35 protein-coding genes are annotated in these 40,741 nt (G+C 54.1%); 25 read left to right on the forward strand and 10 right to left on the reverse strand.

The genetic code is table 11. From position 1 onward, the window contains the following. Window positions 1–1,369 precede the first annotated feature (1,369 nt). Window positions 1,370–1,942, reverse strand: a complete 573-nt coding sequence (locus tag H8E27_04450) for a hypothetical protein (GenBank protein ID MBC8324856.1) — start codon at window positions 1,940–1,942, stop codon at window positions 1,370–1,372. A 54-nt stretch (window positions 1,943–1,996) separates the two neighbouring features. On the opposite strand from H8E27_04450, the gene H8E27_04455 reads away from it, so the two are divergent. After that, the gene (locus tag H8E27_04455; protein ID MBC8324857.1) at window positions 1,997–3,133 is read left to right on the forward strand and encodes an HRDC domain-containing protein; all 1,137 of its coding nucleotides are present in this window, start codon (window positions 1,997–1,999) and stop codon (window positions 3,131–3,133) included. On the opposite strand, the gene H8E27_04460 is transcribed toward H8E27_04455, so the two are convergent. Genes H8E27_04460 through nadC form a run of 6 tightly spaced genes read right to left on the reverse strand, consistent with a single transcriptional unit; the run spans window position 3,130 to window position 8,878 of the window. Beyond that, window positions 3,130–4,308: a class I SAM-dependent rRNA methyltransferase gene (locus H8E27_04460; protein ID MBC8324858.1), complete on the reverse strand. Its 1,179-nt coding sequence runs from the start codon at window positions 4,306–4,308 to the stop codon at window positions 3,130–3,132. The genes H8E27_04455 and H8E27_04460 overlap by 4 nt on opposite strands. 15 nt (window positions 4,309–4,323) lie before the next feature. Continuing rightward, on the reverse strand, window positions 4,324–5,484 hold the full coding sequence (locus H8E27_04465) for a mannose-1-phosphate guanylyltransferase (protein MBC8324859.1): 1,161 nt from the start codon (window positions 5,482–5,484) through the stop codon (window positions 4,324–4,326). Window position 5,485: 1 nt separating this feature from the next. Next, window positions 5,486–6,286 (reverse strand): tryptophan synthase subunit alpha, encoded by an 801-nt coding sequence (locus H8E27_04470; GenBank protein MBC8324860.1) that lies wholly within the window; start codon window positions 6,284–6,286, stop codon window positions 5,486–5,488. Window positions 6,287–6,301: 15 nt separating this feature from the next. Then, on the reverse strand, window positions 6,302–7,045 hold the full coding sequence (locus H8E27_04475; protein MBC8324861.1) for a type III pantothenate kinase: 744 nt from the start codon (window positions 7,043–7,045) through the stop codon (window positions 6,302–6,304). 4 nt (window positions 7,046–7,049) lie between these two features. Beyond that, entirely contained in the window at window positions 7,050–8,027 is a 978-nt protein-coding gene (locus H8E27_04480) for a biotin--[acetyl-CoA-carboxylase] ligase (GenBank protein ID MBC8324862.1), read from the reverse strand. After that, entirely contained in the window at window positions 8,024–8,878 is an 855-nt protein-coding gene (nadC, locus tag H8E27_04485; GenBank protein ID MBC8324863.1) for a carboxylating nicotinate-nucleotide diphosphorylase, read from the reverse strand. The genes H8E27_04480 and nadC overlap by 4 nt, the downstream gene beginning before the upstream one ends. Before the next feature lie 110 nt (window positions 8,879–8,988). Here nadC and msrP point away from each other — a divergent pair, with 110 nt between their 5' ends. The 12 genes from msrP to H8E27_04545 all read left to right on the forward strand — a co-directional run bounded on the left by msrP (window position 8,989) and on the right by H8E27_04545 (window position 23,482). Beyond that, on the forward strand, window positions 8,989–9,948 hold the full coding sequence (gene msrP, locus H8E27_04490; GenBank protein MBC8324864.1) for a protein-methionine-sulfoxide reductase catalytic subunit MsrP: 960 nt from the start codon (window positions 8,989–8,991) through the stop codon (window positions 9,946–9,948). Window positions 9,949–9,951: 3 nt separating this feature from the next. Then, window positions 9,952–11,379, forward strand: coding sequence for an NAD(P)H-hydrate dehydratase (locus H8E27_04495; protein ID MBC8324865.1), 1,428 nt, complete (start codon window positions 9,952–9,954; stop codon window positions 11,377–11,379). After that, complete coding sequence (locus H8E27_04500; protein ID MBC8324866.1) at window positions 11,369–12,682, forward strand: hypothetical protein; 1,314 nt, start codon at window positions 11,369–11,371, stop codon at window positions 12,680–12,682. The genes H8E27_04495 and H8E27_04500 overlap by 11 nt, the downstream gene beginning before the upstream one ends. A 4-nt stretch (window positions 12,683–12,686) precedes the next feature. Then, window positions 12,687–13,280, forward strand: coding sequence for a nucleoside monophosphate kinase (locus H8E27_04505; GenBank protein ID MBC8324867.1), 594 nt, complete (start codon window positions 12,687–12,689; stop codon window positions 13,278–13,280). Continuing rightward, entirely contained in the window at window positions 13,277–14,227 is a 951-nt protein-coding gene (locus H8E27_04510; GenBank protein ID MBC8324868.1) for a methionyl-tRNA formyltransferase, read from the forward strand. The genes H8E27_04505 and H8E27_04510 overlap by 4 nt, the downstream gene beginning before the upstream one ends. 79 nt (window positions 14,228–14,306) lie before the next feature. Then, on the forward strand, window positions 14,307–14,942 hold the full coding sequence (locus tag H8E27_04515) for a TetR/AcrR family transcriptional regulator (GenBank protein MBC8324869.1): 636 nt from the start codon (window positions 14,307–14,309) through the stop codon (window positions 14,940–14,942). 65 nt (window positions 14,943–15,007) lie between these two features. After that, window positions 15,008–16,366, forward strand: a complete 1,359-nt coding sequence (locus H8E27_04520) for an efflux transporter outer membrane subunit (protein MBC8324870.1) — start codon at window positions 15,008–15,010, stop codon at window positions 16,364–16,366. Beyond that, window positions 16,363–17,622 (forward strand): efflux RND transporter periplasmic adaptor subunit, encoded by a 1,260-nt coding sequence (locus H8E27_04525; GenBank protein ID MBC8324871.1) that lies wholly within the window; start codon window positions 16,363–16,365, stop codon window positions 17,620–17,622. Before H8E27_04520 ends, H8E27_04525 begins: the two co-directional genes overlap by 4 nt. Continuing rightward, window positions 17,615–20,794 carry an efflux RND transporter permease subunit gene (locus H8E27_04530; GenBank protein MBC8324872.1) on the forward strand — a complete coding sequence of 1,060 codons (3,180 nt, stop codon included), beginning with the start codon at window positions 17,615–17,617 and terminating at the stop codon, window positions 20,792–20,794. The genes H8E27_04525 and H8E27_04530 overlap by 8 nt, the downstream gene beginning before the upstream one ends. A 54-nt stretch (window positions 20,795–20,848) precedes the next feature. Continuing rightward, window positions 20,849–22,489, forward strand: a complete 1,641-nt coding sequence (locus H8E27_04535) for an MFS transporter (protein MBC8324873.1) — start codon at window positions 20,849–20,851, stop codon at window positions 22,487–22,489. Beyond that, window positions 22,486–23,139 carry an HAD family hydrolase gene (locus H8E27_04540; protein ID MBC8324874.1) on the forward strand — a complete coding sequence of 218 codons (654 nt, stop codon included), beginning with the start codon at window positions 22,486–22,488 and terminating at the stop codon, window positions 23,137–23,139. The genes H8E27_04535 and H8E27_04540 overlap by 4 nt, the downstream gene beginning before the upstream one ends. Next, window positions 23,132–23,482: a dihydroneopterin aldolase gene (locus H8E27_04545; protein MBC8324875.1), complete on the forward strand. Its 351-nt coding sequence runs from the start codon at window positions 23,132–23,134 to the stop codon at window positions 23,480–23,482. The genes H8E27_04540 and H8E27_04545 overlap by 8 nt, the downstream gene beginning before the upstream one ends. Here the strand turns inward: H8E27_04545 and H8E27_04550 are convergent. Next, complete coding sequence (locus H8E27_04550) at window positions 23,479–24,867, reverse strand: S8 family serine peptidase (protein MBC8324876.1); 1,389 nt, start codon at window positions 24,865–24,867, stop codon at window positions 23,479–23,481. The two genes, H8E27_04545 and H8E27_04550, sit on opposite strands and share 4 nt — an antisense overlap. A 90-nt stretch (window positions 24,868–24,957) precedes the next feature. Between H8E27_04550 and H8E27_04555 the strand changes: the two genes are divergently transcribed. From H8E27_04555 to tsaD, 11 genes are all read left to right on the forward strand, one after another. Beyond that, window positions 24,958–25,716: a fumarylacetoacetate hydrolase family protein gene (locus H8E27_04555; protein ID MBC8324877.1), complete on the forward strand. Its 759-nt coding sequence runs from the start codon at window positions 24,958–24,960 to the stop codon at window positions 25,714–25,716. Between the two features lie 42 nt (window positions 25,717–25,758). Then, window positions 25,759–27,465: a proline--tRNA ligase gene (locus tag H8E27_04560; protein MBC8324878.1), complete on the forward strand. Its 1,707-nt coding sequence runs from the start codon at window positions 25,759–25,761 to the stop codon at window positions 27,463–27,465. Continuing rightward, the gene (gene tgt / locus H8E27_04565) at window positions 27,465–28,592 is read left to right on the forward strand and encodes a tRNA guanosine(34) transglycosylase Tgt (GenBank protein ID MBC8324879.1); all 1,128 of its coding nucleotides are present in this window, start codon (window positions 27,465–27,467) and stop codon (window positions 28,590–28,592) included. Before H8E27_04560 ends, tgt begins: the two co-directional genes overlap by 1 nt. A gap of 74 nt (window positions 28,593–28,666) precedes the next feature. Next, complete coding sequence (yajC, locus tag H8E27_04570; protein MBC8324880.1) at window positions 28,667–29,011, forward strand: preprotein translocase subunit YajC; 345 nt, start codon at window positions 28,667–28,669, stop codon at window positions 29,009–29,011. A 4-nt stretch (window positions 29,012–29,015) separates the two neighbouring features. Then, the gene (gene secD, locus H8E27_04575; protein ID MBC8324881.1) at window positions 29,016–31,754 is read left to right on the forward strand and encodes a protein translocase subunit SecD; all 2,739 of its coding nucleotides are present in this window, start codon (window positions 29,016–29,018) and stop codon (window positions 31,752–31,754) included. Window position 31,755: 1 nt separating this feature from the next. Further along, window positions 31,756–32,733 (forward strand): TerC family protein, encoded by a 978-nt coding sequence (locus H8E27_04580; protein ID MBC8324882.1) that lies wholly within the window; start codon window positions 31,756–31,758, stop codon window positions 32,731–32,733. Window positions 32,734–32,745: 12 nt separating this feature from the next. Next, window positions 32,746–33,015, forward strand: a complete 270-nt coding sequence (locus H8E27_04585; GenBank protein MBC8324883.1) for a hypothetical protein — start codon at window positions 32,746–32,748, stop codon at window positions 33,013–33,015. Continuing rightward, a complete protein-coding gene (recJ, locus tag H8E27_04590; GenBank protein ID MBC8324884.1) occupies window positions 33,012–34,739 on the forward strand; it encodes a single-stranded-DNA-specific exonuclease RecJ in 1,728 nt (575 codons plus the stop codon). The genes H8E27_04585 and recJ overlap by 4 nt, the downstream gene beginning before the upstream one ends. Window positions 34,740–34,747: 8 nt before the next feature. Further along, window positions 34,748–35,419 carry a 2-C-methyl-D-erythritol 4-phosphate cytidylyltransferase gene (gene ispD, locus H8E27_04595; GenBank protein MBC8324885.1) on the forward strand — a complete coding sequence of 224 codons (672 nt, stop codon included), beginning with the start codon at window positions 34,748–34,750 and terminating at the stop codon, window positions 35,417–35,419. 181 nt (window positions 35,420–35,600) lie between these two features. Next, window positions 35,601–36,728, forward strand: a complete 1,128-nt coding sequence (locus H8E27_04600; protein MBC8324886.1) for a S41 family peptidase — start codon at window positions 35,601–35,603, stop codon at window positions 36,726–36,728. 5 nt (window positions 36,729–36,733) lie between these two features. Beyond that, a complete protein-coding gene (tsaD, locus tag H8E27_04605; protein ID MBC8324887.1) occupies window positions 36,734–37,768 on the forward strand; it encodes a tRNA (adenosine(37)-N6)-threonylcarbamoyltransferase complex transferase subunit TsaD in 1,035 nt (344 codons plus the stop codon). A gap of 11 nt (window positions 37,769–37,779) precedes the next feature. On the opposite strand, the gene H8E27_04610 is transcribed toward tsaD, so the two are convergent. Then, window positions 37,780–38,961 (reverse strand): pyridoxal phosphate-dependent aminotransferase, encoded by a 1,182-nt coding sequence (locus H8E27_04610; protein MBC8324888.1) that lies wholly within the window; start codon window positions 38,959–38,961, stop codon window positions 37,780–37,782. Between H8E27_04610 and H8E27_04615 the strand changes: the two genes are divergently transcribed. Then, the gene (locus H8E27_04615) at window positions 38,922–39,590 is read left to right on the forward strand and encodes a sel1 repeat family protein (GenBank protein MBC8324889.1); all 669 of its coding nucleotides are present in this window, start codon (window positions 38,922–38,924) and stop codon (window positions 39,588–39,590) included. The genes H8E27_04610 and H8E27_04615 overlap by 40 nt on opposite strands. A gap of 15 nt (window positions 39,591–39,605) precedes the next feature. Here H8E27_04615 and H8E27_04620 read toward each other — a convergent pair whose 3' ends face one another. Beyond that, window positions 39,606–40,457 carry a M23 family metallopeptidase gene (locus H8E27_04620; GenBank protein MBC8324890.1) on the reverse strand — a complete coding sequence of 284 codons (852 nt, stop codon included), beginning with the start codon at window positions 40,455–40,457 and terminating at the stop codon, window positions 39,606–39,608. Window positions 40,458–40,741 lie beyond the last annotated feature (284 nt).

Below are 40,741 nucleotides of genomic sequence, written 5' to 3' on the forward strand. Positions count from 1 at the left end.
GAAGAAATGGGCGGAGGCTTTGGTGAAGAGCTCGGTGGCGGCGAAGAAATGGGCGAGGGCAACGAGAGTGGCCCGGGGGGTGGGTTCAACTTCTAGAGTTGAATACAAATGATTGTTTTGAGAACCCCGTTGTGATTCATGATGCGGGGTTTCTAGTTCGAATTAATAAGGGCAGCTAATCCACCATTAAAAGTGACACGTAGTACCGACTGCATTTTTTCGTCCTTAGAAAGAATCTTCATTTCGGTATAAACCCAAACATTTCCATCGATGCGGTTGGGTTTTCCGAAATACGTTTGGATTTCCTGTGCCTTTTTCCCTTCAAACTGGAATTTCACATCATCAATGCGAAGCTCGCGGGTGCGTCCCGGAGGAATAATCATTGATTCAACTATTTGGCCGTTTTCGTTATAGCGAAATTTTTTGGAGATCATCCCGTTTTCATATTCCACCTGCATTTTGGGTTTGCCATTCGGAAACAAACTAGTGTGCACCTTGATCCGTTGGCCCAAATGCCATTCGCCTTGCCAGAGAAGTTTCCCATCAGGATACCAGCCTTGGCCGCCCCCATGCATCTGACCATTCTTGTATTGAGAAACACTCATCCGATGACCGGTTGCATACCATTCGGATACTAATCCATCCGCCTGCCCATTGTTGAAACGTAATTCCATTTTTTTCATTCCATTTGGATGCCAGGTAATCGAGCTGCCGTGTTGCACGCCATCCTGATAGGTGGTGATCGAGTTGGTTTGGCCGGTTGGATACCACTTTACCTCAGGGCCTGAGGGTTTGCCGTTGTTATGGTTTTGGTAGGTGGCGCGTACGCCATTTTTCCACCAGCTCTGAACTGGGCCGGCAGGCAGTCCGTTTGTGTATGATCCTTGAAAAGCCTGCTTGGCGTTGTCATGCCAACCCAGCGCCTCGCCTCCGGCGTTTCCGTTTATGAATTGAGTGTGGGATTTTTTTGCGCCGTTCACGTGCCATTCCATTCGTGCGCCGTGCTGTTGCCCTTCAACATGTTCTGTCCGGAGGCTTCGGGTGCCATTGGGGTGCCACCGCATTTCAACGCCATGCTTCAATCCCTCTACGTACTGACATTCGTATTTTTTCTTACCTCCTTTGTCCGCGCTCCACGAATCCACCAGAGTTCCAGTAAACGGCATCGTCTTTCCTTTGGTGAATAGCACTCCTTTATTGGAAACCACTTGGTCGACCGATGTGGGCCCGGAGCCTTCGGAAGGGATCACTCCCGATGATCCAGCAACCGGATTTTGGTTAGGGGAATCATCGCCACATCCGGAAAGAAAAACAGCTAATCCGGCGGTCAAGAGCCATGGGGCAGAGTGATGCATGGATCGGGGAAAAATTATTTGCTCGTCGAAGGGTTTTTGCCGGGCTGACGAATCGGTTGTCGGGTGCGGGGCTGGGGAACCTTCATCGGTTCCCCTTGATTGGACCAGGCGAGCACGCCGGTTTTCTGGCCCTGATACCAGGTGTATTCGAATTTTTTTGCGCCGGTATCCCAGAACCACGTTTCTTTGCCGTGCTTCTTTCCGTGGTCGTATTCAATCACAAACAATGGTTTCTCGCTCTTATACCAACCTTTAGCCGCGCCGTTCTTCTTGTTGTTCGAGTAATTTACGGCGTATTTCTTTTTACCACTTTCGTACCAGGAAACCATGGGTCCTTCTAACTTGCCGTTTTTAAATGTGCGGGCTGTCATTTTTTTGCCGCTTTGATAATACCAAATCGCCGTGCCGTGTGCTTGTTTTGCGATATAGTGATGAGTGCCTACAACCCGGATGTCTCTGCCATTGAACTCAGTGGGATCGGTCGATTTGCTCTCCGCAGGCTTTTCGTCTTTGGCCGCCGGCGTGTCCGAGCAGGCCGGTAAGTACATCAAAACGGTCAGAACCGATGGTAAATAGAGTTTCCTCATCGGCAAAAGGTATAGGCAACCCATTGCATCCGCAAGCTTCGTTGGTTCACAATTGTGAGTAAGCTATCCCCGCGTCTGAAGCCCGAAGCTCGACGCGGGGAGGGCAATGGGCTTAACTCGCGCCGCGTGATTCATCGGAACGATCAATTGCAGGAACTGTTGCCCGCCCTGCGTGAGGCTGAGTGGTTGGCTATGGATACCGAAGCCGATAGTTTGCATGCGTACCCCGAGAAATTATGTCTCATTCAAGTGAGCGTCCCCGGCCGGGATGACCTGATTGACCCACTTGCCCAAATTGATCTTAACCCGCTTTGGGATGCCTTCAATCAACATGAGCTTTTAATGCATGGTGCCGATTATGATATTCGTCTTTTCAAGCGCGGTTATGATTATACACCGAGAAAAATTTTCGATACCATGCTGGCGGCTCGGTTAACCGGACGCACCCAGTTTGGCTTGGTGCACTTGGTTAAAGAAATCGTCGGGATCGAGTTGGAAAAATCATCGCAGAAAGCCAACTGGGCGCGTAGGCCTTTAACTCCAAAAATGGAGGAGTACGCCCGCAATGATACGCGCCATCTCAAAATTGTTGTGGATGCTTTGCGGGAAGATCTGTGCAAATCCGGCCGTGAACAATGGCATCAACAGGAATGTGAACGCCAAATCCGCGATAATGCGGTGAACCCATCACCTGATCCCGATCAGGTTTGGCGAATCAAGGGTACCGCTCGAATGCAATCGCGGGCTTTGGCGGTGTTGAGGGAACTCTGGCAATGGCGTGAAGGCGAAGCGCGCAAGCGGAATCGGCCGCCATTCTTTGTGCTCTCACCCGACACGATGAGAGATGTGTCCGAACTGGCAGCGCAGGGCAAAGCGTTTACAAATAATCTTCCGCGCCGCATGCCCGATCATCGCAAACTTGAAATCAAGCGCCTGATTACCCGCGCGCAAGAGTTGCCCGATGAAGCATTGCCGATGGTTCATAAATCTCCGCCGCGTAAACACATTTCACCTGCACAGAAAAAGCGTTTTGAAGAATTGCAGGGGCGGCGAGATCGCGAGGCGGGCGAGCTCAGTATTGATCCCACATTGATCGCCAGTCGCGCCACGCTTGTGCGTCTTTCGTGCGAGGCGGATGGCATTTTCGATGAAGTTCTTCCGTGGCAGCGGGCTCTCCTCGGGGTTAGCTAGGGCAGCACTTCCAGTAAAAATCCTTTTAGATATTCCGTTTCGCGTATCGCCGGAATAATCGGGTGATCGGGTGATTGACGATATGTTTCCTTTAGCCGTAGTACCCGCCGAGCGTCGGCGGCCGCGCTCAGGATGGTGTCTAAAAATAAATCGTCATCTACGTGGTGCGAGCAGCAAAACGTCGCCAACATCCCGCCCGGCGATAATAACCGCAGCGCACGCAAGTGAATTTCTTTATAACCGCGCAACGCATCCGGCACAGAAGCACGATTGCGGGTAAACGAAGGGGGATCCAGAATCACCACATCAAATTCGCGGGGTTCTTTGCCTGAATTCCGTTTCAACCAATCAAAGACATTTGCCGTTTCAAAACTCGCCTCCAGATGATTCGCGGTCGCATTTGTGCGCGCCTGAGCTACGGCTTCCTCAGATTGGTCGAGCCCGAGCACTTCGCTTGCGCCGGCCTTCGCCGCGTGTAGAGCGAATCCTCCTTGAAACGTAAAGCAATCGAGAACGCGCTTGCCCTCGCAGTGCGCTGCGACACTTGTGTGGTTGAGTTGCTGGTCGAGATACCCACCTGTCTTGTGCCCTTCCAGCAAATCCATCGCAATCGTGAGTCCGCCCAGTTGCGTTTCCACCGGTTTCGCTAATTCACCGTGAAGGACGCCTTTGCTTTGGGTTAAGCCTTCGAATTCGCGCGCTCGCACGTCGTTGCGTTCCACAATGCAATCCGGCTTCACAAAATCTTTTAACGCCGCAAGAATTAACGGGCGATGCTGTTCCATCCCCGCCGCTGTGATTTGCAAAACCAAGTTGCTCTCATAACGGTCCACAATCAAGCCACTCAATCCGTCGGCTTCGGAACTGATCAGTCGAAGCGACGTGGCATTGGGCATTACCCGTTTCCGATAGGTAATGGCTGCCTGAATTTTTTGTCGCCAAAATACCGCATCCGGTTCATTGCGATGATGAGTCATTAATCGTACAGCAATCTTTGAGGTGTTATGCCAGAAGCCGCGCCCGAGGAAGCGTTGCCGCTGATCCACCACCTCCACCCACGCACCGTCGGGGGGCGGCGTTTCGAGGGGTTGAAGTGAGCGCCGGTAAATCCAGGGGTGGCCTGATCGCACGCGATTGGCATCTCCGGCGCGAAGTTGCAGGATGGGATATTTCAATTTGTAGACAGGTTTTTAAACCAAATGTTTGTGGGCTTTGCTTTCGGCCAGTTGGTTAACGAGCTCGCGGACTTTTTGCGCGTCACGTTTGTGAGCCACGAGTGTGGCATCGGTGGTTTGAATGATCACGCAATCGCGCAGGCCGACGATTGCGATGGGGGTGCGTTGTTTTACCGGGCGCGTGTCAAAAACCACATTCCGCGCGGCATCCACGTGGATGAAATCTGCATTTGCACAATTTCCTTCTGCGTCGGATTTGAGGTGCCGGGCTAAGGCGGGTAATGCGCCGAGGTCGTCCCAGTCAAAATCTCCATTCGCCACGATCACGTTTTGGGCATGCTCCATAACGCCGAAATCAATGGAAACTTTTTTTAAGTCCGGATAATCCTTTTTCAGTGCACGCTTCAATTTGACGGGTGAGCTTGCGATGTGAAACCATTTTTCGCAAACGGCGTGTAATGGTTTTTGGTGTTTGAGCAGGCTCTCAATAATTGTCGGAAAAGAAAAAACGAACATGCCCGCGTTCCAGCGATATTCGCCGCTATTAACCAGTTGCACTGCTTTATCGAAATGCGGTTTCTCCACAAATCGTTCAGCGCGATGGAAGGCGGTTTTATATGGCTTGCGGCCGGAGATGGGGGGAAGTCGATCGCCTGTGTGGATGTAGCCGTAACCCGTCTCGGGGCTGGTGGGTTTGATGCCGATGGTGATGATGGCCTGGCCGCGACTGGCGAGATCAAAGCTGTCTTCAAGAATGCGTTGAAATTTTTTGCTGCCCTTTGCGGAGATCACATGATCAGAGGGCAACACCGCCATGACGCCGGTTGTACTGCGCGCGCCCACCAGTGCGGCGGCCAGGGTGATAGCGGGGCAAGTATCGCGACCACAGGGTTCAGCGATGACGTTGTCCTTCGGGATACGTGGTAGTTGTTTGCGGATTGCGGCGGCTTGTGATTCGTTGGTGATAATGAAAATATTTTTGACCGGCACCAAGGATTTTACTCGTTCAAAGGTATCTTGCAGGAAGGATTTTTTTCCGAGTAAGGCCAGTAACTGTTTGGGTGTGGCTTCCCGGCTGAGCGGCCAAAATCGCTCGCCTTTGCCGCCGGCAAGAATAACCACAAACCGATCTTTCAGGGCGAGCGTGGTTTTTTTTGTTTTATGTTTGGCGGACATGTCAGTATTTTTTGATCGCATCCACGAGCGTTTTCACAAAAGCACCGACTCGTTTGGGCATATCAGTCTTCGTGCCGTGCTCGGCGATTTGATTTACAATCGCGCTTCCGACCACGATGGCATCACTGCACGCCGCCACTTCCCGGGCCTGGTCGGGGTTGGAGATTCCAAATCCAACGGCGATGGGCAGTTCGGTGTGTTGGCGGATGACGTCGGTCATTTGTTCCAGATTAGCGGCCACACTTGATTGCATTCCGGTAACGCCTTCGCGCGAAATGTAATAAATAAATCCGCTGCCGCGCGCGGTGATGGTGGCCACGCGATCTTCGGGGGTGGTGGGGGCGACGAGCCAAATACTGCAAATATCAGCTTCGCGCATGAGGGCTTCGTATTGGTCAGCCTCTTCGGGAGGGAGATCCAGCGCGAGGATTCCGTCCACGCCTGCTTCGGCAGCGGCGGTGATAAATTCAGCCAACCCGCGCCGGTGGATGAGGTTGTAGTATATATAGAGGACGATTGGAATTTGTGAGTGCTTACGGATGGCGGCGATGGTTTCGAGCAACTTAGCGGGCGTGGTGCCGCTGGCGAGGCCGCGCTGGGCGGCGAGTTGGTTGACAAGGCCATCGGCGAGCGGATCGCTAAAGGGGACGCCCAGTTCAAGAATGTCAACGCCCGCGGCATCGAGAGCCACGGCGAGTTTTTCCGTGGCGTCAAGATTGGGGTCACCTGCGCCAATATAGGCAACGAAGCCTTTTTGGCCTGTCGTTCGCAGTTCGGCAAAACGCTGATTGATTCGATTCATCCGTGCGGTAGTCTATCAACTCGCGTGGACGGAAGCGAGCCGAAGCCCTTCCAGTGTGAGGAGGGGGCGCACTGCGTTAATCTCCGGACACTGTCGCGCGATAATTTTTGAAGCGCCGCCGGTGGCGATTACGGGGAGTTTGCGAACTTTTAATTCGCGCCGCAACTCGTCAATCAGTCCGCTGATGAGCCCGCGATACCCGTGGACTGCGCCAATGCGCATGGCTTGTTCGGTGGATTTACCGATGGCGGTGTTTGAATCGCGGATTTTAATTCGCGGCAGCAGTGCGGTTTTTTCGTGCAAATAATCGGTCATGGCCGAAAGCCCCGGAGCGATGATGCCGCCGATGTATCGGCCTTGCGCATCGACGATATCAAACGTTACCGCGGTGCCAAAATCAATAATGACCACGGGCGCTCCAAAGTATCCGATCCCCGCACGCGCGTTGGCCAGGCGATCGGGGCCGATGGTCGACGGTTTTGGATAAAAGGTTTCAAGCCCACAATTGCGATGGGTGATGACCTCTGTTTTCAATCCCAATTCACGCAATACTTTTCGTGCCGTGCGCGTGGCGGCGGGCACAACACTACACAAGGTGGCGGTCGATACAGCGTTTTTTATAATGAATTGTTGCAGCCATTTTTTCGCACGAATCCCCTGCCAATCTTTCGTTGGGAAAATATCGTGCGGCGCAATGCGTTTGCCGCGCGCAATTCCGGCGTGGGTGTGGGTGTTGCCAATGTCAAGCAGCAGAATCATTGTGTTATTCAGTAAGTGTAACTTCGCCGCCGATGATGCGCTCAATGCGACCGTGTTCGGTGCGAATTAATAATGCGCCGTTTTCATCCAGTGCCTCGGCGCGTCCGCGCACGTGGCGGGTGCCCATATTGATGGTGGCCAACTTTCCGAGAGTGCTGCAGTGGCTGGCCCATTCCTCCGCGACAGCGGTGAAGTCGCCGGCGAGGATGCGCGCGTATTCGCGGTCCAGCTCACGTAGCACCATTTCGGCAAGATCCGCGCGTGAAATTGGTTTTCCGGTGGCTAGTTTGAGTGAAGTGGCAATGTCTCTCAAATCAGTTGGGAATTCGCTGGCGGTTTGGTTGACGTCAATGCCGATGCCGAGGATGACCGAGCGCACGTGCTCAAGTTCGGCGCTCATTTCGGTGAGGATGCCGGCGACTTTTTTGCCGTTGATCAAGAGGTCGTTGGGCCATTTGATTTCCGGTGTGATTCCAGTAATGGATTGGATGGCCCGCACGAGTGCGTTGGCTGATGCTGCGGTGAGTTGGGTGCATTCACTCGGGGCAAGGCTCGGGCGAAGAAGGATTGAAAACCATAAGCCGCGCCCGGTGGGCGAGGACCATCGTCGGCCCATTCGGCCGCGCCCGGCGGACTGGCTTTCAGCAAAAATCACAAGTCCTTCCGGATGATTTTCCAGCGCGGCTTGACTAACCTCGTCATTAGTGGAGGTGGTTTGAGCCAGTACGTGAATGGCGTTGCCGACGACTTGTCCTTTCTCTTGGCGTGATTGGAGATCCACCGCCAGGAGTGCGCTCGGGGCGGAGACAAGTTGATATCCACGATGCGGGCTGGCGATGATTTCGAAGCCGCCTTCGCGCAGAGTTTCAATGTGCGACCACACTGCGGCGCGGGTGACGCCGAGTTGCCGGCATAGATCCGTGCCGGCTACTCCCTCGGGATGGGCGCGTAGGGCGGCGAGTAGTTGCGCGGCCGATGTCATTGAGTTGGGGTAAAATCCATGGCGATATCGACCGCTACAGCGGAATGCGTGAGCGCGCCTACGGAGATGTAATTGACGCCGGTTTCAGCAACGGCGCGGATGGTGTCGACCGTGATGCCGCCGCTGGCTTCAATTTGGCTGCGGCCATCGATGAGGGCCACGGCTTCGCGCAGCATTTCTGGCGGCATGTTGTCGAGCAGGATTATATCCGCGCCGGCCTTGGCGGCAGCGTCGGCCTGATCGAGAGTGTCGGCTTCGACCTCCACTTTTAATTCCGGCGCGGCCTCATGCGCGCGCGCCACGGCTCCAGCCACCGGCTCGGGGCCGGGGAGGGCGGCGAGGTGGTTGTCTTTGATCATGATGAGGTCATCAAGCCCGCGCCGGTGATTTCGTGCGCCGCCGCATTGTACCGCGTATTTTTCAAATGCGCGCCAGCCCGGCGTGGTTTTGCGTGTGTCGAGAATCAGCACGCCCGTACCGCGCACTGCCTCCACATAACGCGCCGCTTGCGTGGCGATGCCAGAGAGGCGCTGGAGGTAATTTAGTGCAGTTCGCTCGGCGGTGAGGAGTGCCCGACACGGGGCGGTAATTTCGAGGATTGTTTCACCAAGGATAAGGTCATTGCCATCCTCGACGGGAGCGTTAAAAATTGCATCGCCCGAAAGTTGGGTGAACGCTGCTTTCGCAAGCGCAAGGCCACATAGGGTTAGGGGCTCGCGTGCCACGATAATTGCGCGCCCCATGGCGTTGGCCGGCAGCAATGTGTTGGTCGTCACATCGCCCGCACCAACATCCTCGATAAGAGCGCGTTCCACGTGTTGTTGGATCAGTTGTTCGTCGAGTGCGGCCACGGGCTATTCTTGAAGTGTACCACGCGTTGTGGCAAACCGTTTTCCTGTTTCATATGAAATTAAGACGAAAAAAGGTGTCATTTTTGCGTCATCTGTGGCAGATTAATTTCATGGCGAACGTCATAATTCGACCCGAATGGCATCTACCGGAATCTGCGGTGACTCCAGAATCAACCTATCGTAACCGTCGGCAATTTATTAAGTCACTTGGCTTGGGCGCGGGCTTGGGGGGGGGCTTACTGGCTCACGACGCCGTGGCGGCAGCAGGGGCAGCGACGGCGGCTCAAAACGCCAAACTCTATCCCGGTAAACGCAACGCCAAATACAATCCCAATTTCCGGCCTACCCAGCAAAAGTGGGCCACGGGCTATAATAATTTTTATGAGTTTTCTACCAACAAATTTCAAGTGCAAGGATTGGTGGGGAATTTCCGCATCGAACCGTGGCCGGTGACGGTTGGCGGGTTGTGCAAAAAACCATTCAAGATGGACGCGCAGGATTTGGTGGCTAAGTTTGGCGTTGAAGAGCGGGTGTATCGGTTTCGTTGCGTGGAAGGGTGGGGGATGATTTTGCCGTGGTCAGGATTTTCACTGCGGCGATTGATTGAACTGGCCGAGCCAACCAATGAAGCCAAGTTTGTGAAATTCACCACCGCGATGGTTCCCAAGCAAATGCCTGGCATCGCGAGGTTGCCGCAATATCCGTGGCCATACACCGAAGGGTTACGGATCGCCGAGGCGATGCACGACCTTACGTTTGTGGCCACGGGAATGTACGGTAAACCTTTACCCAAACAAAATGGCGCGCCGATCCGTCTGGTTGTGCCGTGGAAATACGGTTACAAAAGCATCAAGAGCATTGTTAAAATTGAGTTTGTGGCAAAGCAGCCCAAAACATTATGGAACACTCTCTCGGCGGTGGAGTATCCGTTTGAATCAAATGTGGACCCCGCAAAGCCGCACCCGCGCTGGAGTCAGGCCAGTGAGGAAATGAAGGGGATGAACGGCTTGCGCGTGCGCACCCTGAAGTACAATGGATACGGTGCAGTAGCCGGATTGTATCAGCGTTAATTTATGCCTTTGCCGGTCATTTCCGTGGCGCAAATGCGCGAGTGGGAAGAACGCACCTGGGCGGCGGGAGTTTCGGCGGAAGCAGTGATGAAGCAAGCCGGTGGCGCTGTGGCGGGCTGGGCTGCAAACTTTGCGGATTTTTTTGATCCTTCAATTCTTTTTCTGATTGGCAAAGGCAATAACGGTGGGGATGCAAGGATTGCCGCTGAAATTCTCATGGCGCGAGAGTTTAACGGGCGCATTCAAGTGCTCGAAGTGAGTGATGGCACTGAGGTGTTACCGGATTTATCCGATGTGGCACTGGTGGTGGATGGCTTGTTCGGGATCGGGCTCAATCGGGAGTTGTCCGTCGATTGGTGTGAGTTTATCAACAAACTCAATGCGGTTACTCACGGACTTCGAATACCCGTGTTGTCGGTAGACGTTCCGTCCGGGCTGGATGCGGATAGCGGCCAACCCCGTGGTGCGTCGGTGCGGGCAGATTACACGTTGACCTTTGGCGCCCCCAAGTGCGGTTTGATTTCGGACTGTGCTGCGGAATTTGTGGGGCACTTGGAAGTGGCTGCGGAAATCGGGTTTGTCGATGCGCCGCCCTTGGGTGAACTGCGTTGGGTTGGTGCGGATGATTCCAAACGGTTTGCTCCCAAGCGGCTGGCCAACTCGCACAAAGGCACGTTCGGGCATGTGGGGATCATCGCCGGCTCCATGGGGTACCATGGCGCGGCCGTGTTGGCAGCACGGGCGGCGGAAAGTTCAGGCGTGGGTTTAGTGAGTGTGTTTACGCCGGCGTATGCACCGGTGGCCGCCCAATTGCAATCGGCGATGGTGCATCCGTGGGATGCGAATGTGGTTCATACTTTAAGTGCTTGCACAGCAGTGGTTATCGGGCCCGGCTTGGCAGGGCCGGATGTGCCGGAAAGTTTACGCCAAGTAACGGTAAATCTTTGGAGGGAATCGGAGAACCCAATTGTTGTGGATGCCAGCGCGCTGGAATGGATTGCCAATGAGCCAATCCCGGAAAATGCGGTGCGCGTGGTGACCCCGCATCCAGGTGAAGTAGCGAGGTTTCTGGATACCACCGCTGGTATCGTTCAAACGGATCGAATGCAAGCCATGCGGAAAGTTTCAGCAATATGCGGCGGGGCGATCACTGTGCACAAGGGGCGGCACACGCTCGTCGGAGGCATTGAAGGCCCGGTGAGCATCAACAGTTCTGGAAATCCACACCTCGCTCAAGGCGGGAGCGGGGATGTGCTCGCAGGGCACTTGGGTGGCTGGTTGGCTCGCAAGGATTTGGAGTCCACACCGATGGAAATCGTCGTGCAAGCGGTGTGGCGGCACGGGGCGGCGGCGGACAATCTTTCGAGCCTCCGTCACGCTTGGGGTCTTGAGGCGTTGCTTTCGAATTTGGAAACCGATTTTGATTGCTGAAACCGGATTTCTAGTGCACGTTGAACGAAGAGTGAGGGGGTGGATTTCAATATTGGTGTGGCTACTGGTCGCAATGCCTGAAGCGCATTCTGCGTTTCTTGTGGAATTTCAGAACAAACGCGAATCGATTCAGGCGCACAGCATTCTCTCTGCAAACACGACAGGCGTCATTCTTCGGCCGGTCGGCGGCGGGTTCGGCAATGGCGTGCGTCATCGTTGGGATGAATTCTCTGCACGCACGTTGGGGGTGCTGATGAGCGAGTTATTGGAGGACCCCCTTTTCAATCAAAAATCCCGTGAAGTGAAATTCAAAATCATGGAATCGATCGAGGTGGCGCGAAGAGGGAAAGCTCCAGAAAAACCCGATCAACCGATCCGGCCACTCCGGCCACTCTTGCCACAACCCGTATCTCTGACCAATGCTCCATCCCCGCCCGCGGTAAATCCCGGAACGGGAATCCCAACACCGCAACCTGCCGTTGTCCCTACCAACAGTTTGCCGGCCTTGCCGAAACCCACCGTAGTTGCCCCGGTCAAGCCGATCACTCAGCCTGCGACAAATGTGGCAACTGCGCCGGCATCCGTCCTTCAACTGGCCGAACCTCCCGGGGTGGCGCCCTTTCCGGAACGTCGCCCACCCGCGAGCGGGTTGAGTTCAGAAACTATGGTTAACCCATCAGGAATTTTCCTCACACTACTGGTCATGGCACTGAGCGGATACGCCGGGTACGAAATCGCTCGATTCAAAAAACGTCCGGTGAAGCTGGTGTGTGCGTTAAGCGCGATGTTGCCTGTATTGGGCCCCGCAGTTTTTTTGGCATTACCACCTCAAAACAGTAGCGAGGCAACGCAGTTTGCGTCGCCCGGCGTCCCCGGTGCGCCAGACATGCCGGGAACCACGCCGCCCGCACCATTGCCCGCCGTGAAGGAGTTGAAATATGAGGATGACCCTGACTCGCCTTATGCAAATCTTACTGCTGGCGGCGTTGAGGAAACTCAATTTGTGGAAGAATCCGTTGCCGTACCGCCTGCGGTTGCGAAATCGCTCGAGCATTATCATGCTTCTGAATACGAATTCACCCCGGCATTTTTCAGCCAATACTTTGCTCAATTTGTGGGCGCGGCAGCCACGACCGGCGAGGCGCTCATTTTGCGTTCCAATTCAGATGAGTATCCCGTCCACTATATTTCATCCGTGGACGTCACCGGGCTGCAGATTATTTACGCGGCCAATGGCCAGTGGGTGCAGCAGTTTTTGACCTATGCCGATCTCACTGAAGTGGAGGTGTTGGGTCATGCCTGATTCAATGAAATACAACGCCGTCTTGCTGTTTGGCGCTCCCGGTTCCGGAAAGGGAACTCAAGGACGCATCCTTCGGCATCTTCCTGATTGTTACTACTTCGCCTGTGGGGATGCCTTTCGTAATTTGCGTCCAGATGACCCGCTTGGAAAAACTTTTTTGGAATACTCGAGTCGCGGCGAGTTGGTGCCTGACGAATTTACCATCACGCTTTGGCAGAAAAATATGGAGAGTGCCATCGTTAAGGGAGCCTTTCACCCCAAGCAGGATTTCCTGGTGCTCGACGGGATTCCGCGCAACCCGCATCAAGTTGAAATGATGAGCGAGCATGTCAATGTGATGGCCGTGCTGCATTTGGCCTGTCCGGATCAGGAGCAAATGATCCAACGAATTCAACGCCGTGCCTTACTCGAAAGCAGGCTCGACGATGCCAATCTCGACATCATTCGGCAACGATTCGAAACCTATAAAAAGGAAACCCAGCCTGTGCTTGATTGCTTTGATGCCAGCATTGTACACGAAATCGACTCCACCCAACCCCCTGTCAAAGTGCTCGGCGGTGTTGCCGAAGCGCTGGGGCAACTGGAGTTCTGTAATTGATGGCCCCCCGCGTGCTCTACATGGGCACTGCCGAGTTGGCTTGCCCACCGCTCGTGGCGCTTCATCAAAGTTCCGTTGCGGATGTCGTAGGCGTAGTCACCCAACCGGACCGCCCCAGCGGACGAAAGCTAGCGCTTCAACCCAGTGCTGTTAAACAATGTGCACTGAAATTAGGGGTACCCGTCATCCAGCCAAAATCGCTGCGTAACCCTGAGTCACTCAAACAACTCGCCACGTTTGAAGCAGATCTTTTTATCGTAACTGCCTACGGCCAAATCCTCTCGCAAGCCGCACTTGACCTGCCTCCGCGCGGCGCGCTGAATGTTCACGCTTCACTTCTTCCGCGTCATCGAGGTGCCGCACCAATTCAGTGGGCCATCCTCAAAGGCGACGCGACCACCGGCATCACCCTGATGCGTATGGATGCCGGGCTAGACACAGGAGACATAATCGCAAGCACGGCAACCCACATTGGAAGTGAAGACACTGCTCAAACGCTACACGATCGTTTATCCGAAATGGGAGCCAAACTATTAATCGAATCATTGCCCGGTTTTTTGGGCGGCACCTTAATTTCTGTTCCTCAAGATGACAGTGCATCCACCTATGCGCGGAAAATTTTGAAACAGGATGGCTTGATTGATTGGGCTCAACCCGCGATTACCATCCAAAACAAATTGCGCGCATTCACCCCGTGGCCAGGTTTATTCACGCAATTGCCAACTCAAAAAATGCGATCAGTCAAAATCCAGAAAGTAAGCGCTTCCACGGTAAGCGGCAATCCGGGCGAGGTGATTTCCGCCAATGAACAGGGCATTTGGGTCGGTTGCGGAGAGGGGTCACTGTCGCTGTTGCTGCTTCAAAGAGAAGGGGGGAGGCCGCTCAACGCGGTTGATTTCCTCAATGGATGCCCCCTTGAACCAGGAAGCCGTCTTGGGCAACCCTGAAAACAGTTCTTGAACTTGACAATTGAGGCGCAACGCCTAATTTGAGCACCTGATTCAAACGATTGTTTGAATCAGGTGCATGAAACTGAAGGATACAAAACGTGATATCTTAGATGCCGCTGAACTCTTATTCGCGGCGCGCGGCCCTCAAGCCACCTCGTTAAGGCAAATTATTGGCCGTGCCAAAGTGAATTTGGCGGCGGTCCATTACCATTTCGGGAGTAAGGAATCTTTGTTGCAAGCGGTCATGTCACGACGGCTCGTGCCGTTAAATGCTGAACGTCTCGCGTTATTGGAGGAACAAGAACGTGCTTACGGACGCCGCCCGGTTCCATTGCGTAAAGTGCTTGGGGCGTTGGTGGGGCCGGCGCTTCGGCTGAGCCGCAATCCCCAAAAAGGCGGCGCGGTGTTCATGCAATTATTGGGCCGCTGTTTTATGGAACCGGATGCAAAAATCCAGGCGATGTTGGATCGTCAGCTGGAGGAGGTGGCCGGTCGGTTTATTCCGGCGTTGCGACGGGCGTTGCCGAAATTACCGGAGGAAGATTTTTTTTGGCGGATTCATTTTCTGGTGGGCGCAATGGCGCACACGATGGCAGACGCTGAGCGATTGCGTTCATTTTCCGGTGGGCGCTGTGATCCGGATGACACGGAAGCTATGGTTGATCATCTGGTGATTTTTTTATCCGCCGGGTTCAAGGCGAAATCACGGTGAACACGCGTGCCATTATTTTTGTTGAGCTGATTCTCGTCAGTCTGCTGGGAGGTTGCGCCGTCAAAATGCCTGTGCGTTCAGGGTTCTCACTGGAACTCCCGGAACAATGGACGTCGGGTGCGGGTTCCACCAATGCGCTGACCGCCGACTGGTGGAAATCATTGGGCAATTTCGAATTAAACGGATTGGTTCAAGAAGCTCTGATCAATAATCCGAATTTACAGATTACAGCTGTTCGCCTTGAGCAGGCGCGTTTGCGGCAACGGATTGCGAGCGCGGATCGACGGCCTTCATTGAATGCCTCATTGGATTCAAATAAAAAACGCAGCAATTTCATCGGGTTACCGATTGGCGGGGCGTCTGTGTTAACCTCGCGATCAGAAAATTACGGATTTATGCTGTCCAGTAATTGGGAAATGGATGTGTGGGGTCGCATCGGTGCCGGGCAGTTGGCAGCGTCGATGGACACAGCCGCGGCGCGAGCGGAACTGCGGGCGGGGAAGCAATCACTGGCTGCCCAAACGGTGAAAGCGTGGATTGCATTGACGGAAGCGCGTGAGCAACTTGATTTGGCAGCGGCAAATGTGGAGATTCTCGAAACGAGCACGCGACAGGCTGATATACGCCTTGGGCTTGGAGTGGGGTCGGCGTTGGATTTGCGTTTGGCGGAGACAAACCTCTCGGCCACCCGTGCATTGGTTGAGCAATGGCGATCTTCACGGGCTCGGGCGCAGCGACAATTGGAAGTTTTGTTGGGGAGATATCCTGAAGGTGTGTTGGTCGGGGTGCCTGTTTTACCGGAATTACCACCGGCGATGCCCGCGGGCCTGCCATCCCAATTGCTCACACGTAGACCTGATATTTTGGGTGCGCATAGTCGGTTAATTGCTGCCGATGCTCGTACGGTGGTGGCGAATGCGGAGTTGTACCCAGTTTTTTCACTGACCGCTTCGGGCGGAACGTCCAGCGATGAGCTTGAGAATTTACTGAACAATCATATGCTCGTGTGGTCTCTTGGCGCAAATTTGACGCAACCGATTTTCAACTCTGGGCGGTTGCGCGCCAATGTGAAGTTGCGGCAGAGTTTGGCAAACGAGGCGGTGAGCCAATATCGTAGTACGATTCTTAATGCATTTGCTGAGGTTGAAACGGCATTAAATAATGAACGGTTATTGAGTGAGCGTGAGGCGATGTTGGCTGATGCGGCGGGCAAAGCCGCTCAGGCGTTTGAGCTGGCTGGAGACCGTTTCTCACGGGGATTGGAGCCGTTCGCGCGGGTGCTCGATGCGCAACGGCGGGTCAACGAATTGCGCGGTCAAAAGGTTGGGGTGCGTCGCTTGCTTTTGGAAAATCGAGTGAATCTTCACTTGGCATTGGGGGGTGGGTTTGATCTCCCGCAAGCAGAGGCGGAGGGGAGGCAATGATGCGACGAGTGTTACAAGTTGCCTTGCCGGTTTTCGTGCTCGGAATCGGCCTATATGGTTCTTGGTGGTTGACGACTCATCGCAAGACGGTTACTGCGAAGTCATCGGAACGGTTTAAGCCGAGAGTGGAATCGCTGTCCGTGAAGCGGGTGACATTCCGGCCGGAAATCCATTCGCAAGGCACGGCGATGCCGCGCCGCGAAATCGGACTGTCACCGGTAGTAAGCGGTCGGGTGGTTTGGGTTTCGCCGCAACTGGTGGTGGGAGGTTTATTTGATCAGGGCACCGAATTGGTGCGGATTGATCGTGGTGATTACGAATTAGCGTTACGCCAAGCGACTGCGGATATTCAAACGGCGCAGGCAGGGATGACGAACGCTCTGGCAAAAGTGGCCAGTGGTGTGGCACAGGTCGCCCAAGCGCAGGCTTTGATTACCCGTGAAGAAGCTGAGGCTGCCGCCGCGCGTGCGGAATGGAAATTGCTGGGCCGCAAAGGTGAGCCGGCGGCACTATTGGTGCGTGAGCCGCAGTTGCGCGAAGCTCGAGCGACAAAAGCCTCGGCGGAAGCATTGACGGGAGCTTCACGCGCGCAATTCGAATCAGGGAAGGCGGTATTGGCAGCAGCGGAGGCAGTGCGGGATCAAGCGCTGGTCAACCTCAAACGATGTCAATTGTTTGCGCCATTTAAAGGGCGTGTTCAATCTCAATCCATCGGCTTGGGCCAACTCGTTTCGCGGGGCAGTGTGCTGGCGAAAATCCAGCCGGTGGCTGTAGCTGAAGTACGTTTGCCATTGCCGATTGGGGAATTCAAATATTTGGATTTGAACGAGGCGATGCGGGGCGGGATCGTGGATGGGCCGGAGGTGGAACTTAGCTCGGGCGGGGAAATCTGGGGCGGGAAAATTGTGCGTGCGGAAGGTGAAGTGGACACCCGCACTCGAATGATAACGGTTGTGGCAAGCGTGCCCGGTCCGTATGCGTCGGGGAAGCCGCCATTGAGTTTCGGAAGGTTTGTGAGGGCGCGGATTGATGGGCGCGCAATGGAGGGCGTGGTGGTGCTGCCACGGGCAGCGTTACGTGAAGGCTCAGGTGTTTATGTGTTGCGCAACGGCAAATTATTTTCTCAGCCGGTCACTCTTGCGTGGAGTGATCGTGCTCGGGTGGTGATTGATTCCGGCCTCAAGGAGGGGGAGCGGGTTTGTCTTTCGCCGTTGGATTCGTTTGTGGAGGGCATGGAGGTGCGGTCGGATGAATAATATTATTGAATGGTTTGCGCGCAATCGAGTGGCGGCAAATTTGCTCGCGGCGTTTTTTATAATAGCCGGGTTGCTGGCGATCCCAAAGATTAAACAGGAAGTGTTTCCGGAGTTTGATTCAAATTGGGTTTTAATCGAGGTGCCCTATCCCGGCGCGGCCCCGGAGGAAACCGAGGAGGGTATCTGTGCGCGCGTGGAACAGGCGGTGCAGGGATTGGAGGGCGTAAAGCAAATGGTATCTACCGCGGCCGAGGGGGCAGGGGTGGTAGCGATCGAATTACTGCCGCGCGCGGATGGCCAAAAGTTTCTGGATGAAGCGAAGGCCAAAGTGAATGCGATCGACACGTTTCCCAAAGAAGCAGAAAAGCCTGTCATCAGTGAAATTATCATCCGCAAACAGGTGATTAATATTGCTGTGAGTGGGGACGTTGGGGAAAAGGCGCTCAAACGTGCGAGCGAACGTGTGCGTGATGAATTGCTTGCTCAATCGGGGATTACTCAGGTGGAGCTGGTTAACGTGCGTCCATACGAAATTTCCATTGAGTTACGCGAAGATGAATTGCGACGGTTTAATCTGACCTTCGATGAAGTGGCGGCCGCGGTGCGTTCCAGTTCGCTCAATCTCCCGGCGGGTACGTTGAAGACCTCCGGTGGTGATATTCTGTTGCGAGCAAACGCTCAGGCTTACGAACAGATCGATTTTGAATCAGTGCCGCTCCGGACACATCCCGATGGGAGCCGCCTTACACTCGGCCAAGTGGCACGGGTGAAAGACGGTTTTGCAGAGGTCGATTCGCACGCACGTTTTGACGGGAAACCTTCGGCCTTGGTGCGTGTGTTTCGGGTGGGCGACCAAAGTGCGCTGGATATTTCACGATTCGTTAAGCAATACGTCGCCACCGCACAGCCTCATATGCCCGCAGGCATTTTTTTGGAAACGTGGCAGGACGATTCATCTTATCTGCGAAGTCGACTGGACCTTCTTTTGCGCAACGGACGGGCGGGACTGGTGTTAGTGTTTTTTATTTTGGCACTATTTCTCCGGTTTCGATTGGCAATGTGGGTGACCTTCGGGATCCCTGTTTCATTCCTCGGCACATTGTGGTTAATGCCGGCGATGGATGCATCGATCAGTTTAATCACGCTGTTTGCCTTTATTGTGGTGCTCGGTATTGTGGTGGATGACGCCATTGTGTTGGGCGAAAACATTTACACTCATCAGGAAAAATACGGACCGGGAATCAAAAGCACCATCAGCGGAGCGCTCGAGGTGGGGCGACCTGTAATCTTTGGAGTGCTCACCACAGTGGCAGCGTTTTACCCACTGCTTGCAATCGAGGGAAATACCGGAAAAATCTTGAGATATATTCCAATGATTGTGATGCCGACACTGTTGTTTTCATTGGTGGAATGTTTATTTATTTTGCCGGCTCACTTGCGGAATTTGCCCGATATAAAAAAAGAAAAAAAACCGGGTCCATGGGCAAGATTTCAATCCGCATTCGCCGGAGGTGTTGAGCGGTTCATATTGAAGGTGTACCAGCCCTTCCTGGAGACGTGTTTGCGCTGGCGATATCTCACTCTTTCAGTTGGGGTAAGCGCGCTATGCCTCACCCTTGCGGGTTATGCCGGCGGCCATTTCAAGTTCATTTTTTTTCCACCGGTAGAGGGTGATAACGTTGCCGCGTGGGTTAGTTTTGCCCGCGGAACGCCGGTGGAAGCCACCGAAAAGGCGGTGCAACAATTGGAAAATGCCGCGAAACAGTTGCAGCTAGAAATAACGGCCAGCGGCAATGATGACACCAATGCCATACTTCATTCGCTATCGAGTATCGGGCAGCAACCTTTCCGAATGGAAGCGGAAATGGCGGGGGGTAATTATGAGGCAAGTCATTTTGGCAGTCACAAAGGGGAGGTTCATTTGGAAGTGTCGCCTTCAGAAGAGCGCGGCATAACAAGTCAGGCGATGGCCGATCGCTGGCGGGAATTGGCTGGTGATTTTTCCGGGGCCACGGAAGTGGGTTTCAGTGCCAGTATTTTTTCTGCGGGAAAACCAATCAACATCAGATTGAGTGGCCCGGACCTCCCGGCGCTGAAGGCCGCTACGGAACAGTTGAAAGCCCGGCTCAGAAATTACCCCGGCGTGCAGGATGTCACGGATACGTTTCGAAGGGGTAAACGCGAATTAAAAATCAAGCTGAAACCCGAGGCTGAGCTGCTTGGGTTGCGTCAAGCCGATCTTGCGCATCAAGTTCGGCAGGCGTTTTACGGTGAGGAAGCCCAACGCGTGCAGCGCAATCGGGATGACGTGAAAGTGATGGTTCGGTATCCGCCCGATCGACGCCGATCGGTGCACGACCTCAGCGATTTACGTGTCCATACGCGGAGTGGATTTGAGGTCCCATTTTCAGAAGTGGGCGAGACTCAAGAAGACCGTGGGTATGCAAGTATTCGGCGAGTGGATGGCCGGCGCTCGGTAAATATTACTGCCGATGTGGATATCACCCAAATAGAGCCTAACAAACTGATCACCAGTTTGGAGGCAAATGATTTGCCAAAATTGGCCGCGGAATTCCCAGGCCTTCAACATAGTTTCCAAGGCGCGCGTCAGGAGCAAGAGCTCACACTTAACAGTATGTTCCGGTCATTTCTGGTTGCGATGGTGATGATTTACGCGCTACTGGCAATTCCGTTTGGGTCTTACATTCAGCCCTTTATCGTGATGATGGCAATCCCGTTTGGCCTAATTGGCGCGGTGTTGGGGCATTTGATTATGGGGATGGAGCTGACGGTGCTTTCGATGTTCGGCGTGGTGGCACTTACCGGTGTGGTGGTGAACGACAGTCTCGTGATGGTGGATTTTGTGAATCGCAATCGTCCGAAATACAAAGAAATCATCGACGCGGTTCGCGTGAGTGGTGTGGCGCGTTTTCGAGCAATTATGCTTACTTCACTTACCACCTTCGCAGGGCTGACGCCGCTGGTGTTTTTTGAGGAAAGTGTGCAGGCTCAGTTTCTCGTTCCGATGGCCGTGTCGATTGGCTTTGGTGTGATGTTTGCCACCCTGGTCACGTTGGTGCTCGTGCCTTCGTTTTACATGATCCTGGAAGACCTCCGCGCCAGTTGGCAGTGGCTTTACGGGACGCCCGCTGTCGAGCCCGAAAAAGGGTGAGCGGTTTTGCTTCCCCACGCGACATTTGCGCGTTAACGTCTCCGCCCGTCGCGCATGGCACGTAAAGCATCATTGTTGGTCATTTTCATGACCGTTTTCATCGACCTGATTGGTTTCGGGATCGTGCTGCCGGTGCTACCCCTTTACGCCAAGACTTACGGCGCGGCTGGCATCATCGCTGGCTTCATTGTGGCCTCGTATTCGCTGATGCAATTCCTTTTTGCTCCGTGGTGGGGGAGGCTGTCCGACCGCATCGGCCGGCGCCCTGTGTTGCTGATTAGCACAGCAGGCGCGTGTATTTCATATGTGTTGTTTGCGCTGGCGTGTTATTATGAATCGTTATGGGGCTTGCTCGCCTCGCGAATGGCGGCGGGGGTGTGCGGCGCAAACCTCTCAGTGGCCAGCGCCTACATCGCGGATATATCACCGCCCGAAGATCGCTCCAAACGCATGGGGCTCATTGGCATGGCGTTTGGCTTGGGCTTCATCGTGGGGCCGGCGTTGGGCGCGTTAAGCGCAGAATGGTTTGGCGTTACCGGCCCCGGCTGGACGGCGGCGACCATCTGCGGGTTGAATCTCATTCTCGCATATTTTGTATTGGGCGAAAGTCGGCAGCCCAATAGTGACCCCGCGCCGCCTCCGCCACGCTTGCAACAAGTCACCAACGTGCTTAAGCGCAAACAATTTGGCTGCCTCATCGGCGTGTTTTTTATGGCCACATTTTGTTTTACCTGTTTTGAATCCACTTTTGTGGTCACGTTTACCGGCACAAAAGAATCTTCAGGGACGTTTAAGTATGAGCACCAAGTGCACGCGAAATATGATAAAAACCAAATCACGGAAATTCGTAAATGGCATGTGGAGCAGGGAGGGGAAGTGCGCAAGGGCGCGCCCTTGTACACTTTAGTTACCGTCGAGGGAACCAATGTGGTCGCCGCACCTAAAAGTGGGCGGGTCAGTTATGAAGAAATGCATTTTGTGCCGTCCAATGGAAAGATCGCCTCCATTGATTACACGCGGACCATTGCTTATTATATGCTCGTTTTCTGCGGTTTGCTCGGGGCTGTTATTCAGGGGAAATTGATTGGGCCACTAGTTAGCTGGTTGGGCGAAAAGTGGTTGATTGTTGTTGGGCTTGCGCTATTGGGTGTGAGCTTGGCATGGTTGCCTCTGGCGCAGGCGCCGCATCTTTATATGTTACTCGGCGCGCTGGCGTTGTTCTCCGTTAGCTCAAGCGTATACCGAGCGCCAACGTATGGTTTGATTTCCCTGAACGCCGGCCCTAATGAACAAGGCGAAATCATGGGTGTTACTCAAAGCATCGGGAGCCTCGCACGCATTATTGGCCCCTTGTTTGCGTTAGGTTTGTTAGATGTGTCGACCCGTTTGCCCTATTTTATTTGTGCAGCCGTCGCGGTGATCGCTGCGGTAGTCGCAGCTTTTTTGCTGAAACCCGCGGACAAAGCCGCAATGGTTGCCGCGGCTGAGCTTCGTGAAAAAGAGGTAGAGGAAAAGACGCCGAATAAGCGAATCAATCTGCGTGACAAGTCGGCTAAAGATTCAGAAACAGAGAGGGGCCCCGTGAAAACTGAAACGCCCAAGCGTATTGATTTGCGGGGCAAACCAGCCAAAGAGGGCAACGCAACATCTGACGATCAGCAGAAAGATCAATCAGACGACAAGGCAGGGGAATGATCCGGAATGTGTTATTCGATTGGTCCGGCACTTTGGTGAACGACTTGCCGGCTGTATGGCGCGCTACGAATTACACCTTCACGCAATCCGGGCATCCGGAAATGAGCCTGGAAGAATTTCGCGCGGAATTCAGTTTGCCTTTCGATCAGTTTTACGAACGCGTCACCCCCGGCGTGCCTTTGGAGCAGTTGGAGCAATGGTATAAACACAGCTTCATCGACGAACAGAAAACCGTCGAACCCCTTCCACACGCACAGGGGTTTTTCGATTTTTGTAAAGCCAATGGACTGCGGACTTTTTTGTTGAGCACGATTCACCCTGACCATTTTCGCGAGCAATCCGCACGCATCCCGTTTGACTTTGATCACACTTACGTACGCGTAATGGATAAGCGCGCACGCATCACCGAAATTTTAACCGAACAAAATTTGCGGGTTGACGAAACTCTGTTCATCGGCGATATGCAGCATGATGTGGATGCGGCGCACGCTGGCGGCATTCATTCCTGTGCGGTCCTCACCGGTTACAACACTCGCGAGCAGTTAGAGCAATCGGAGCCGGAACTAATCGTAAATCATCTCGGGGAACTTAAGGAATTGTTCGAGCAATCCGGATTAGAATGGCCCTCGCGCGTGGCAACCTATGAGTGATGTCATCACCATAGCCGATCTTGAAGTGCGCGCGCGCGTGGGCGTGCCGGATGAGGAACGTGCCGTGCCACAACGTTTATTGCTCACAGTGGAAATGGACCGATGCTTTGCCAAGGCCGCTGTAGGTGACGATATTGAGGCCACCATCGACTACCACGCCGTAGCAATGGCCCTCACTGATTTGGCCGAGAACGGTGAGTGGCGGTTAATTGAAAAATTGGCGGACGAAGCAGCAGCACTGGTGCTCGCGAAATTCCAGCCCGACTATGTGCGCGTGGAGGTGAAGAAATTTATTTTGCCTGAGACGCGCCACGTATCAGTCCGCATTGAACGGCGGCGTTAATTTTTCTCTTCCGCTTTCGGCTTGGGCGGGATGAAGGGGCGGTTTTCAATAATTAATTCCCGAATTTCACGGGGCTTTTTTTTGTGATGCGATGCCAGCCCGGCGGCCAATCCACTTACGTATGCAGCGGATCCTGAAGTTCCGGTGATCGCGTAGGTGCGTTTGCCAAAACGAACCGGATGCGTGCCGCGCGCAGCGACATCAATGAAGTTTCCGCGATTGGCATAGGCCGTTAAATCGCCGTTGGGGCGCGTGGCGGTGACGGCCATCACTTGCGGGTGAGCGGCCGGAAAGTGCGGCGTAGTGACGGGTTCATTGCCGGCGGCCCCGACAAAGAGCACCCCATTTTTATGATGGGTGGCGATGATGCGCTGGAGGAGCGGGCTGGCTTGATATCCCCCAAGACTGAGATTGATAATTGTAGCCCCGTTGTTCACCGCCTCGGTAATGCCGTTGGCGATATTGAACGAGTTGGCAGTGTCGCCGGGGCCAAACACATCCACCGGAAGAACCCGGACAGGACTATTTTGCACTCCCAAATCTTTATTGGCTAAGCCGCGTAAAATAATCCCGGCCATTGAGGTGCCGTGAGTGGGGGTATGTTCTGGAGGAGTAAAGGGGCCAGCCATCGACAGCGGTGATAACAGGAACCCGGGTTGATCAAGTTGAGCCGGTTGCACGGCGGTATCAATCAACCCGATAATTAGCTGCCCCATAGTGTCGACTTCTTCTGGCCGCACCGAAACGGGTAAAACCCCCGCACCGCCTGCAACTAGAACAGGCGTGGCTGGGCGTGGATACAAATGGACGTCATCAATGATTTCCGTAACCCCAAGCTCGGCCATTGCTTGGCGGGCGGCGGCCATTGCGCGAGGGTCGGTGAATTTCAATTGCGCCACATTGGCGATTTTGATGAAGGCGATCAGGTCGGCATTGAATCGCCTGGACAATGCAGCGGCGTCCTGCCCGGGCCGGAAGATGATGGCGAGTTGGTTGGGTGCGATTTTGGGTTTGGATACAGGTTCGGCCATTGGCTCGGTTTCAATGTTTGCTTTGTCCAGGTGAACCTCAAGTTTTCCGGGCTCACCGGGTCGGGCAATGAGCGTAAACCGTAGGTCACCCAAAAGCAGGCGGAGTGCTTCGCCCAAAGGTTTGGGTTTGAATTTTATGGAAACCGGGCGATTAAGCCCGGGTTGCATTCGCACTTGCCAGCCGGTTTCACGCTGGATGCCGCCGAGTACTTCCACTAGCGTGGTGTTTTTCACATTCAAGCCGAGGTGCTTGCGGAATGAATTCCAAGTGATCTCTTTCTCCGTTGCCAAACCCTCTCCAAGCAGGCAAAGGAAGACTGCAAAACAAAGTATGACACGGTTTTTATTGATCATTTTCAGGCCCGCAGAATATGCGAATTTCGATTGTATTTTCAATGTTTTTGGCTTGCGGGTTTTGGGAATTACCTGTTAATAACCCCCCATATGGCTGCTATCGGACGATTCCAAAAAGGTGATGACACATTTTACGCTAAGGTGGTTGACGGTAAATTGTACAAGTTGAAGGGCGACGTATTCGGTTCACCTTCCTACGTTAAGAGCGCCATCACGCCTAATCGCAGCATCAAGACCTTGGCCCCGGTGCAGCCGAGTAAAGTCATTGCTGTGGGGCTAAACTATGCCGACCACGCTCGGGAATCCAACCTGAAGCCGCCCACACAGCCACTCTTTTGGTTGAAAGCGCCCACTTCACTGATTCCGGACGGGGCAAAAATTGATTTACCATTTCCTAGTCACCGCAATGATTTCGAAGCGGAATTGGCGATTGTCATCGGCCGGCGTGTGCGCAACGTCGCCCCTCAGGCAGCGGGTCGGTACATCTTTGGTTACACAGCCGCACAGGATATTAGCGATCGCGATATTCAACAAAGCGAAAGCCAATGGGCCCGCGCCAAGAGTTTTGACACATTCACACCGCTCGGGCCTTATATCGAAACCAAAGTTGATCCAAAGAATTTGACGATACAACTTTTCAAAAATGGTGAGCTCTGCCAAAATTCACACACCGGCCAAATGATTTTCGACTGCAATCATTTGGTTAGTTTCATATCAACTAATATGACACTGTTGCCCGGTGACATCATTCTCACCGGCACACCGAGCGGAGTGGGCCCCATCGAAAGCGGCGACAAACTTGAAGTGCGCATTGGGGATATGGCATCCCTTTGTAACACGGTGAAGTAGCGCAAGGTTGAAGTCGCGCCCACTCTCCGCTATCACTGGCGGATGCGCTGGACCGAAACGTTCATACCCACATTGAAGGAAGCCCCCGCCGAGGCGGAGATTCCTTCGCATCAACTTTTGCTGCGCGCCGGTTTGGTGCGCAAACTGGCCGGCGGCTTGTACACTTTTTTGCCGTCGGGCATTCGGGTGCTTCGCAAGATCGAAGCCATTGTCCGGGAGGAGATGGACCACGCCGGCGCGCTGGAGGTGCTGATGCCCGCTGTGCAACCGCCGGAAATTTGGAAAGCCAGCGGCCGATATGAACAAGCGGCGGATGTGCTCTTCAAAGTGCGTGATAGCAAAAATCGCGAGTGGTTGCTCGGTCCCACGCACGAGGAGGTGATCACCACGCTGGCCTCAACGGAATTGCAGTCGTATCGGCAGGCGCCCATCAATTTTTACCAGATTCAAACCAAGTTCAGGGATGAAATCCGCCCGCGCTTTGGGCTGATGCGTGCGCGTGAATTCATTATGAAAGACGCGTACAGCTTCGATATTTCCGATGACGCGGCGATGGTGAGTTATCAAAAAATGTACGACGCGTACGTGCAGGTTTTCAAACGGTGCGGTGTGACCGCATTCCCTGTGGAGGCGGATACCGGCGTAATGGGCGGCAAACATTCGCACGAATTTATGGTGCCCGCGCCCACCGGTGAAAGTGAAGTGGCGTACACCGAAGATGGCTCGTACGCAGCCAATCTTGAGAAGGCAAACAGTCAAGGGGCGACGGTCGCAACCTCGATTGAGTGCACGGGGGAATTGGAAAAGTTCGCCACGCCAAAGGTGAAGACCATCGAAGATCTCGCGAGCGAGCCGTATAATGTTGCCGCCGAAGCGCAGATCAAAACGCTCGTATTCATCGCCGAAGATAAACCGGTGATTGCCTTGGTGCGGGGCGATGACCAAATCAATGAGGCGAAACTTTGCGGCGCACTGGGGACGGCCATTTTTCGCGCAGCGGAAGCGGAGGAAATCAACGCAGCGCTTGGCGCGTATCCGGGCAGTCTTGGTGCGGTGGGCGTGAACGGCATCCCTGTGTTTGCCGATGAACAACTGCGCAACGCGGCCGGAATGACGACGGGCGCGAATGAGAATGGCTTTCACATTCGCAATGTCAATGTCGCGCGCGACTTGCCGGATGTTCAATGGGCCGATCTCCGCACAGTGCGCGAGGGTGAATTGAACGAAAGCGGCCAGCCGATAAAGATCCAACGCGCCATCGAGGTGGGCCATGTTTTCAAGCTCGGCACCAAATACGCCGAGTCGCTCGATGCAAATTTCCTCGGCGAGGACGGTAAGCGACATCCTTTCGTGATGGGCTGTTATGGGCTCGGCGTCACGCGGACGCTCCAAGCGATCATCGAATGTGGTAACGACGATCAAGGCGTCATTTGGCCAAAAGCGGTTGCGCCGTGGCAGGTTTGCCTCACTGTGCTCGATATTGCGCCCGAAGGCGAAGTGATGAAAGCCGCCCAGGCAATTTACGACGAATTGACCGCCGCGGGCTTGGAAGTGCTGATGGACGATCGCGATTTGCGCCCCGGTGTAAAATTTAAAGACTCCGAACTCATCGGCATCCCTGTCCGCGTGAGCGTGGGTGAGCGTTCGCTTAAAGAGGGCAATGTGGAATTCACGTTGCGCAAAGAAGGTGGCCGCGAAAACGTTCCGGTTGGGGAAGCCGTTTCCCGCGTGCGGGCGGCGTTGGCCTAATGTTTGCCCTCCACAAAACCGATGGCGATGCCCGGCGCGGCACGCTCACTACCGCGCACGGCGAAATCCAAACGCCGATGTTTATGCCCGTGGGAACGCGTGCCACTGTCAAAACTCTGGACGCCCGCGACCTTCACGAACTTGGCGCACAGATTATTCTTGGCAACACTTACCACCTCAACCTCCGGCCCGGGCCGGAAACCATTCGTGCCGCGGGCGGGTTGCACGCGTTTATGGGTTGGGATAAACCGATCCTTACCGACAGCGGCGGGTTTCAGGTTTTTAGTTTAGCGAAAATGGCAAAAATCAAAGAAGACGGCGTGGCGTTCCAATCGCACATCGACGGCTCGCCATTATTCCTCGGCCCCAAAGAGGCGATGTCTATTCAGCGCGACTTGGGCAGCGACATCGCGATGGTATTTGACGATTGCCCGCCATACCCCGCCGAGCACGAACGCGTGGCGGCCGCCGTGGAGCGGACTGCGCGTTGGGCCGCCGAGTGCCGTGAGCAACCGCGAGCGGACGGGCAATTGGTTTTTGGGATTGTGCAAGGCGGATGTCACGCTGATTTGCGCGAACGCAGCGCGACGGATATCACCGCGTTGGATTTTGACGGCCACGCCATCGGCGGCCTCAGCGTGGGCGAGCCGGAGCCGGAGATGCTCGCGATGGCGGCGCACACCGCGCCGATGCTGCCCGCCAACAAGCCGCGCTACGCGATGGGCCTCGGCACACCCGCGCAGTTAGTGGAGTTGGTGGCGCGCGGGGTGGATATTTTTGATTGTGTGTTGCCCACCCGCCTCGCTCGGAACGGGACAGCGTTTACTTATGATGGTGCATTTGCCCTTAAAGGCGCGGCGTATAAGGAAGATTTTACTCCGATAGAGGCCGGTTGCGATTGTTTCACATGCAGGCACCACACCCGTGCTTACGTGCGGCATTTGCTAAATGTGGATGAACTTTTGGGGTTGCGGCTCCTGACTTTGCATAATCTGCGGTTGTATTTGCGGTTGATGGCAGACATTCGCAAACACATCGAAGCGGGCACTTTTGGCAAGTTTCGGGGTGATTTGGCGGCACGTTACACACCCAGCACCCGTGTAGCTGCACAGCGAAAAAATGCTTAAATTCGCTTGAATTATGCAGGAAAAGCTTGCCATTGGGTGCTTTATCAATAGTCTTTGCCGTCTCATTTTTGAATATGGAAAATCTAATCAGTGATGCTTGGTTCGCGATGGCGGGCGGGGGGCAAGGCGGCGGCCCTGCTTCTGGTAAAGACGCGCTCATTCAAATGCTCTGCATGTTTGGCCCTTTATTTGCCATTATGTACGTGCTCATTTTGCGCCCGCAGAGCCAGCAACGGAAGAAGCTTGAGGCGATGGTCAGTGCGCTTAAGCCGGGCGACAAAGTGATTGCGGCAGGAATTGTCGGGACAGTCGTCACGGTGAAAGAGAAAAGCGTGACGCTGCGTTCGGGGGATTCCAAGCTGGAAGTGGCCAAATCCGCCGTGGAAGCGATGGTGGGGGAAGAAGCGGATAAGGACTAATTTCATGGAGCGAAATCAAACACAAAACCGACCAATGCTCTGGCGTTGGTTCTTCGTACTCTCCATCAGCATCGGGTTTGGCACCCAATGGTTGCCACCCGAGGGCCGGGACATGCTGGATGTATTCAATTCATTGGCGGATAGCACTGAGAAAAAATCTTCCGAGTTCAAGTCGGTTCTCGCTAATGCCGCATTGCTGCGAAAAGAGGCGAATGGCGGGGAGTTGACGCTCGAAAAATGGGAAGAGGCAATCGGGGCCGCTAGCCTTACCAATTATTTCAGCCTAAAAGGTGAATTTAAAGTCGATAAAGTTGCGCGCGAAAAAATGGGGCTCAACGCGGAACTGGGACCGGATATTTCCCAAGGCGCAACTCAAGCCGAACAAATTGAAGCAATCGAGACGGCGCGAAAAGCATCCAACCGCTACATCCTCGGCAAGCTGCAATCCATTGCGGCAGGCAAAGTAAAGTTGGGGCTGGATCTTCGAGGCGGTACTCAGTTCACCGTTCGGATTGTCAGCACGGGCGCGAAGGTTGATTCGCGCAAACGCGAGGATCGCTTGGAGCAGGCCATGGAAACCATTCGCAAACGGATTGATAAATTCGGAGTTTCCGAACCGATCATTCAAAGTTCTTCAAGCGATGCGGCGGACCATATCATCATTCAAATCCCCGGACTCTCCAAGGCTGATCGCGATCGAGCGCGTGAGACGATTCAAAAAATTGCCAAACTGGAATTCCGCCTTGAGCACGCCCGCAGTCAGGCGGCCATGAATAGCGGCGAAGACTTCGTTCCGGGCTCTGATTTCTTAACTTACAAATACAAGGACGAAGACGAGAACAAGCGCACGCGCAGCTTGTTTGTGGTGACAATGGATGCTTATCCCGAGAAATGTGTTTCCGGAGTTCACATCGTGGGTGCCAGTCCAATTCGGGATCCCATCAGCGGGATGGCAAAAATCAGCTTCAAACTCGATGGCGAAGGAGCGGACAAATTTGCCAAAATCACGGAAGAACATCAGGTGAGCGGTAATGATCCGCGCGCATTGTGCATTGTGTTGGACGGCGAACTGATTTCCGCGCCATCGATCAACAGTCGCATTCATTCCCGCGGGGAAATCAGCGGCGACTTTACCTTTGATGAAGCGCGCGAACTTGCCAACGCGCTGGAAAACCCTCTCGAAACACCGGTAGAAATCATCGAGGAAAGGGATGTGGATCCTTCACTCGGGCGTGAATCAGTGGCCAAAGGATTTGCCGCAGCTAAGTGGGGCCTCATCGCCGTGGCGGTGTTTATGCTGGTCTATTATTTGTTGAGTGGCGTGGTAGCTAATATTGCGTTGGCACTAAATATTCTCATATTGATGGGCGTGCTTTGTTGGTTTGACGCCACGCTCACTTTGCCGGGCATCGCCGGTGTGGTGCTAACCATTGGTATGGCGGTGGACGCAAACGTGCTAATTTTCGAGCGTATTCGTGAAGAATTACGGGCGGGCAAATCCTTGAAAGTGGCCATTGCCTCCGGCTACGAAAAAGCGTTTGGCACGATTTTTGATGCCAACATAACCACATTGATTGCCTCGGTAATATTGATTTATATGGGCAAAGGCCCTGTGCAGGGGTTTGGCGTCACGCTCACCATCGGTATTCTCACCAGTATGTTCACCGCGCTGGTGGCCACGCGGTTGGTTTTGGATTTGTTGCTGAACATCGGATGGATCGGCTCTGACGGCTCGAAACGCGCTATGCATCTACGGCCAACGGCGGGACTGCCGGCGATCAGTTTTGTGAAATATAAAGTAGGGACCAGCCGGCGGGCGAATGCAATGATGAGCCCGGCAGTCTGGATCACTTGGGTACTCATTTTGTTTTCCACGGTTTTTGTAATTAACCGCGGCTGGGATAAAACAATGGGTGTGGATTTTGCGGGAGGGCAAAGTCTGATGATGAGCTTTGATAACGACCAAGCCACAATCAATTCCGAAAAATTGCAGAGCGAGCTTTCCGTGAAATTATCCATGGGGGATTCCGGGTTGCAGGTGCAACCTCAAACCGATCAAGCTTCGGGCAATCAAGTGCTCCGCGTAAGTTACAAAGACGGCGACCCAAAACGGGTCATCGACGAATTGAACCAGATTCATCCCAAAGCAAATTTCTCGTTGCTCTCCAAAGATCTTGTGGGGCCGAGCGTGAGCGGCGAGATCCAAAAATCCGCGCTCGTGGCCACCGTGTTGGCGCTGTTTGGCATTCTGATTTATGTGGCATTCCGGTATGAGTATTCTTTTGCGGTGGGCGCGGTCATTGCCGTTTTTCACGATGTGCTTTTGACCGGTGGCTTGTTTTTCCTCAGCGGACGCGAGCTGAACGCTCCGATCGTGGCGGCGATTCTCACCATCATCGGTTTCTCAATTAACGATACGATTGTGATTTTCGATCGCATCCGGGAAAACCTCCGGCTCGGCACGCGCGGAACGTTCGCTGATGTGATGAATGCTGCGCTGAACCAAACTCTCAGTCGCACCATCATCACCTCGGGCACCACGCTGCTTTCGACGGCTACATTGTATTTCTACGGCGGCACGGTGATCAATGATTTCGCCTTTATGTTCCTCTTGGGCATCATCGCGGGAACTTATTCCTCAATCTACATTGCTTGCGCCGTTGTGCTGTGGTGGCACGAAGGCAAGCGGCCCGAACTGGCGGCGCCCATTCAGGATGCCGACCCGGTAACCATCAACGTTTGATATGATTGCTGCCGGCATCGCCCCCTGGCATTACGGAGTGTTTGTAGTGGGCGTGTTGTTCATTCTCGCCCTCGACCTCGGCCTTTTCAATCGCAAGGCGCACAAGGTTGGCTTCAAAGAGGCCCTCGGGTGGAGCACGTTGTGGTTTGCGGTGGCAATGGCGTTTGCATTTTTTGCAGTTCCTGAATTATATGAAGGGAAAGCGGAGGGCGCCGAAAAGCGGATGGAGTTTATTACCGGCTACATCCTTGAGCTTTCGCTTTCGATGGACAACGTATTCGTTATCGCACTCATCTTTACGTACTTCAAAGTAAAGCCCGAGTTTCAGCATCGTGTGCTTTTTTGGGGCATCATCGGCGCGCTTGTGATGCGCGGTTTAATGATTGGTGTTGGTTCAGCGGCGGTCACTAAGTTTCATTGGATTCTTTATGCGTTCGGCGCATTTCTGTTGTTTACTGGCATCAAGATGCTCTTTCACGACGACGATGACGGTGTCGATCCGGAAAACAATCCACTGGTCAAGCTCGCCCGCAAGCTCTTTCCCGTACACAATCAGTTTGAAGGCGAGCATTTCACCATCCGCGTCGACGGCAAACGAATGCTCACGCCGATGGCCATCGTGTTAGTGACCATTGAATACACTGATGTGATTTTCGCGGTGGACTCGATCCCCGCGATCTTTGCCGTGACCACTGATCCGTTTATTGTGTTCACCTCGAACATGTTCGCAATTTTAGGCTTACGTTCACTCTACTTTGTGCTTGCGGGAATGATAGAAATTTTTCACTACCTCAAATACGGTCTCGCGCTTGTCCTCGCTTTTATTGGTGCAAAAATGCTCGCCGAACCTTGGCTGAAAGATTTCCATATTCCCAATTGGGGGCCTCTGGCGGTGGTGGTTTCTATTTTGCTGTTGTCTATCTTCGCCTCCTTGTTGCACAAAAAAAATGCCTCGGATGATTCCAGTGATGCGGAGTAACGTATCCGCGCGATGGGGAAACTGGCGCGAATTAAATGGCTGATTATCGGTGGGGCATTTGTTCTGCTTGGAATTGTGGGGCTGTTTCTTCCGATCCTTCAGGGGGTTCTGTTCATTGTGATTGGCATTATGTGTCTGGCCAAAGGCTCGGCCCGGGTGCGCGCGCAAAAGATGGGGTTTAAAAAACGGTTTCCGCGAATTGGAGCCAAGTTTTCTTTCCTCGAAGAAAAAGCCCGCGCGTGGCAGGAGAAGCGTCGCGCTAAAAATGAAGATAAAAAATGAAACACCATTGGCATGTTGCTGGAAATAATTCGGATGCCGCCGCAGCCTTGGCGCGTGAGTTAGGGGTTTCTAATCTCCTCGCCCAATGTTTAATTAATCGCGGGCTTGAGGATAATGGTGAGGCAAAGAATTTTCTAGAACCACGTTTGGCAAATTTATCGCCCCCCGAGGACATCCCTAATTTGCCAGCTGCCGTGGAGCGGTTGTTCGACGCACGGGATCGTCACGAGCGCATTGTGGTGTTCGGCGATTACGATGTTGACGGAGTAACATCCGCGACATTGTTGCTTGATTCCCTACGATTGCTTGGCTGGAGCGTGGAGGCATATTTACCGCATCGCATAGATGAGGGGTACGGCTTAACCGAAGAAGGCGTGGCCAATTGCCTCAAAAAATATCAACCCAATTTGTTGCTCGCCGTAGATTGCGGGTCCACCTCGGTGGATGTAATTGCCGGTTTAAAAACCAATGGCATCGACGTAATCGTGCTCGATCACCATCAGGTTTCGGATCTGCCACCACCGGCAGTTGCCATGGTGAATCCGCAAGTTGCCGCTGATGGTGAGCCGGATTTTCGCGAGCTGTGTTCCGCCGGCTTGGCGTTCAAGCTCATCCACGGCCTCGTAAAAGCCGGTCGCAAAAAAGGATTCGATGAGTTTGCTGAGTTTGATATCCGCGTTGCGTTGGATCTTGTGGCGCTCGGCACGCTGGCCGACATAGTCCCGTTAAGGCGTGAAAACCGGATTCTCGCCCATGCCGGCTTGCGTCAGCTAAACCGCACCGAGCGCCCTGGTATTCTTGCGCTCGCCAAGGCGGCGGGCATCACCGGTGTGATGGGGGGCTTTGAAGTGGGATTCCAAATCGGTCCGCGCCTTAACGCTGCAGGCCGTTTGGAAAGTGCCACGGCGGCTTTGGATTTACTGCGTGAAAGGGATTCCAGCGCGGCCGCTGAAATGGCCGGCAAGCTCGATCGCCAAAATCGTGAACGTCAACTCGCCGAAAAAGAGATGACTCGTCAAGTGATCGATACGGTTCGCAATCAGTTCAATCCTGAGACAGATTACGCCATTGTCCACGGTGATCCTGGTTGGCACATCGGCGTTGTGGGCATTGTGGCTTCACGAGTGATGCGCGAATTCTATCGACCCGCTGTCATCGTCGGCGGCAGTCCGGATGGACTGCGTGGTTCGGGTCGGAGCGTCGATGGATTCGACCTCGCCGCCGCATTGCGCATCTGCGAGGCGGAAGGGATTCTTGATCGCGCGGGCGGCCACGCGATGGCGGCGGGTGTGAGTTTGCAACCGGAACAGCTCGAATTCTTTCGTGTGCGCCTCAATGAACTGGCGGCAGAACAGTTCACAGGAAGAGAACTCATACCCACGTTACGCCTTGATGCGATCGTACCACTCACCGAGCTGACCTTTGCTGCAGTTCAATCGCTCGATAAATTGCAGCCGACCGGCCAGGGCAATCACTCAGTGCAAATCTCGGTGCCGCAGCTTGAGCTCGATGCCTCCGTGCGTCGAATGGGAAAAGAACAACAACACGCCAAGCTGAGTGTCACCGACGGCAACACATCGGCTGATGCGATTTGTTGGAATGCAACTGAAAAGGATTTGCCTGAAGGTCGATTTGATTTGGCGGTGGAACCTTCCATTAACACGTGGCGCGGGAAGCGCTCGTTACAGTTGAAGATTCTCGACTGGCGCCCCGCTGCTGGTTAGGATGCCGGATGGTTTCAGCCGTCATCGTTGCCGCCGGAAGCGGCACCCGCATGGGCGTGGACAAACTTTTCCTTGAGGTGGCCGGGCTACCCATCGTCGGTCACACTTGGCGGCGCTTTGATGCGCATCCGGCAATCGACGAAATTGTGCTTGTGATCCGCGAAAATTCGCGCGCCGAATTTGAGGCATTGGGCAAACGGCTTCCGCTCAATAAACCATTCTCCTTCGTAATTGGCGGCGATGAGCGGCAAGATTCAGTAAGCAACGGACTAGGCGCGGTGCATGCGAATTGCGAGCTGGTTGCCATTCAGGACGGCGCCCGGCCCTGCACGCCCAATGAGGCAATCACGACCACCATTTCTGCAGCCCAAAAGGGTGGGGCGGCAGTGTCCGCCAACAAAGTGGTCGACACCATTAAAGAAGCGGACGGCACTGGCCGGATTGCCCGGAACGTGGACCGTACCTATTTGTGGGCAGTGCAAACTCCACAACTATTCAAGGTGGATGTGCTGCGCAAAGCAATGGCCGCTGTGCGCGCGCAAGACGCGCAAATTACAGATGACACCTCAGCGTGTGAATTGATCGGCCAACCAGTGACCTTGGTGGATTGTGGCGCGCCCAATCCCAAAGTGACCACCGTGGGCGACTTATTATTAGTCGAAATGTTGCTTCGTCAATAAACCCTCCTTGCCATTTTTGCCCCGCGCTCTAGGCTGTCGGCTTATGAGACAGCGAATTTTCACCACTATGCTTGCCATTGCGTTGGGCGTAAATCTTTACTTAGGTGCGCGCCATCTTGCCACCAGCGCCGAAGTGAATGGCAAAAAGGATGTGTACGCTAATATGGAAAAATTCACGCGCGTGTTGGAAACCGTGCGGCGTGAGTACGTCGATGAAGATAAAGTCGAGTATGAAGATTTGGTGCAAGGCGCGTTGCGCGGAATGATCCAAACGCTTGATCCCCACAGCGAATACATGGACGCCAAAAAATATGGGGCGTTACAATCAGATACCATACAACAATTTGGCGGCATTGGTGTGGTCGTGAGCATGCGTGACAACTGGCTAACTGTGGTGGCGCCTATGGATGACACGCCGGGGAGTCGGGCCGGATTGATGCCGGGCGATCGCGTCATGAAGATCGGCGAGAAAACTACAAAAGGAATGACACTCAATGATGCCGTGGGAGTCATGCGAGGAAAGCCCGGCACAGAAGTGGTTGTGGAATTCTACCGACCTTCTGCGGACAAGAATTTAACGATCACCTTCAAACGCGAAATCATCAAAACCAAAAGTGTGCGCGATATAAATGGTGGCGGCAAATACGATCTGCTGAAGCACCAGATTGGCTATGTGCGTCTTTCTGGATTTTCTGAAAAAACCGCTTCCGAGTTGGAGGCGGCTTTGGTGAAAATGGAAGAACAAGGAATCAAAGCGCTGGTGCTCGATTTGCGCGATAATCCTGGCGGACTATTGACTCAGTCTGCGTATGTCGCCGAAAAATTTGTGCCCGAGGGGCAGGTGGTCGTTACTACTGAAGGACGGAAACAACGACAGCTTGATAAATTGGTAGCGAGCGGCCGGTTTAAACAGCGAACGCTGCCAATCGTGGTGCTTGTTAACGGCGGCAGCGCCAGTGCCTCCGAGATCGTTGCCGGCTGCCTGCAGGATCTGGGCCGCGCAGAATTGGTGGGGATGAAGACCTTTGGGAAAGGCTCCGTCCAGAGCATTCTGCCCCTGCATGACGGTTCCGCATTACGGCTCACAACGGCCAAATATTACACCCCCAAGCATCGCACGATTCACGGTAAAGGCATAACGCCTGATCACATAGTGGAAATGACTCCCGAGCAAATGGGGCACCTCGCGCTGCAGCGCTCACCCGGCGGCCTGGAAACGCTTCCAGAAGAAGAGCGCAGGCAAGCTGAGGCCACGGTGGATCTTCAGCTGAACAAAGCTTTGGAATTGCTCAAGGCCAAGCTCAACTGACGCTCATGCGGCTGTTGGCCATTGAAACTTCGTGTGACGAAACCAGCGCGGCGGTCATCGTTGATGGGCGTGCGGCGAGCACGGTGGTCTCCTCGCAAATCAAAATCCACGCTGAATACGGCGGTGTGGTGCCCGAGTTGGCCACGCGCGAACATCTCCGGAACTTGCAACCGGTCGTCCGCGAAACATTGCGTCGCGCCAACCTTGAACCCGGCAAATTAGACGCCATTGCAGCCACCCGCGGCCCGGGATTGCCGCCGGCATTAATGGTCGGCTGGAAAGCCGCGCAGTCAATGGCATATGCTTTGAATTGTCCGCTGATGAGCGTGAATCACGTGCAGGGACATTTATATTCACCGTGGTTCACGGGTGAACCTCCGGTTGCGGATTGGGGAAGATTTCAGCCCAATCTCTCCCTTATTGTTAGCGGTGGCCATTCGTTATTGGTGCACGTGACGGCACCGTTGGATCATCAAATCTTAGGCAGCACCCTGGATGATGCCGCCGGCGAGTGCTTCGATAAAATCGCCAAGCAACTGGGTTTGGGTTACCCCGGCGGGCCGGAAGTTGACCGGCTTGCGCGCGGCGGCAATCCATCCGTCTATAGTTTCGCGCGCCCGATGCTCAATCAACCCAACGATGACTTTAGCTTTAGCGGCTTAAAAACTTCGGTCAGATATTTTCTCGAGAAAAACCCTGAGCTTGCCGCTGATAACGCTCGGCTCCCTGATCTGTGCGCCAGTGCTCAAGCAGCAATTGTGGAGGTGCTGGTAAAAAAAACAATCCGCGCCGCCAAGCGTGAACGCGTGCGGTGCCTTACTTTGTCCGGCGGAGTGGCGTGCAACAGTGAGCTTCGAAAACAGTTGCAGGTAGTCTGTGATAAGAATGCATTTACCCTGCGCCTCGCTTCGCCGGATTTGTGCACTGACAACGCCGCGATGATCGGGTTATTGGCGGAGAAGCAGTTTGCCGAAGGAATTGAGCCGGAACCAATCGGGGCGGATATTCAACCCGGAATGGCATTAACAAAGCGCCTGTAATTCCAGGTCGCTTACTTTTCACCGTTCACTTGCTGGGTGAACGCAGCAAATCGGCTCAGTGCTTGTTCCAGATTTTCCATGCTGGTTGCGTAACTAATGCGGAGATAGTCGTCAGAGCCAAAGGCAATTCCCGGGACGGCGGCGACTTTGGCTTCGGACAATAGGCGCTCACAAAACTCCGCTGATTTCAGGCCGGTGCTGGAAATGTTTGGGAACAAGTAAAATGCGCCTTGAGCGTTCACGCAAGTAACGCCGGGCATGGCGTTGAGCTGTTCGTGCGCGAAGGCGCGGCGTTTGGAAAACTCGGTCATCCAAACCCCGAGGTGATCCTGCGGGCCGTCGAGCGCCTCTACCGCGCCGGATTGTGCGAAGGAAGTTGGGTTGCTGGTGCTGTGACTCTGGATGGCACTGATGGCATTGGCAATCGGTAAGGGCGCAGCAGTGAAGCCAATCCGCCAGCCGGTCATTGAATATGCTTTAGCAAGACCGTGTACGATAATGGTGTGCGCTTGATGCTCAGGCGAGCATGCGGCGACGCTTTGGAAGACGGCATCGCCATAAAGAAGTTTTTCATAAATTTCATCGCTCATGATGAGCACCCCTTTTTCTATGCACACATCGCCAAGCGCGCGCACTTCGTCGGGTGTGTAAACACTGCCGGTCGGGTTACTTGGGGAATTTAAAATAAACAGTCGCGTGCGATCCGTGATGGCGGCGCGAAGTTGATCGGGCGTTACTTTGAATTCGGTAGTGTCAGTGGTTTCAACTATCACCGGTGTGGCGCCGGCGAGCGTGACCATTTCGGGGTAGCTCAGCCAATAAGGCGCAGGGATAATCACCTCGTCACCTTCCTCGCAGGTGGCAAGGATTACATTATAGCATGAATGCTTGCCGCCACAGGAAACGATGATTTGCTGCGGATCGTATTGAAGATTGTTTTCGCGCTCAAATTTACGGGCTACTGCCGCGCGCAATTCAGGCGTGCCGGCTGCGGGGGTGTATTTGGTGAATCCGTCGGCCAAGGCTTGTGTGGCGGCAGATTTGATGTGCTCGGGTGTGTCAAAATCCGGTTCGCCCGCGCCGAGCCCGATCACATCCTCGCCCGCGGCGCGCAGCGCTTTGGCTTTGGCAGTAATGGCGAGCGTGAGCGAGGGTGACAGCGATGCAGCACGTTTCGAAATTCGGTAGTTCATTGCGCGGAGAAGATGCCGCAGGCGATTGCGCGGCGCAAGCGGTTTTCCTCTTTCCAAATATTGCTGAACCGAGTATTTGTGTGCTTATGCGTATCCTGTGTTGTTTAGTGCTGCTCGCATTCACCGCTTGCAACAAGAAGCCCCAAACCAAATTCGGTCAACTGAAGGAATTGGCTGATGACGGTGATGTGACTGCGCAATTTGAAGTTGGCAATTCGTACTACTTCAGAAATAGCAAACGGGAACACAAACTAGGCCTGGAGTACCTCGAAATGGCCGCTGGAAACGGGCATATCGAGGCGCAGTTTTTAGTAGGCTTCATGTATGATGTTGGCGAGGGGCAGGTGGGGCGTGACAGCAAAAAGGCGGGGGAATATCTTTCACGCGCCGCTGCGCAGGGCCACGCTGAAGCGCAGCAACTGATGATCATGCGTACTCAATATGGCGATGGCGTTCCCAAGAGTGCCGCGAAAGCGTTTATGTGGGCTGTGCTGGCCACGGCGAATGGAGACCCCAAAGCGGCGCGGCATAAGCGCGGGATGGAGGCCGAGTTGCCGACTGCGGTGGTTAGGGAGGGGCGCCGTATGGCTAAAGAATTTAAGCCAAAGCGCGAGTTAATCGGGCAGTAGAAGGATTGAGGCAATTCATTCACCGTTTTGCCATGCCAACAAATCCAGCGCACGAAGACCTTTGGTGGTGAGCACCCAGCGCGCGCCTTTTTTGAATACCAACGATCGACACGGGTGCTTGCGTCGCTCCTCATCAATTACTTCAAGCAATTCAAAACGCACGCCGCCAGATTTTTGCTTCAACCCCTTCGCGTACAATGGTTTGAGCCGGATTGGGATGGCATTGAAATTTAAATCCACTTCCCAACCTTGCACCGGAAGCGTTTCAGCCTGCACGGTTTGAACAACCAACTTCGGAAAGCGTTCGGCCCATTCCAGTTGAGGTTGATGGATGCGCACGCGACACATCGTGGGCTGCTTGGAAAGATACAGTCGCAAATCAAATTTGCCGGCAGCTTCGAGCCGTAAAATTTCAGCAACATCCAAGCCAAGGAGGTTGACTCCATTCCATGCGCCGTGGAAATTATTGCCGCCCTTGTACCAGTGCCGAAACCAACTTTCAAACTGCGTGTGAATTTGCAGCCCAATTTCAAAATGCAAATGTGCGCGGTCTTTGGCGATGCCGTCATTAGTATTTGTGGTGCGGCCAAGGATGCCCAGCGTGTCGCCGCCGGACACCGTTTGCCCGATTTCCAATTCGTCAGCTATTTCTTTGAGGTGGGCGTAAAGTGTGTAAACAGGCAACCCATCAACCACGTGATGCAACACGATGTACTTGCCGTAATTCGATGCGGCAATGTTGTTGTTAAGATGAGCCACTTCGCCGCCAAAGCTCGCGGTTACAAGGTCAGTCGGTTCGTTGCGCTCATCCCGGTGGAGCGCCAGAATGTCAATACCCTCATGAATGCGGGTGCGCGAATTGCGCACGCACCCAAATGCGCCGCTGCTCCACGGTTTTCCAGGACCGGTGGGGGCAAAAAAATTAGTTTCTCCGTTCGCTCGGAGGAGGGTGCGGTTTTCAGTTGGGAATTGAAAAGCGGGTTTCGTGACAACCGGGGAAGGTGTGGGGGGGGCAGGCGATGCAGGGTCGGGGGATTTACTGCACCCGATCGCACTCACCAAAATGATTAGCCCAAGCCGAAGCTCCATTTGCTATTCGGCTCCCACTTTCAAATTCAATTCCTCAACGATAAATTCAAGTTCCTCGCGCG

It is taken from the genome of Limisphaerales bacterium (assembly GCA_014382585.1).
Taxonomy (GTDB): domain Bacteria; phylum Verrucomicrobiota; class Verrucomicrobiia; order Limisphaerales; family UBA1100; genus JACNJL01.

Excerpts from the sequence above, each read along its gene's own strand:
- tgt (MBC8324879.1), top strand. The coding sequence starts at position 27,465 with ATGTTTGCCCTCCACAAAACCGATGGCGATGCCCGGCGCGGCACGCTC.
- recJ (MBC8324884.1), top strand. The coding sequence starts at position 33,012 with ATGAAACACCATTGGCATGTTGCTGGAAATAATTCGGATGCCGCCGCA.
- H8E27_04585 (MBC8324883.1), top strand. The coding sequence starts at position 32,746 with ATGGGGAAACTGGCGCGAATTAAATGGCTGATTATCGGTGGGGCATTT.
- H8E27_04480 (MBC8324862.1), bottom strand. The coding sequence starts at position 8,027 with ATGACATCGGCCGCGCAACTACTCGCCGCCCTACGCGCCCATCCCGAG.
- yajC (MBC8324880.1), top strand. The coding sequence starts at position 28,667 with ATGGAAAATCTAATCAGTGATGCTTGGTTCGCGATGGCGGGCGGGGGG.
- H8E27_04530 (MBC8324872.1), top strand. The coding sequence starts at position 17,615 with ATGAATAATATTATTGAATGGTTTGCGCGCAATCGAGTGGCGGCAAAT.
- H8E27_04525 (MBC8324871.1), top strand. The coding sequence starts at position 16,363 with ATGATGCGACGAGTGTTACAAGTTGCCTTGCCGGTTTTCGTGCTCGGA.
- secD (MBC8324881.1), top strand. The coding sequence starts at position 29,016 with ATGGAGCGAAATCAAACACAAAACCGACCAATGCTCTGGCGTTGGTTC.
- tsaD (MBC8324887.1), top strand. The coding sequence starts at position 36,734 with ATGCGGCTGTTGGCCATTGAAACTTCGTGTGACGAAACCAGCGCGGCG.
- H8E27_04545 (MBC8324875.1), top strand. The coding sequence starts at position 23,132 with ATGAGTGATGTCATCACCATAGCCGATCTTGAAGTGCGCGCGCGCGTG.
- msrP (MBC8324864.1), top strand. The coding sequence starts at position 8,989 with ATGGCGAACGTCATAATTCGACCCGAATGGCATCTACCGGAATCTGCG.
- H8E27_04465 (MBC8324859.1), bottom strand. The coding sequence starts at position 5,484 with ATGTCCGCCAAACATAAAACAAAAAAAACCACGCTCGCCCTGAAAGAT.
- H8E27_04540 (MBC8324874.1), top strand. The coding sequence starts at position 22,486 with ATGATCCGGAATGTGTTATTCGATTGGTCCGGCACTTTGGTGAACGAC.
- H8E27_04535 (MBC8324873.1), top strand. The coding sequence starts at position 20,849 with ATGGCACGTAAAGCATCATTGTTGGTCATTTTCATGACCGTTTTCATC.
- H8E27_04515 (MBC8324869.1), top strand. The coding sequence starts at position 14,307 with ATGAAACTGAAGGATACAAAACGTGATATCTTAGATGCCGCTGAACTC.
- H8E27_04610 (MBC8324888.1), bottom strand. The coding sequence starts at position 38,961 with ATGAACTACCGAATTTCGAAACGTGCTGCATCGCTGTCACCCTCGCTC.
- ispD (MBC8324885.1), top strand. The coding sequence starts at position 34,748 with ATGGTTTCAGCCGTCATCGTTGCCGCCGGAAGCGGCACCCGCATGGGC.
- H8E27_04520 (MBC8324870.1), top strand. The coding sequence starts at position 15,008 with ATGCCTGTGCGTTCAGGGTTCTCACTGGAACTCCCGGAACAATGGACG.
- H8E27_04475 (MBC8324861.1), bottom strand. The coding sequence starts at position 7,045 with ATGATTCTGCTGCTTGACATTGGCAACACCCACACCCACGCCGGAATT.
- H8E27_04555 (MBC8324877.1), top strand. The coding sequence starts at position 24,958 with ATGGCTGCTATCGGACGATTCCAAAAAGGTGATGACACATTTTACGCT.
- H8E27_04505 (MBC8324867.1), top strand. The coding sequence starts at position 12,687 with ATGAAATACAACGCCGTCTTGCTGTTTGGCGCTCCCGGTTCCGGAAAG.
- H8E27_04580 (MBC8324882.1), top strand. The coding sequence starts at position 31,756 with ATGATTGCTGCCGGCATCGCCCCCTGGCATTACGGAGTGTTTGTAGTG.
- H8E27_04560 (MBC8324878.1), top strand. The coding sequence starts at position 25,759 with ATGCGCTGGACCGAAACGTTCATACCCACATTGAAGGAAGCCCCCGCC.
- H8E27_04450 (MBC8324856.1), bottom strand. The coding sequence starts at position 1,942 with ATGAGGAAACTCTATTTACCATCGGTTCTGACCGTTTTGATGTACTTA.
- H8E27_04550 (MBC8324876.1), bottom strand. The coding sequence starts at position 24,867 with ATGATCAATAAAAACCGTGTCATACTTTGTTTTGCAGTCTTCCTTTGC.
- H8E27_04495 (MBC8324865.1), top strand. The coding sequence starts at position 9,952 with ATGCCTTTGCCGGTCATTTCCGTGGCGCAAATGCGCGAGTGGGAAGAA.
- H8E27_04470 (MBC8324860.1), bottom strand. The coding sequence starts at position 6,286 with ATGAATCGAATCAATCAGCGTTTTGCCGAACTGCGAACGACAGGCCAA.